This is a genomic window from Paenibacillus hemerocallicola (assembly GCF_006265175.1).
GTDB classification, from domain to species: domain Bacteria; phylum Bacillota; class Bacilli; order Paenibacillales; family NBRC-103111; genus Paenibacillus_AB; species Paenibacillus_AB hemerocallicola.
In genome coordinates, this window is the sequence record NZ_VDCQ01000048.1 from 1 (window position 1) to 57,671 (window position 57,671).

General features: G+C 54.3%; 46 protein-coding genes and 2 pseudogenes (1 of these 48 running past the window's edge). 37 read left to right on the plus strand and 11 right to left on the minus strand.

Annotated features, from left to right (window positions below):
• Positions 1 to 315 precede the first annotated feature (315 nt).
• From FE784_RS27080 to FE784_RS27100, 5 genes and pseudogenes are all read left to right on the plus strand, one after another.
• Positions 316 to 441 (plus strand): annotated as a pseudogene (locus tag FE784_RS27080) (NAD-dependent epimerase/dehydratase family protein); the annotation flags it as partial.
• A gap of 269 nt (positions 442 to 710) precedes the next feature.
• On the plus strand, positions 711 to 1,388 hold the full coding sequence (locus tag FE784_RS27085; protein WP_139605386.1) for a PspA/IM30 family protein: 678 nt from the start codon (positions 711 to 713) through the stop codon (positions 1,386 to 1,388).
• Positions 1,389 to 1,415: 27 nt separating this feature from the next.
• Complete coding sequence (locus FE784_RS27090; RefSeq protein ID WP_139605387.1) at positions 1,416 to 2,447, plus strand: TFIIB-type zinc ribbon-containing protein; 1,032 nt, start codon at positions 1,416 to 1,418, stop codon at positions 2,445 to 2,447.
• Positions 2,444 to 3,241 (plus strand): TPM domain-containing protein, encoded by a 798-nt coding sequence (locus tag FE784_RS27095; protein ID WP_425465572.1) that lies wholly within the window; start codon positions 2,444 to 2,446, stop codon positions 3,239 to 3,241. The genes FE784_RS27090 and FE784_RS27095 overlap by 4 nt, the downstream gene beginning before the upstream one ends.
• A 19-nt stretch (positions 3,242 to 3,260) precedes the next feature.
• Positions 3,261 to 4,241, plus strand: coding sequence for an SPFH domain-containing protein (locus FE784_RS27100; protein ID WP_139605388.1), 981 nt, complete (start codon positions 3,261 to 3,263; stop codon positions 4,239 to 4,241).
• A gap of 336 nt (positions 4,242 to 4,577) precedes the next feature.
• Here the strand turns inward: FE784_RS27100 and FE784_RS27110 are convergent, their stop codons facing one another.
• Positions 4,578 to 4,916, minus strand: a complete 339-nt coding sequence (locus FE784_RS27110) for a helix-turn-helix domain-containing protein (protein WP_139605389.1) — start codon at positions 4,914 to 4,916, stop codon at positions 4,578 to 4,580.
• A 519-nt stretch (positions 4,917 to 5,435) separates the two neighbouring features.
• On the opposite strand from FE784_RS27110, the gene FE784_RS27115 reads away from it, so the two are divergent.
• Both FE784_RS27115 and FE784_RS27120 read left to right on the plus strand, forming a co-directional pair.
• Positions 5,436 to 5,990 (plus strand): TetR/AcrR family transcriptional regulator, encoded by a 555-nt coding sequence (locus FE784_RS27115; RefSeq protein WP_176706543.1) that lies wholly within the window; start codon positions 5,436 to 5,438, stop codon positions 5,988 to 5,990.
• Positions 5,983 to 6,963 carry a glycerophosphodiester phosphodiesterase family protein gene (locus FE784_RS27120; RefSeq protein ID WP_139605391.1) on the plus strand — a complete coding sequence of 327 codons (981 nt, stop codon included), beginning with the start codon at positions 5,983 to 5,985 and terminating at the stop codon, positions 6,961 to 6,963. Before FE784_RS27115 ends, FE784_RS27120 begins: the two co-directional genes overlap by 8 nt.
• A gap of 127 nt (positions 6,964 to 7,090) precedes the next feature.
• On the opposite strand, the gene FE784_RS27125 is transcribed toward FE784_RS27120, so the two are convergent.
• On the minus strand, positions 7,091 to 10,168 hold the full coding sequence (locus FE784_RS27125) for a peptidase domain-containing ABC transporter (RefSeq protein ID WP_139605392.1): 3,078 nt from the start codon (positions 10,166 to 10,168) through the stop codon (positions 7,091 to 7,093).
• Positions 10,165 to 10,941, minus strand: a complete 777-nt coding sequence (locus FE784_RS27130) for a peptidylprolyl isomerase (RefSeq protein ID WP_139605393.1) — start codon at positions 10,939 to 10,941, stop codon at positions 10,165 to 10,167. The genes FE784_RS27125 and FE784_RS27130 overlap by 4 nt, the downstream gene beginning before the upstream one ends.
• A 147-nt stretch (positions 10,942 to 11,088) precedes the next feature.
• Here FE784_RS27130 and FE784_RS27135 point away from each other — a divergent pair, with 147 nt between their 5' ends.
• On the plus strand, positions 11,089 to 11,247 hold the full coding sequence (locus FE784_RS27135) for a bacteriocin (RefSeq protein ID WP_139605394.1): 159 nt from the start codon (positions 11,089 to 11,091) through the stop codon (positions 11,245 to 11,247).
• Between the two features lie 55 nt (positions 11,248 to 11,302).
• On the opposite strand, the gene FE784_RS27140 is transcribed toward FE784_RS27135, so the two are convergent.
• Together FE784_RS27140 and FE784_RS27145 are read right to left on the minus strand one after the other, a co-directional pair.
• Positions 11,303 to 12,010, minus strand: coding sequence for a response regulator transcription factor (locus FE784_RS27140; RefSeq protein WP_139605395.1), 708 nt, complete (start codon positions 12,008 to 12,010; stop codon positions 11,303 to 11,305).
• Positions 11,985 to 14,129, minus strand: coding sequence for an ATP-binding protein (locus FE784_RS27145; protein WP_218103821.1), 2,145 nt, complete (start codon positions 14,127 to 14,129; stop codon positions 11,985 to 11,987). Before FE784_RS27145 ends, FE784_RS27140 begins: the two co-directional genes overlap by 26 nt.
• A gap of 610 nt (positions 14,130 to 14,739) precedes the next feature.
• Between FE784_RS27145 and FE784_RS42680 the strand changes: the two genes are divergently transcribed.
• The 4 genes and pseudogenes from FE784_RS42680 to FE784_RS27165 all read left to right on the plus strand — a co-directional run bounded on the left by FE784_RS42680 (position 14,740) and on the right by FE784_RS27165 (position 18,217).
• Positions 14,740 to 14,871, plus strand: coding sequence for a hypothetical protein (locus tag FE784_RS42680; RefSeq protein ID WP_342779137.1), 132 nt, complete (start codon positions 14,740 to 14,742; stop codon positions 14,869 to 14,871).
• A gap of 330 nt (positions 14,872 to 15,201) precedes the next feature.
• A pseudogene (locus tag FE784_RS27155) lies at positions 15,202 to 15,441 on the plus strand (IS4 family transposase); the annotation flags it as partial.
• Positions 15,442 to 15,444: 3 nt separating this feature from the next.
• Positions 15,445 to 15,675, plus strand: coding sequence for a hypothetical protein (locus FE784_RS27160; RefSeq protein WP_139605397.1), 231 nt, complete (start codon positions 15,445 to 15,447; stop codon positions 15,673 to 15,675).
• A gap of 130 nt (positions 15,676 to 15,805) precedes the next feature.
• Positions 15,806 to 18,217, plus strand: a complete 2,412-nt coding sequence (locus tag FE784_RS27165; RefSeq protein ID WP_139605439.1) for a glycoside hydrolase family 38 N-terminal domain-containing protein — start codon at positions 15,806 to 15,808, stop codon at positions 18,215 to 18,217.
• A 135-nt stretch (positions 18,218 to 18,352) separates the two neighbouring features.
• Here the strand turns inward: FE784_RS27165 and FE784_RS27170 are convergent, their stop codons facing one another.
• Positions 18,353 to 19,279, minus strand: coding sequence for a helix-turn-helix transcriptional regulator (locus tag FE784_RS27170; RefSeq protein ID WP_139605398.1), 927 nt, complete (start codon positions 19,277 to 19,279; stop codon positions 18,353 to 18,355).
• A 237-nt stretch (positions 19,280 to 19,516) separates the two neighbouring features.
• On the opposite strand from FE784_RS27170, the gene FE784_RS27175 reads away from it, so the two are divergent.
• From FE784_RS27175 to FE784_RS27200, 6 genes are all read left to right on the plus strand, one after another.
• A complete protein-coding gene (locus FE784_RS27175; RefSeq protein WP_139605399.1) occupies positions 19,517 to 20,932 on the plus strand; it encodes a hypothetical protein in 1,416 nt (471 codons plus the stop codon).
• Between the two features lie 122 nt (positions 20,933 to 21,054).
• Complete coding sequence (locus FE784_RS27180; protein WP_176706545.1) at positions 21,055 to 22,383, plus strand: ABC transporter substrate-binding protein; 1,329 nt, start codon at positions 21,055 to 21,057, stop codon at positions 22,381 to 22,383.
• Between the two features lie 68 nt (positions 22,384 to 22,451).
• Positions 22,452 to 24,767, plus strand: a complete 2,316-nt coding sequence (locus tag FE784_RS27185) for an aminotransferase class III-fold pyridoxal phosphate-dependent enzyme (RefSeq protein ID WP_139605401.1) — start codon at positions 22,452 to 22,454, stop codon at positions 24,765 to 24,767.
• Between the two features lie 13 nt (positions 24,768 to 24,780).
• Entirely contained in the window at positions 24,781 to 26,751 is a 1,971-nt protein-coding gene (locus FE784_RS27190) for a right-handed parallel beta-helix repeat-containing protein (RefSeq protein WP_139605402.1), read from the plus strand.
• Positions 26,752 to 26,804: 53 nt separating this feature from the next.
• The gene (locus FE784_RS27195; RefSeq protein WP_176706546.1) at positions 26,805 to 28,127 is read left to right on the plus strand and encodes an ABC transporter substrate-binding protein; all 1,323 of its coding nucleotides are present in this window, start codon (positions 26,805 to 26,807) and stop codon (positions 28,125 to 28,127) included.
• 574 nt (positions 28,128 to 28,701) lie between these two features.
• A complete protein-coding gene (locus tag FE784_RS27200; RefSeq protein WP_139605404.1) occupies positions 28,702 to 30,774 on the plus strand; it encodes a thioredoxin domain-containing protein in 2,073 nt (690 codons plus the stop codon).
• Between the two features lie 81 nt (positions 30,775 to 30,855).
• Here FE784_RS27200 and FE784_RS27205 read toward each other — a convergent pair whose 3' ends face one another.
• Positions 30,856 to 31,335, minus strand: coding sequence for a GNAT family N-acetyltransferase (locus FE784_RS27205; protein WP_176706547.1), 480 nt, complete (start codon positions 31,333 to 31,335; stop codon positions 30,856 to 30,858).
• 223 nt (positions 31,336 to 31,558) lie between these two features.
• Positions 31,559 to 33,472 carry a glycosyl hydrolase family 18 protein gene (locus FE784_RS27210; RefSeq protein WP_139605406.1) on the minus strand — a complete coding sequence of 638 codons (1,914 nt, stop codon included), beginning with the start codon at positions 33,470 to 33,472 and terminating at the stop codon, positions 31,559 to 31,561.
• A gap of 200 nt (positions 33,473 to 33,672) precedes the next feature.
• On the opposite strand from FE784_RS27210, the gene FE784_RS27215 reads away from it, so the two are divergent.
• Positions 33,673 to 34,896: a purple acid phosphatase family protein gene (locus FE784_RS27215; protein WP_139605407.1), complete on the plus strand. Its 1,224-nt coding sequence runs from the start codon at positions 33,673 to 33,675 to the stop codon at positions 34,894 to 34,896.
• A 99-nt stretch (positions 34,897 to 34,995) separates the two neighbouring features.
• Entirely contained in the window at positions 34,996 to 36,111 is a 1,116-nt protein-coding gene (locus tag FE784_RS27220; RefSeq protein ID WP_139605408.1) for a Gfo/Idh/MocA family protein, read from the plus strand.
• Between the two features lie 85 nt (positions 36,112 to 36,196).
• On the opposite strand, the gene FE784_RS27225 is transcribed toward FE784_RS27220, so the two are convergent.
• Both FE784_RS27225 and FE784_RS27230 read right to left on the minus strand, forming a co-directional pair.
• A complete protein-coding gene (locus FE784_RS27225; protein WP_139605409.1) occupies positions 36,197 to 36,475 on the minus strand; it encodes a YxcD family protein in 279 nt (92 codons plus the stop codon).
• Positions 36,472 to 36,891, minus strand: coding sequence for a DUF1190 domain-containing protein (locus tag FE784_RS27230; protein WP_139605410.1), 420 nt, complete (start codon positions 36,889 to 36,891; stop codon positions 36,472 to 36,474). Before FE784_RS27230 ends, FE784_RS27225 begins: the two co-directional genes overlap by 4 nt.
• A 212-nt stretch (positions 36,892 to 37,103) precedes the next feature.
• On the opposite strand from FE784_RS27230, the gene FE784_RS27235 reads away from it, so the two are divergent.
• Genes FE784_RS27235 through FE784_RS27245 form a run of 3 tightly spaced genes read left to right on the plus strand, consistent with a single transcriptional unit; the run spans position 37,104 to position 38,853 of the window.
• A complete protein-coding gene (locus FE784_RS27235; protein ID WP_246132202.1) occupies positions 37,104 to 37,640 on the plus strand; it encodes a DUF309 domain-containing protein in 537 nt (178 codons plus the stop codon).
• A gap of 6 nt (positions 37,641 to 37,646) precedes the next feature.
• On the plus strand, positions 37,647 to 38,234 hold the full coding sequence (locus FE784_RS27240) for an HD domain-containing protein (protein WP_246132203.1): 588 nt from the start codon (positions 37,647 to 37,649) through the stop codon (positions 38,232 to 38,234).
• Positions 38,235 to 38,286: 52 nt separating this feature from the next.
• A complete protein-coding gene (locus FE784_RS27245) occupies positions 38,287 to 38,853 on the plus strand; it encodes a beta-class carbonic anhydrase (protein ID WP_246132204.1) in 567 nt (188 codons plus the stop codon).
• Positions 38,854 to 38,915: 62 nt separating this feature from the next.
• Here the strand turns inward: FE784_RS27245 and FE784_RS27250 are convergent, their stop codons facing one another.
• The gene (locus tag FE784_RS27250; protein WP_139605412.1) at positions 38,916 to 39,257 is read right to left on the minus strand and encodes an iron-sulfur cluster biosynthesis family protein; all 342 of its coding nucleotides are present in this window, start codon (positions 39,255 to 39,257) and stop codon (positions 38,916 to 38,918) included.
• A gap of 133 nt (positions 39,258 to 39,390) precedes the next feature.
• Here FE784_RS27250 and FE784_RS27255 point away from each other — a divergent pair, with 133 nt between their 5' ends.
• From FE784_RS27255 to FE784_RS27320, 14 genes are all read left to right on the plus strand, one after another.
• Positions 39,391 to 40,908: a carboxypeptidase M32 gene (locus FE784_RS27255; protein ID WP_139605413.1), complete on the plus strand. Its 1,518-nt coding sequence runs from the start codon at positions 39,391 to 39,393 to the stop codon at positions 40,906 to 40,908.
• 168 nt (positions 40,909 to 41,076) lie between these two features.
• Positions 41,077 to 42,033: an ABC transporter substrate-binding protein gene (locus FE784_RS27260; protein WP_246132208.1), complete on the plus strand. Its 957-nt coding sequence runs from the start codon at positions 41,077 to 41,079 to the stop codon at positions 42,031 to 42,033.
• Positions 42,034 to 42,055: 22 nt separating this feature from the next.
• On the plus strand, positions 42,056 to 42,847 hold the full coding sequence (locus FE784_RS27265) for an ABC transporter ATP-binding protein (RefSeq protein ID WP_139605443.1): 792 nt from the start codon (positions 42,056 to 42,058) through the stop codon (positions 42,845 to 42,847).
• A complete protein-coding gene (locus tag FE784_RS27270) occupies positions 42,837 to 43,676 on the plus strand; it encodes an ABC transporter permease (RefSeq protein ID WP_139605414.1) in 840 nt (279 codons plus the stop codon). Before FE784_RS27265 ends, FE784_RS27270 begins: the two co-directional genes overlap by 11 nt.
• A 156-nt stretch (positions 43,677 to 43,832) precedes the next feature.
• On the plus strand, positions 43,833 to 44,834 hold the full coding sequence (locus tag FE784_RS27275) for an aromatic acid exporter family protein (RefSeq protein WP_246132205.1): 1,002 nt from the start codon (positions 43,833 to 43,835) through the stop codon (positions 44,832 to 44,834).
• Between the two features lie 82 nt (positions 44,835 to 44,916).
• A complete protein-coding gene (locus FE784_RS27280) occupies positions 44,917 to 45,483 on the plus strand; it encodes an outer spore coat protein CotE (protein WP_139605415.1) in 567 nt (188 codons plus the stop codon).
• A 125-nt stretch (positions 45,484 to 45,608) separates the two neighbouring features.
• Positions 45,609 to 46,943, plus strand: a complete 1,335-nt coding sequence (locus FE784_RS27285) for a putative amidoligase domain-containing protein (RefSeq protein ID WP_139605416.1) — start codon at positions 45,609 to 45,611, stop codon at positions 46,941 to 46,943.
• A 67-nt stretch (positions 46,944 to 47,010) separates the two neighbouring features.
• On the plus strand, positions 47,011 to 49,725 hold the full coding sequence (mutS, locus tag FE784_RS27290; RefSeq protein WP_139605417.1) for a DNA mismatch repair protein MutS: 2,715 nt from the start codon (positions 47,011 to 47,013) through the stop codon (positions 49,723 to 49,725).
• 13 nt (positions 49,726 to 49,738) lie between these two features.
• Positions 49,739 to 51,214 (plus strand): S41 family peptidase, encoded by a 1,476-nt coding sequence (locus FE784_RS27295; RefSeq protein WP_139605418.1) that lies wholly within the window; start codon positions 49,739 to 49,741, stop codon positions 51,212 to 51,214.
• Positions 51,202 to 53,298 (plus strand): DNA mismatch repair endonuclease MutL, encoded by a 2,097-nt coding sequence (mutL, locus tag FE784_RS27300; protein WP_139605419.1) that lies wholly within the window; start codon positions 51,202 to 51,204, stop codon positions 53,296 to 53,298. The genes FE784_RS27295 and mutL overlap by 13 nt, the downstream gene beginning before the upstream one ends.
• Positions 53,298 to 54,071, plus strand: a complete 774-nt coding sequence (locus FE784_RS27305; RefSeq protein ID WP_139605420.1) for a class I SAM-dependent methyltransferase — start codon at positions 53,298 to 53,300, stop codon at positions 54,069 to 54,071. The genes mutL and FE784_RS27305 overlap by 1 nt, the downstream gene beginning before the upstream one ends.
• Positions 54,068 to 55,027, plus strand: coding sequence for a tRNA (adenosine(37)-N6)-dimethylallyltransferase MiaA (gene miaA / locus FE784_RS27310; RefSeq protein ID WP_246132206.1), 960 nt, complete (start codon positions 54,068 to 54,070; stop codon positions 55,025 to 55,027). Before FE784_RS27305 ends, miaA begins: the two co-directional genes overlap by 4 nt.
• Positions 55,028 to 55,097: 70 nt before the next feature.
• Positions 55,098 to 55,340 carry an RNA chaperone Hfq gene (gene hfq, locus FE784_RS27315; protein WP_139605422.1) on the plus strand — a complete coding sequence of 81 codons (243 nt, stop codon included), beginning with the start codon at positions 55,098 to 55,100 and terminating at the stop codon, positions 55,338 to 55,340.
• Positions 55,341 to 55,484: 144 nt separating this feature from the next.
• Positions 55,485 to 57,671, plus strand: partial view of a transglycosylase domain-containing protein gene (locus FE784_RS27320; protein ID WP_176706548.1) — the 5' portion only. It continues 840 nt past the right edge of the window; the window shows 2,187 of its 3,027 coding nt (coding positions 1-2,187); it begins with the start codon at positions 55,485 to 55,487; its stop codon lies off the right edge, out of view.

The window sequence follows — 57,671 nt, forward strand, 5'->3', positions numbered from 1 at the left end:
ACGTTCTCTTATCGAGTGTCTACTTTCTTGACAGAGGTCCAATGTTTCCTCTATTTATCCGTTAACGGCGGTACTCGGATCAATTAGGTAGGTACGTTCCGCTATTTCTTTTACTCCGAAGAGCCGAGGGAGGCAGGCATGTCTGCAACCGGCTTCCGGTGCTATCGCAGTTACTTACTTACTCCCAGATCGGACAGTTGCGTCATTGCTATCATCTTAATGGAACAAGCACCCGATACGCAAATCTCGCAGGAAGCGATTTGGCGTCTGTCAAGAGCGGGAAAGAGCAGCTTTATCTTGAGATTGCCGGACTATGAAGAGGAGGATTTCCTCGGCAAGGTGCTGCCGATCCATGTAACGGGGGCGTACCGTTTGTATGAAGCAGCCCGGCAAAACGGCGTGAAGCGCATCATTTCCGCCAGCTCGAATCATGCGACCGGCTAACGATGCAGTTATTATGTACATGAATTGGACCGTCGTGGTGGTTTCCCCAAGCACCCTATACCATGCCAATTTTCCGCCGGAATAGGTAAGGGCACGTTACATTTTCCGTCGGTTGTCCCGGAAGCATATCCATGCTTTTGGCGCAATCCCTTTTTGTCGTCAAATAGAAACATCAGAAAAACATTCTAGAAAATGAATCCTTTTGACCAAAATAGAAGTATTATGGATATATACATACATTGCAATTATTTCGCGGGGAGGTCCTTATGGGAATCTTATCAAGGTTTAGAGATATTATGGCCAGCAATGTGAATGCCTTATTGGATAAGGCGGAAGATCCGGAGAAGACGATCGATGACTTCATGCGGAGCTTGAACGCCGACCTGGGCAAGGTCAAGGCGGAGACGGCTTCGGTGCTGGCGGATGAGCGAAGGGCGCAAAGAGCGCTGGAGGAGTGCAAGGCCGAGATCGGAAAGCTGCAGCGTTATGCCGAGAAGTCCGTAGAAGCCGGCAATGATGAAGAGGCGAGAAAGTTTCTGGAGAAGAAGGCGCCGTTGGCAGAGAAAGCATCCCAACTGCAAGCCTCGTACGACTTGGCCTCTTCGAACGCCGCAAACATGAAGCAAATGCAGGACAAACTGGCGTCGGACATCGGCCAGTTGGAAGAGCGTCGCACCCGACTGAAGGAGAGAATGGCGGCGGCCAAAGCGCAGCAAAGATTGAATGCCATCGGTTCGCCCTTGGGCGGCGGCATTGATTCCGTGTTCAAAGCCGCCGAGGAGAAGGTCAACAGCTCTTATGACGAGGCCATGGCCATCGCCGAGCTTAGAGCCGGAACGAAGGAAGATTTGGATAAGCTGTTCGCGCAAGAAGAGAAGGGCTCGGGCTCGAATGCCGAAGATGAATTGACTGCAATCAAGGAGAAGATGAGAAAGAAGGAGTAACAGTTTCTTCGTTCATGAGGTGAGCAGATGCAGGTTATCGATTACAAATGCCCGAATTGCGGCAGCGGCATGGTCTTTGACAGTGAAACAGGGATGCTGTCTTGCCACAGCTGCGGAAGACAAGACAATATCGAGCAGCTTCCCGATCCTTTGGCGAGAAATGCCTTTCAGGAAAATGAGGCGAAGGAGTACCACTGCAACAGCTGCGGAGCGGTCATTATGACCGAAGCGGAGACGGCCGCCACGGTTTGCAGCTTCTGCGGATCAAGCGTTGTGCTCGGCGATCGGTTGACCGGGAAGCTGGCTCCGGCACTTGTTATCCCTTTTTCGATCAGCAAGGAAGAAGCGACGAAGGCGTTTCGGAAATGGTGCAGGAATGGACGCTTGACGCCGAGCGGGTTCATGACGGCGGATCGAATCAAGGGAATTACCGGGATGTATGTCCCTTTCTGGCTGTACGAATTACATAATAAAATCGAGGTTCAAGCCCAGGGCACGAAGGTGAGAACGTATACGCAAGGAGACTACCAGTATACGGAAACGCAGCATTTCGATGTATACCGGAAAATCCGACTGAATTATGTGATGGTTCCGATCGATGCATCGGAGAAAATGAATGACCAGCTGATGGATAAGTTGGAGCCGTTTCCTTACGATCAGCTAAAAAGCTTCAAAACGCCTTATCTCGCCGGCTATATCGCGGAAAAGTACAGCTATACCGACGAGGACCTTTTCCCTCGGGTCAAGGAGAAAATCAGCTCCTTTATCGATGCCTATATTCAGTCTGCGGTGGCGGGGTATACGACCGTGAGCTATACGAACAAGCAAATCGATACCCAATTAAAGCATGCGGATTATGTTCTGCTCCCGGTATGGGTGGTTCACTATGACTACAACAAACTGGAGCATACGTTTGCCATGAACGGTCAGACGGGCAAGGTGGTCGGCAAGCCGCCGATCAGCATGGCGAAAGTGACCGCATGGTTTGCAGGCATTTCCGGCCTCTCTTTCCTTTCCTTGAAGCTGGTCTCCTGGATGATGGGGGGAGGATTTTGGTGAACAGGTATAGAGCCATTCTGGCCGTCTTGTTCTTCACCGTCGGATTACTGGCCTTTTCCATGAATAGGACGGCGGTCGAAGCGGCTGCGACGGAAATGAAGCAATTGATACATGACGATGCGGGGCTGTTGGATCGGGAGACGTATGACAGGCTGAATGCGATGGCCAATCAATACGGAGCCGAGAGAGAAACGGACATTATGATTTTTACTTCCAAAAACGCAGAAAATATCGATGTCATGAAATTGATGCAAAACTTTTACGACGAGCATGCACCGGGGTATGATAAGCCTCATGGCAATACGGCCATATTGACGCTGGACATGAAAAACCGGGAGGTTTACTTGGCCGGATTTTATAAAGGGAAGGAGTACCTCGATGACGGCCGGCTGGACAAAATACGCCACAAGATCAGCCCGGCACTAACGAGCGGTGATTACGAGCTTGCTTTCCAAACCTATATTCTTACCGTGCACAAATATATGGGATTCCGCCCGGGGGTGAACCCGGACAATATATTGTTCAATATTTGGTTTCAACTGGCGGTTTCGCTCGGCATCGCGGCGATAATCGTCGGAATGATGGCTTACCGTTCCGGCGGTCGAGTCACGGTAAATCGGCAGACCTACGAGGATGCTAGCACGTCGGGGATACTGGATCATCGGGACCAGTACCTTCGAACATCCGTATCGAAACGGAAGATCGAGAAGAACAGCGGCGGCGGACGTTCGGGCGGAGGCGGAGGCACTACGGGAGGCGGCCATTCGCATAGCGGCAGCAGAGGATCATTTTAACCGAAGGGATGGGTAAGGAATGGTGTTTTTCAGAAACCAATTTGCCAATGTCGTGGAATGGGAAGAGTTTAGAGACGATATGATTTTTTGGAAGTGGAGCAACCGGGAGATCAAGAAAGGAAGCAAATTAATTATCCGTTCCGGCCAAGACGCCATTTTCGTAAATAACGGCAAGATCGAAGGGATTTTCGAGGATGAAGGGGAATACAACATCGATTCTCAGATCATCCCGTTCTTGTCCACGTTAAAAGGGTTCAAGTTCGGTTTCAACAGCGGGATGCGGGTGGAAGTTTTATTCGTCAATACGAAGGAGTTTACGGTCAAGTGGGGGACGCAGAATCCGGTTTTGATCCCGACTCCCCAGCTCCCGGGCGGCATGCCCATTCGCGCCAACGGCACATTCAACTTCAAAGTGAACGATTACGTTACGCTCATCGACAAAATTGCCGGAATGAAGGAAAGCTACCTGGTGGAGGACGTGAAAATCCGGATTACTTCCGTGCTGGATCAGCTGCTGATGAAGTGGATCAGCCGGGAAGGGAAGGACATGTTCAATCTGCAGGCGAATGCTTTCGATATCGCCAAGGGCATTCGTGAAGATCTGGATATGCAAGTGATGGACAACGGTATGACGATTACGGGCTTCCATGTGATGAGCTTCAATTATCCTCAAGAAATTCAAAATATGATTACGAAGACGGCGTCCCATGAAATGATCGGCAATCTGCAAAAGTATCAACAGGTGAGCATGACGGACGGCATCGCATCCGGCAACGTAAAAGGCGGCGGCGCCGCTGCGGACATGGCCGGCATGATGATGGGCATGAACATGGCCAATGAAATGATGAAAAATATGAACCAAAACCAAAAGCCTGCGGCTGAGACCAATTCTACGCCTACTGGGCCTAAAGGGAACCAAAAGCCGAATTTCTGTCCCAACTGCGGCTCGAAAAACGAAGGAGCCAATTTCTGCCCGAATTGCGGCCAGAAGCTGGGCTAGCTGCGCGGATAGACCGCATAGGAACGGACGAGGAAATGATAAACAACCCACAACGCGATTTGCGCTGTGGGTTGTTTGCTTCAACTTTTCCGAGAACAATCGGCGTTCTATTCATCGGGATAAGGTTCTTTTCTATTGGTTCGGTTCAAAAGATAGTCCGTGCTCGTATGATGCAAATCGGCCAACTTAATCAGGATGGCCGTCGGAATATCGACGTCGCCGCGCTCATAGTTGCTGTATATCCGTTAGCTGCATTTCAGATACGCCGCCATCCGGGTTTGAGTCCAATCTTTGTCCTCGCGCAGGTTTCTGATTCTCTGGTACATACTCAACGCCTCAGTCGTCCTCGTCAGCCAGCATTTCGCGGAGAACGCGATAAATTTTCCGCTGCTTGCCCTCCGACTGCTGCAAAATAAGCGTTAAGCTGTCCCATACCCACTGCTTCGAGTACAAAAATTCCTCGTGATCATGTTCCAATAAGGCAAAGATGCTAATTTCCAGCGCTTCCGCTATTTTTGTCAAAGTTTGGACCCGCACATTTTTTTCACCGCGTTCCAGCTGTCCGACGTACGAGCCGGTCGAACCGATCGCTTCTGCCAGCTGCTCCTGAGTCCATTGTTTTGCCGTTCGGTATAATCGAATTTTGGCTCCGATCATTTCTAAAATATTTGCCATTTCTACACCTCATGAACAGTCTAGACGATAACGTAGAATGGATTGGAGTCGCTATAGAGACATATTTATAATTTCTATTGTCGTTTTTAATTTTATTAGGTATAATTTCCCATAAGTCTACAAATTATGCAGGAAGAAAGACTGAGGAAAGGTCTAGGGGGTTGCAAAGATGATGCTTGGACTTGTTCAGGCCATGCCACCGGGGAATCAAGTGGCTTTTATCCTATTGACAATAGTCTATTTTGTATTCCTGTCCTTGTTGGATTGCCAAGAGCGAAAGCGACGGGAAAGAAAGCGCTCTTCATCATGAAAGGTGCATGTTTCTAAGCGGAACGATAGTATCGTTCAGCATCCCTGATTTCGTGGATGTGTACTATAACGCAAATGTAGGCTTCGGAACGGAACGCTTGTTGCGTGAAAGCGGCTATTCCGATATAATGACCGCAGTCATATATGACTGTGGTCATTGTTATAATAGGGGTGAACTCTTTGCTAAGAGAAGTCAGGAAGAAGAAAGTAATGGAAACGATAACGGAAGTGGCATTCGATTTATTCAAGCAAAAGGGATACCAGCATGTAACGGTCGAGGAGATAGCGCTTAGAAGCGGCATCGCCAAAGGAACTTTCTTCAATTATTTTCAGAAAAAAGAGCACCTGTTATTGCACTTGGCGAACTCGTATTCGCAGCTGATGGACCAAGTTGTACAAAGACACCGGGAAGGAACGATCAAGGAGCGGCTGCTGCATATTTTGCGGGATATTTTGTCTATTTATTTGCAGCATTCCGATCTGCTGCGTCTAACGTTAGTGGAAACGATCCGATCGACAATCGAAACGAAAGAAGTATCGACCAACCTTACGATGTTCAGGGAAACATTGCGGACGCTGTTAGAAGAAGCGATACGAAGCGGCGCCCTTCGAAGCCGTTGGGACCCGAACATGAGTGCTTCCGTCATAGTCGGTTTGTTTTTGAATACATTGATACACGGGTCCCCGAGCTTAAACGAAGATGAGCTTTATGAAGCGTTACTCCGGCAATTGGACGTAGTGTGGGAGGGGATCGCCGATGAATAGATTGAAACGTATATGGAAAAGCAAAATCGTGATTGTTCTCGCGTTGCTGATCGTCTTCATTTATTTGAACAACAGCTCTTTGCTCGCAAAGCAACGCGGCGGAGATCCCCTTCTGCTAGCTCATCGGGGACTTGGACAAACGTTCACGATGGAAGGCATCACGAACGACACCTGTACGGCCGAACGGATTTACGAACCGGAGCATCCTTATCTGGAGAATACGATTTCGTCCATGGAAGCGGCGTTTCAAGCAGGAGCGGACGTTGTGGAGTTCGATGTACATATTACGAAGGACGATCAATTTGCGGTGTTCCACGATTGGACGTTGGACTGCCGGACGAACGGAATAGGCACGACCAGGGACTACACGATAGCCGAGCTGAAAAAGCTCGATATCGGATACGGATATACGGCCGATCAGGGGCGGACGTTTCCGTTCCGCGGCAAAGGCATTAATTTGATGCCGTCATTAACCGAAGTTTTGGCCCATTTCCCCGACAAAGCTTTTCTAATCGATATTAAAAGCAGCGATCCATATGAGGGACAACTGCTCGCTCAATACTTGTCCGCGCTGCCGGCACAACAGCAAAGCCTGTTGGCCGCCTATGGGGGAGACGAGCCGATCGCCGCTCTGAAGGAAAGGATGCCAGACTTTCGAGTGATGTCGAAGGCGACAATGAAAAGCTGTTTAGTGCCTTATCTAGCAATAGGGTGGACCGGATATATGCCCTCGGCATGCAATGATACGGAATTGCACATTCCCGAGAAGGTTGCGCCCTGGCTGTGGGGATGGCCCAATCGTTTTCTGAATCGGATGGATAATAGAGATACCCGCGTGATTGTTGTCGGTGGAGACGGCAGAGATTTTTCTAGCGGGTTGGATACTCCGGAGGACGTTGATCGTCTGCCTGCGAATTATAGCGGCGGTATATGGACGAATCGGATTGATCGGATTGGGGGGCTTTATGAGTGAGGGGGATTATTCAGCAACAGCCAGAAAGCATATCCTCCGGTATTGCAGCCGTACCTGGAGGATATAGAGAGGAAGTCGATGGAGGTCCGCATGGATAAGCCACATGGCGTATGCTTGCCATGACCCGCTACACGGACTGCTGCTGAAGCAGATGGTGGTAAATACCCTTCTGCCGAAAAAGCTGCTCATGCGTGCCGCTTTCGACCACTGCGCCTTGATCCAGCACCACTATCAGGTCCGCATGGCGGATTGTGCTCAGCCGGTGGGCGATAATGAGTGTCGTCCGGCCCTGCAGCATCTCGTCCATGTTCTGCTGGATCATCCTCTCCGATTCCGTATCGAGGGCGCTTGTAGCCTCATCGAACAGGAGGATTCGCGGATTGTGGACGAGTGCGCGAGCAATGACGATCCGCTGGCGTTGTCCGCCGGACAGCCGAATGCCGCCTTCGCCGATCATCGTACCGTAGCCGAGCGGCAGTGCTTCGATAAATTCATGGGCACCGGCAAGCCGGGCTGCCCGCTCTATCTCCCCGACGGCGACGTTCTCGCCGCTCAAGGCGATATTTTCCCGCACCGAGCCGCGGAACAGCATCGTTTCCTGTTGTACGACGCCGACCTGCTTGCGTATGGAGGCGGCATGCACCTCGCGCAGCGGGTAACCGTCGATATAGATGGCTCCGCCCGACGGCTCCAGAAGCTTCAGCAGCAAATTGGCGATTGTCGATTTCCCCGAGCCGCTCCGCCCCACAAGCGCGACCGTTTGACCGGGCTTAAGCTCCAGATCGAGATTTTGCAGGATCATTTTCCCGCCGCGGTAGTACTGGAACGATACTTTCTCGAAGCGGATATGGCCTTGAACGGACGGAAGCATTCGCATTTTGTCCGGCTGGGGATGCTCCGGTGTCGATTCGTACACGTCGTTCAGCCGTTCCATCGAGATGCGAGCTTCCGATAGCTCGCCGCTCCGTTGCGAGATCATTTCCAGAGCGAACATAAACGAAGTGAACAGCACGGTGTACGCAACGAGCCCGCCTACGCTAAGCTGACCGTCCAGGACGAATCTTGAGCCGAAATAAAGCAGGGCCGCATGGCTTAAAGAGCGCAAGCCCGATGTGGCAGCCTTGGCGGTTGCCTCCAGCTTGTTGCCCTCCAGCCGCAGCGCGAACAACCGGCCCAGCTTGCTCATCAGCTTGCCGCGGATCGTACGTTCCATGGATAACCCTTTGACGGTAGCGATCGCATGCACAGCCTCCACAATTTGCGTCTGGGATTCCCCTTCGGCAATGAGCTGTCTGCGGAGATTGCGGCGCATTTTTGGCAAAATGTAAGCATAGAGGCTGATATACAGAGGCATGAGCGCGAACGAGATGGCCGCCAGACCGATATGGTAATACGCCATCAGACCTCCATACACGAGCAGGGTCAGCACATCGAGCAGCAGCTCGATGGCGTGGTCGGTCATCAGTCTGCGAATCTTCTCGTTCTCGTACACCCGTGTCAAAATGTCTCCCGACGTTCGTTTCGTAAAATACGAATAAGGGAGACGAAACAGCTGACGGTAGAAGCTGTCCAGCATCGAACGATCGATTGCATAGGCAAGCCGTCCGATCAGCGTCTGGCGAATGGCGATGCTGACGGTATTGAAGCAGACAAGCGCAAGCATGGCGGCCATAATCATGTGGAGCAGCGGCCAATTCGCCGCGTCCAATACCCGGTCAAATATTTGCTGCGTCATAACCGGAAAGATGAGGAAAATCAGCTCGATCGTGACGGATAGCCCCAATGCCGACATGAGCAGCTTCTTCGAAGGGCGAACATAATCGAGATAACGTCTCCACAACATCTCCTTGTCGTCCAAAGGAACGAGCGGACCGGCCGGCTGCATAGTAATGACATAACCGGTCCAATGTTTGTTGAAAGTGTCCGGCGACACGGTGTCGATATACCCGAGAGCCGGGTCTGCAACAACCAGACCGTTCTCGCCGACCTCATACACGACAACGTAATGGTTGCCGTTCCAATGAGCGATGAAAGGAGTCGACAGCTCTTTCAGGAGGCTGCCCGCCGTATTCAGGCCTTTGGCCGCGAAACCGAGCGATTCGAGGGTTTCGATCAATCCGAGCATCGAAGTTCCTTCGGCTCCCAGGTTGCAGCGCTCGCGCATCCGGTTGACGCTGGCGTTCAATCCGAAATATCGGGAGATCATGGTTAAGCACGTGGGCCCGCAGTCCATCTCGCTCTGCTGCATGAGAACGGGGAATCGGCGTCGCCGCCTCCAGGTCTTCCACGGTTTGTTGACAAGTATGGCGGTCGGCTCCGATTTTAGGGGCGCATCGACATCGTTCGGGAGCGCAGCTGTCGGCTCAGCCTCCTCGGGGGTCTCGACCATAATCATCGCATTGACCGTATAGTGAGAGGAGATACGTCGGATCGACTCCAGAATGACAGGGTGTTTCCGGATCAGCTCGTCGAAATCCGTCTTCGACAGACGGAAGGCGGTCACCGGCTCGGAGGCCCGAATCGTCGCTTTGCGCGGTTCTCCCGTCAACAACGCCAGCTCTCCAAAAAAATCACCCGGATACAGCCGGTTGACTTTCGCAGCGTCCGGTCCTATCTCAACAAGCGCCGAGCCTGCCTTCAATATATAAAAGGCGTCGCCGACCTCCCCCTCGCGTACGAGGCAGACGCCGGGCTCGTACGTACGGACTTCCAGCCGGTCGAGCAGCGAACGAAGCGCAGCATGATCGACATGGGTAAGCACGGTGTTGTTCTTCAGAAACGTGCGGATAATATCGGAGGAAATATATTGCCTGAAGTAGTTGTCGATGGCAGGGTTCTGGGCGACCATATTTTGAAATTGGGGGCGGCCGAGCCGCAGTACTTCCAGCGAGGCGGAGGCGCGGACCGTAATGGGCGGAGCCGCCTCTCCGTCCAGCAGGCCGTGTTCGCCGAAATGCTCTCCCGGTTGCAGCAAGCCAAGATTCGTTTCCTTGCCTGCGGTGTTCATTCCAATTTTTCTGGCTTTGCCGGACACTATGATATAGAAGGAATCCGTCGAACGATCCCGGTCGACGATCGTTTGCCCCATTGTAAACGTTTCAGGTTGAAACTGTCCGGCCAGCAGTTGCTTCTCGTCGGTCGTAAAAACATCGAACAGCGGAATTTGATGCAGAAAACGTAGGCAGTATTCGTTCACAAGCTTCATCCCTCACCTATGCTCCATAGATCTTCATGAATGTCGAGCGTGCGCCGATAAGCTTCCAGCTCGTATTGAAAAAGCTTTTCCCGTATGCTTGCCCCGACTGCCTCGTTCAGTTCCGCCGGATACAGCCCCTCTACCAAAATGAGGCTGTAATCTCGTCTCCGCTCGAACGGACCAAGCACTGTTCCTTCGGTTGCGTTAAATACGGCCGCCGCGATTTCCGGCTCCAGATCCGTCCGGCTTATAGGTCCGACGTACCCTCCAGATTTGGCTGTTGCCGCATCCGACGAATATTCGCGCGCCAGCGCGTGAAAGTCGGAGCCCTCCTCCAACCGAAATAGCAGCTCCTGAGCAGCCCCGTATTCGCCCATTACGATTGTCGATATTTCGGCACGGTCATACTCGTGCGCAAATTCAAGGAAGTGCCGCCTAATTTCATCTGCGGATACGACGTGTCGGGCCAAAGCTTCCCGCAGCACTTGCGGTCTCAGCAGATCGACGAGGTCGTTCAGCGCCATTCCCCGGCTCTCCAGCCACTCGGCTGCCTGCGCGGCGGTGAATAACCCGTTCTCACGGCGAAAACGGGTGACTACCGATTGCAATTCGGCGGTGTCGGCGGCGAGTCCGAGTGTCTCGGCCCAACATTCGGTCGTCAGATCGTCCTTGCAACGGCTCATTGCCGCCGAAGAGGCGTCTACCCGCAGCCTTTGAAGCAGCTGCTTCAAGGTCATTGTTTTATGATCGATACGGAATGCAATTACGGTTGCTGTATCCAAGATTCAATCCCCGCGTTTCGTTGGCTCATGTAATGTATTCTAGCACGCAGAGCGGATTTTTCGCGATTCATTTATTTTTCTGGACTTAAACGAAACTTAAACGGATTGCTTTATAATAATCGCATTATGGAGAGGGAGGTATTGTTAATGGCTGAAAAAAATGAGAAGCAACCGAACGAGGCAAAGTCCGTCGAGCTTGCGGACTTGTCTCAGGAACTGTCCGAAGAGCAAATGCAGAACGTTCAAGGCGGGGATTTGAAAGTAAGCTCCAAGCCTATTATTATCAAGAAGCCCATTCGGCCCTAAAACCGTAAAAACCGCCAAGAAGCCCCAAGCCGCATGATGCGCTTGGGGCTCTTATTCATTTCAATTTCCCGTCGCCGAATTTGTAGCCGAAACCGCGGATTGTCACGATATATTTCGGGTTTGCCGGGTCTTGTTCGATTTTTTTGCGAAGATTGTGGATATGGACCATGACCGTCCGCTCGTCGCTAACCCCGTTCAAGCTCCAGATCCTTTCGTAAAGCTGGCCTACGCTAAACACTTGCTTGGGATGATCCAAGAGATGAATCAGCAGCTGAAGCTCTTTGGCCGGCAAGGCGATCGGCTTGTTGTCCACCGACACCTCCAGCCGCTTCTTGTGGACGGTAAGCCACCCATCCCTCCAAATGTCGGCGCTGCCGATATCCGTTCTCTCTCTTGCCGAACGATGGCGGCGCAGCCCCGCCTGTACGCGCGCCACGAGCACCTCCGGCTCGAACGGCTTCGTCACGTAATCGTCTCCGCCGATGTTCAATCCGGCCACGATATCTTGGGGCCCCTTCTTGCTCGTCAAGAAAATAATCGGAATGTCCGTTTGGCTGCGGATCGTTTGCACCAGCTTCATTCCGTCCATGCCGGGCAGCATAATGTCCGAAATCAGCAAATCGTAGGCCGAGCGTTGAAACAGGTTCAGCCCTTGCTCCGCATTCGTTGCAATGTCGACGCGGAATCCTTCCTTCCGTAAATAGATGGCGACAAGGTCGCATATATCGGGATCGTCTTCAATCAGCAGAATGGTCGTGTTCATCTTCTCCTCCTTCGGCATGACGGTCGGTATCGGCCCGGGAATCCCCGATTTTTGCGGGGAGCGTAATATGGAAGTCGCTTCCTTCGCCCATCTTGCTGCTTACGCCGATTTTGCCTTGATGGCGTGCGGCGATTTCCGTGCATATTGCCAACCCGAGACCGCTTCCGGTATTGGCTTGCAGCGGAATTCGGTAGCGGCGTTTGAAGATGTGAGGCAGCTCGGATTCCGGTATGCCGGTGCCGGAATCGGTTACATGGATGACAACAGGCCCGTTATTCGAATGTTCGGCCGGCCGGAATTCGATCCATATCCGTACGACGCCTTCGCCGGGGGTGTATTTCACGGCGTTGGAAATCAAGTTGGCAAATACGCGCTCGAACCGGAACCGATCCAATGCTACGAGAAGCTCCTTGCCAGGGGGCAGCGCAAAATGCGGCTCCTCCCATAACAAAGCGATCCCCTGCGCATTCACCTCGGCGGCGTACCTATGACTCAATTTACGCAAGAAGGGGAGTATCGGCACTTCGACAAACTGAAACTGAATTTCACCCGTCTTCAGTTGGCTTAACTCGACGACGTTGTCGATCAGTTTTTCCAGCATCAGACTGCGCTCGTAGATGCGACCGGCATAAATCGGCGCTTCCTCCTCCGAAATGACCGCCGTCTTAATCGCCTTGGAAAAGCCTTTTATAGCTGTAATCGGGGTCGACAAGTCATGATACGCTTCCGCCAGCAGCGTGCTGCGTACATGCTCGATCCGGCTCAACTCTTGATTTCCCCGCTCCAGCCGCACATTCAACGCTTGCAGGGAGGAGGTTCGCTGCCGGATCGTCTCTTCTTGCGATTCGATTACTTTGTTCAGCTCGATCGACAGCATTTCCGATTGGGTAATGGCTCTCGTGAACAAGAGCGATAAGTTCAACAGCTGAGTCAGCAGAAAAAACAGCAGCCCGAACGAAACAAGTCCGCCGAACGGAACGAAGCCGGTATAGTACAGAATTTCGTGGATCACGGTGACAAAGAAACCGAGAAAGCCGATCATGTTCGTTCGCGATCCCGTTCTCTGGCGAAGCGCGGCGCGAATGTAGATGTACGTGACATATAGAAATACGGGCAGTAGCAGCGCGATGATGTACGGTACCATGAGTTGCGTATACACTTTGGCTGGCGTAGCGAGCACAAAGGCCCCAAACCCAGCCAAAGAGGCGACAAATAGAGGGAATATGCGCACAATCGCATCCTGCGGGTACTGCTTATTCACAAAGGCGGCCAAGCTGAGAATCGTGGCGATCTCCGATAAGTACTCCAGTTTGACTCCCCATTCCCACGACAGCCCCGGGAACAGTACATAGACGAACGATTCTCCCAGCAGAGAAGACCTGATGCAGATGGCCAGGCATATAAGGCCGAACCATAGGGCGGCACGCTCCTGCTTGCGGAAGAAGTAGAGGAAGAAGGAAAAGACGGTCATGAGGAGCAAGCAGCCGGTCAATAAAGTCCAGACCATGACCCGGTTTCGGTGCAGCGAAGCGATCTCCTCCGCATCCCCCAACTCGAGGCTCTCCCAAATGCCTCCCGTGCGCTGAGCAAAATTGGAAACCTGGATCACTACTTCGTTGTCGCCCGGATGCGGCTGAAAAAAATATACTTTCGGATAGCTTCTCGGAACCATACGCGTGGCGTCCGTGCCGACGGTTCCATTTCCGTTCATCGGTTCGCCGTTGATCCAGAACCGGTAGGCACTGGCCACATTATTGACATACAGACCGAGCGGCTGTCCGGCCACCTCGCCGGATATTATGAATTTCATCCGATAGGTGGCATATCCTTCATTAGTCAATGCCTGTCCGTTGATCGCGTAAGATTTCCACTGAGCCGGAATGGAAACGGTCAATGAACTCCCGGGCGAGCCGTCGGCGAAATCGTCGGGTTCGAGCAGTCGATTCCAGTACAGCTCCCAAGGTCCGTCCAGGGAAACGATCCCGTCTCCCCAGGGGTGCCATTGCTGCAAGTCCCTTTTATCCGACGCCGCATTCCATTCGAGAAATGTTGCCCAGGCCGATGAAGGCGCGCTGCACCAAACTATCAATCCGATCAACAAGCTAGCAGCGAATCTCATCATGCCACTCTCCAGATATGTACTATTTGGGCGCTTCAAGCGTAGATTTGTCGGTTCGCTCCGCATTGGAATTTCATTTCCAAGGCGCAACTGCTACTGGTGTGCTGATTTTGTCGTAAGAGACTCCGCAAGGTGTATTATCGGAAAAAATGGGGTGGAATTTGAGAGGGAGTTTGGGGACGATGTTCGTATACTACCCGGCATGTTTCCGTCCTGCTGACAATCGAATGGTTGAACCCATTGCGCTGACGCCTTTTCCACTCTGTATTCGGGTACTTCCCGACGATGCCAGGACAATATCACATGCAATGTACAAGTTTAATATGCTCTTGGTGTCTATTTGAAGAAAGCGAACTATGCCGGGGAGCCAACAACAAGCAAACGTCTAGAAAAAGCCCGCGTACTGCCCTATTAAAAATTCGGAAAACGGTAGAAGGACCCGTATGAATTGTGTAGGGGTCCTTCTTTATTTTTCTTCGCATCCGACTTTCAAATACATAGAGAACGGGGTCCAAACCTTACAATTCGGACCCGAAGGATATACGCCGCAGGGGATTGCGCTACGCATGGCGGCAAGGTACGGCCGATCGCCGGAGCGTTCGTCGATGCCGTGCTGGCGGTGAACCGCGCCAAACGCTACATGGACCCGTCCGCTCCGGGAATGGCCTACATGTCTTCCCATAACGACAAGTTCAAGGAAATGAACAAGCGGTACGGTTGGTCCGGCAGCAGACTTCAATGAACAGGTGAAGCTCGCACTGGAACCAATGCAATCGCAACTCTATCATTTTAATAAGATAAGATCCCCCGATGCATCCAGCTTCGAGGGGATCTTCGTAAGCCGTCTATCTACGTATTTTGAAGACTTTCCAGCGATTACAAAAAGCCTGCTGCCGGATATGGCCCGACAGTAGGCTCTACTCGTTGTAAGGACAAGCGAATACGACTAGTTCGCCACGGGCACAAGACGAAATTCTTCCGCCGTATACAGCCCGTGCGGAGCGTACCACCCTCCGTTTCGACTCCCGGAGTTCGGCTGCGGCCGGTGCGCTCTTATGCGGCCTCTCCTTCCGAGCGAAGACAAAGTATGGATCAGCGTACCTTTGGCGGGCTGTTTTATTTACTATGCGATGAAGTAGGAACGCTGGATTGGGCTGTTGCCTTGCAGCAATTAGTCGATTTGTTAAACGAGATCGCCACAAAAGCCGGTAAGAAGATTTCCGGTTTGATTCAGCGTCAACTCCGGCAATGGATTACGGGTCTGCCCAATTACATCAAGGCTTATTTGCCGATTTCAGTCTGCGCAAGTTGAGTAATGAACAATTATATCGAAGTAAATGGGCCTGTTATGGGCACCACGGGCAACATCGCGCTTATTGAGACCAATAATCAAGCTGTCTTTCAGGCGGCAATCGCCGCCTCCACGGTTTTGAATGTCTTGGGGCGTAAAGACGGTCCTGCTATGCTTTCCAGTCATCATTTGAGTAAAAGCGTCTGTGCGAATCATTGTTCGGTCGGGGGGATAAATCTTACAATAATTGCATAACACCACGCGACAGGAGGAGTACGAAGCAGTTCCCAAGATGGAAATGCGATCGACAGCGGGGCAGTCGTTAGATTGCTGCAAGCGAACAAGCCGTAATCCAGCTTATGACGAATGGGAGACGATAGCCTTGATGAAGAAACTCCACCTGATCAGCAACGCCCATCTCGATCCGGTCTGGCTATGGGAGTGGGAGGAAGGCGCAGCCGAAGCAATATCCACCTTTCGGGTCGCAGCCGATTTTTGCGAGCAATATGACGGCTATGTGTTCAATCATAATGAAGTCATTTTGTACGAATGGGTCGAGCAATACGAACCGCAGCTGTTCGAGAGAATACGGAGGCTCGTGAAAGAGGGCAAATGGCATATTATGGGCGGATGGTATTTGCAGCCGGACTGCAACATGCCGAGCGGAGAATCGTTCGTCAGACAAATCATGTCCGGACGGCGCTATTTTGCGGAAAAGTTCGGCGTCGCGCCGACGACGGCAATCAATTTCGACCCTGCAGAAGAATTCCGCTGGATTGGCTATGACGGCTCCGCGATTACCGGTCATCGGGCTTTCGGCCATTATTCATCCTCGCGCGGGGGGGCGGCGAAAAAAGCGAAGGATTGGCTGAATTCCCATCCCGAGCGAACAGAAGGGCTGCTGCTCTGGGGGATCGGCAATCATGGCGGCGGACCGTCGAGAATCGACATGGACATGCTGGCCGAGCTGACCGCCGAGACAAAGGACGTCCGGATTGTCCATTCGACTCCGGAAGCGTATTTCCGCGAGGTGCATGGACAGCGAGCCGAGCTTCCCGAGTATCGGGGCGATCTGAACTTGTGGGCGCCGGGCTGCTATACGTCGCAGATCCGCATCAAGCAGCGTCATCGGCTGCTCGAGAATGAGCTGTTTATGGCGGAGAAAATATGGTCGCACGTATCGGTACTAAGCGGACTTCCTTATCCGAAGCGCGAACTTGACGAAGCACAGCGCGACTTGATGATGAGCGAGTTTCACGACATTTTGCCGGGATCATCGATCCAGGCGGTGGAGGAAACGTCGCTCCGCTTGCTCGATCACGGACTTGAGACGATGTCTAGGATCAAGGCCCGCGGTTTCTTCGCTTTGGCGCGAGGAGAACGCAAGCCGGCAGGCGCCGAAATCCCGGTTTTCATTTACAATCCCCATCCGTACCCGGTGAGTGGCGTATTCGAATGCGAGTTTCAGCTTCCGGACCCAAATTACGAGGATGGCACCTATACGAAAATGGACGTGGCCAGGGAGGGCGAGTACGTACCCAGCCAGTTGGAGAAAGAAGCAAGCAACCTGAACCTGGATTGGCGCAAGCGGATCATCATCGCCGCGGAACTGAATCCGCAATCGATGAACCGGTTTGACTGTATTCCAGAGAAAATCAAGGCAGAGAAACCGATCCCGGCGATGGTAGTGGACGGAGACATACTCCGTTTTGCGAACGGTCTGTTATCCGCCGAGATCAACCGGACTACCGGCTTGCTCGACCGTTACGCGATTAATGGAGTCGATTACTTGCGAGCCGGCGCCTTCCAGCCGCTCGTCATACGCGACAATGCGGACCCTTGGGGGAGCAAGGTGAGTGAGTTTCGCGACGTTATCGGGGAGTTCCGGCTGCTTGATCCCGCGCGAGCCGCCAGGCTGTCGGGTGTCAAGGAACCGGGCGCGCTGGAGAACGTACGGGTGATCGAGGACGGCTGCGTGCGGGCGGTCGTGGAGGCCTTTTTCGGCTACGGCGATTCCTTCATCTGCTTTACTTACAAGCTTCCGAAGCGGGGCACGGAAATCGAAATCGATCTGCGCGTGTTCTGGCTGGAAAAGGATACGATGTTGAAGCTTTCGCTTCCGACACTTGCCGGAGCGGGCAGCCGCTACCTCGGTCAGGTTGCGTACGGGACGGCGGAGCTGCCCGTTGCCGGTCGCGAGACCGTAGCCCAGCAGTGGGTAGCTGCGGTGGACGGCGATACGGACCGGGTTGTAACGGTCATTAACGAGGGCACGTACGGCTCCGATTACAAGTATGGCGAGATCCGGATGTCGCTGCTGCGCTCTCCGGCCTACTCGGCGCTGCCGATCGGCAAAAGACCCCTAATCGTGAGCGATCGTTTCGTCCCGCGCAGCGATCAAGGGGAACGGAGCTTCCGTTTCTGGCTAAATGCGGGCAGCGGCGTAGACCGGTTGCCGAACATCGGCCGCGAAGCGCAGGCGAAGAACGAGAAACCTTTCGCGCTGTCTTTTTTCCCTTCCGGTGACGGAGAGGAGCTTAAACCGCTGCTCTTGGTCGGCGACCCGGCAGTGCTCCTAACCGCATGCAAGCAGGCGGAGAGCGGGGAAGGGTGGATTTTTCGGCTGTTCGAGCCGACGGGTTGTTCCCGTGCGTTCGAAGTCGAGCTGCCCGCATTCGGCGTCAAGGAGCGCATCGCGTTGCAGCCGTTCGAAATCAAGACGCTCAAATGGTCGAAGAAAGACGGCCTGCGGGAGACAGGACTGCTGGAGCAGGACAACGACGCGGGGGAGGAATAACGATGCAAGCGGTTTATATCAAGGCGCCGTTCGAAGTGGGCATTTGCGAGGTACCTCTTATGGAGGTCGAGCCTGCTGCGGATCGCCAGACTGATGGGGGCGCGTCGACAAAGCCCAGGCTTGGAGAGATGACCGTCATGGGTTCGATCTCGAACTATTGCGGAAGGAGCTGGGCGTCATGGTTGTATGCTTTTTGAAATGGGCATGGAAATTTTCAGCGAACGGATAACCGACGTTTGTCGCGATGTCTTTAACGGATAGTTCCGTGTTTTTTAACAAGTCCATGGCTACCTTCATTCGGGTACTTAACAGCTTGTGCCGGAACGACATGCCGTACAGGTCGTGCAGGATACGGTTGAGCTGGCGCTGGCTGACATACAGCCGGCGGGCCAGATCGTTTTCCCTCAAAGGGCGGCTGAAATGCTCCGAGAAAAAACATTCGATAATGCCGAGCCTGCTGTCGGCAGTCGGTTGGAGCGACAATCCGCGGCGAGGTGCGGACTGGATTCGGGGCGACGAGCGTATGACTACCAGAATAAGCTGGGCGAACAGGCTTTGCAGCTTGGCGAAATAGCCAATGGGCCGGCAGTGGAACTCTTGCTTGGCCATGTCAAGTAATGCGTCCGTTTCCCGATTACCGTCAGCTATGAAGAACGGGACATTCGCCAACGCATAGAGTAGTTCGTTTGTCTCTCCGGCCGGATAATCGGGCTTGGGGAGAGATAAGACGTCGTAGCGGAAAGTAAAGCAGGATTTATGAACATCCTCCCCCGGCTCCGTCCGTTTCTGGGAATGATAAAGTCCCGGAGGAATGACGCAGAAGCTTCCGGCCCGTATGGCGTGATCGCCATATTCCGTGCACAGCACGACCGTTCCTTTGTGCACAAACTGAACTTCGTATGAGGCGTGGTTATGGTTCAGTACCGGAACATCGCTGTTCGTGTTAAAAAATCCGGAGTCGAGAAACACGTGAAGCCGGATCGTACCCAGTTCTACTTTGAGTTCGAATTGTTCCGGGAAAAACAGGCTGCCCCCATGTTCGTCAGGCGCATGGAAGTTCATTCAATCAACCCCTGGACCGTACACCCGTTTTGGACTTGCCCAAATCTTATCATCTTTCTCTATGGGCGTAAAGGCGGTCCGGCTATGCTTTTCGGTCATCATTTAAGTAAAAGCGTCTGTGCGGATCATTGTTCGGTCGGGATGAGATATCTTACAATGGCTACATACACCACGGCCAAGGAAACAAGAGAAATGAGAAGCATGGAACAAGTTACCCAAGAAGACAAGGGGGCAGCGATGAACACATCAAGCAAGTTACAGTACGAGGCAAGCCCAAGAGGCAAGCCGTCGGTCACAATCGGATCGCGCGTCGAAATGTTTATCGACGATTGGCTGATCGAGAGCATGAATGGAGCTCAGTTGAAGCTGAATCAGCCGGAGAGGAAGGAAATCGTGCTTGTACTCGATCAACCGTGGGAAGGTCCGCTCGGTACTTATTTTACGGTGCTGCAGGACGGGGCCAAAATCCGCTTGTACTATCGCGGGTACATCCCGCCGGGAGCCGCAGACGTTACCGATGATCAGCGGGTCTGCTACGCCGAAAGCGAAGACGGCATTCATTTCGTACGTCCGGAGCTGGGGTTATGCGAATTTGAAGGCTCGAGCCGCAACAACATCCTGTTCGCGGGGGCGCTCGCCCACAATTTCACCCCGTTCCTCGATCGCTCGCCCCATGCGAAAGGCGGCGAAATCTACAAAGGTGTCGGCGGTACGGGCACGGCAGATCCGAGCCGGAACGACGGTACGCTGTATGGGTTGACCTCGCCTGACGGCATCCATTGGCAGCAGATGAAAGCTCCGCTGAACATGCCGAGCGGCGGATTCGATTCGCAAAATGTCGTGTTCTGGGATGCGGCAGCTGGCGTTTACCGCTGCTATAACCGTTACTTCGACAGCGGCAAGTATCGCGCGGTCCAGAGCTGCTCGTCGGATAATTTTACCGACTGGAGCGATCAACAGCCGAACCGGTATGCCGAGGGCGTTCCGATGGAGCAGTTTTATACGAACGCGACTATTCCTTGTCCTGGCGCAGAGCACCTTTACTTGGCTTTTCCGAAGCGATTTGTCCCGGAACGGAAAAAAATCGCGGAGCATCCGTTCGGCGGCGTCAGCGATACCTGCTTCATGACAAGCCGGGACGGCGTACACTGGAACCGCACGTTTATGGAAGCTTGGCTTCGGCCCGGAAGAGACGATCGCAACTGGACCGAAAGAAGCAATATGGTAGCGTACGGATGCATCGAGACAACTCCTGAAGAGTTTTCATTCTACGTCAGCGAACATTACAGGTGGGATGACAACCGATTGCGTCGACTGGCTGTACGCAAGCACGGATTCGCCTCCGTATCGGCCGGGTATGAGTCGGGTGAAATGACGACCCGCCCCATCGTGCTGGAAGGAGATCGGCTGCTGCTGAATTACTCGACTTCCGCTGCCGGATCGATACGGGTGGAAGTGCAGGATGAATTCGGACAGCCGATCGAAGGGCTGGCGCTGAGCGATATGGAAGCGCTTTATGGAGACAATTTGGCGGAAGTCGTACAATGGCGAACGACTGCCGATCTATCCGCTTGGCGGGGGCAAACCGTTCGTTTTCGCTTCGTGCTTCAAGATGCTGACCTGTTCGCCATTCGGATTGCGAGCGTTTCTTAACAATCGGTGCGGACGAGAGAACGGGGTGATGCCTATACAGCCGATTGCGGATCAGGAAACAGGAACAAAGTGAGCAGGATTGGTTCGGACAATGGAAATTTTAAACAAGGGGGATGTTTTCTATGAGGAAAAGCTGCCAGATGTTCATTTCGTTATCGGCGATTGCCCTTCTCTCGGCATGCGGCAACGGGGGCGCCAAATCGGAAGGGGCCGTCAAGGATACCGGCAAAGTATCGCAGGAACCGGTTGAGGTTGTTATTTATACGATGGTCGGCGATACGGAAGATTACTTTAACCAGCGGTTCGGCGATGCCATCCGCAAAAAATTTCCGAATTACGCGATCAAGTATATTACCGACACAACGGGGAGCCTCGATGAGAGGTTGACCAGACTGGGCACGAACGGTACGCAGGTGGATCTCGTTTTTTCCACGACCGGCTGGCTCGAGAAGCAGCTGTTTCAATACGGCTACGCCTACGATATGACCGAACTGATCAAGAAGAACAAAGTCGACCTGAGCCAGTTCAATCCTTCCTTCAGCGACATATTGGGCAAATCGTTCGGGGGAGGCATTTACTATTTCCCCGTGCAAGCTGACATACCGCTTCTCTTTTACAATAAAGCGCTCTTTGATAAATTCGGCGTCCCTTACTTGAAAGACGGGATGACATCGGAAGAAGTATATGCGGTATCCCGCCGATTGACGCGCAATGAGGGAGGCGTGCAGTATTCGGGATATATTCCTTCATTGAACTACTTGTTCCGGACAAATCCCGTTTCGATTCCGCTTTTGAAGCCAGGCACAACGACCCCAACGATCAACTCGGACGATAAATGGAAAACCTTTTTCCAGAAATACATTGCCGATGCGGCAAACTCGGCCGAGCCCGGATATTTTAAAGGAAAAAGCGATTTTAACGAATTCAAAGACGGACGCAGCGCAATGGCAACGCTCATTACAGCTAACATGATCAGCTCCAAGGCGATGCTGGAAACGATGAACTTCGATCTCGTTTCTTTGCCGACATTGAAGGAGTATCCCGGTATTGGTCCTCAGCCGCTAACCGTGGGGATGGCTGTTACGAAGATGGCCAAAAACAAAGATGCCGCCATGGAAGTGTTGAAATATATCGTCTCCAACGAAGTTCAGAGCGAACTGGCGAAGAAGGGGATCGCTCCTGTAGTGAAAAACATAGAGGTGCAGAAGCTGCTCGGGACCGAAAATTTCTTCAAGACTAAAAACTGGAACGCGGTGTTCTACAACAAGTGGGCGAACTTTACGTATACCGGCGCTATGGCCGTCGATTTGAATACGATCTATACGAAATACGGAAACGAGGTGCTGCTGGGCACTTTGGACATCAACACGGTATTGCGTAAGGCCGAAGAAGAAGCTCTGAAAAAAGTCGAGGAGCTCAAAAAATTGATTGTGGTGCCCAACGCCTATTAGCAGTAGTACGGACGGCCCGTCATGAGCGCATTTACCGCATGGAAAATCAAGGAGGCTGTAAAAAAGGGATGAACCAGAATTGGACCTTTAACGAGTTCGATCAAAAGGCGGCGAATGAACTTCCAGCTTGGCTGCCAGACAAAATATTTGACATTCATGCGCATATTTACCGTCTTGCCGATCTCCATGCGACAGGACCAAATTTATGGACGGAGGGCCCGGAAGAGACGTCGATCCGGAGCTGGAAGCAGCATTTGTCCGCATATATGGGAGAGCATCGTTTGCAGGGCGGGCTTTTTTTCCCGGTCCCGATGATCGGCTCGGACGAGCGCAGGCAAAACGATTATGTGATAGAGCAATTGGAGCGGGAGCCGTCTAGCAGAGGCTTGGTCCTCGTGAAGCCGGAAGATCCGGAGGAGTACCTCGTTCCTTATTTCGATCATCCGCAAATTGCCGGAATTAAAATTTATCATTTGTACAGCAAAGAAAAGCCTACGTGGCAATCATCGATTAAAGGGTTTTGTCCGGAGTGGATATGGGAAATAGCCGATGAACGCGGCTTGGTCATTATGCTGCACATGGTGCGGGATAAAGCCGTTGCCGATCCGGACAACGTAGAGGAAATCCGCGATTTGTGCAAGCGATATCCCCGTGCCAAGCTCGTGCTTGCCCATGCCGCGAGATGCTTTCATGCTCCCAATGCCGAGAAGGGGATCGGCAAGCTGAGAGGATTGGATAACGTATGGTTCGACACATCGGCCATCTGCGAACCGGAAGCGTTGAAGGTCATTCTTCAACAGTTCGGTCCCCGCAGACTGATGTGGGGAAGCGACTTTCCGGTGTCGGAGATGCGCGGCAAAGCGGTTACGGTCGGAGACGGTTTCATATGGTTGGAACCGGGGCTGTGCGATTGGGACAAAACGGCCCATTTGGGTCATCCGGTTCTCGTCGGCATCGAATCGCTGCGGGCGCTGCGGCGCGCTGCCGACGATTTCGGATTAAATGAGGAAGACTTGAACGATATATTTTACAACAACGCCGCCGGTCTGCTCGGGTTGGAGCAACCAGCCGCAGATCGAACGCAGCAGCTATACCGTCATGCGAAGAAGCGCATACCCGGTGGGGTGCAATTGCTGAGCAAACGGCCGGAAAATATGGCTCCCGACAAATGGCCGGCTTATTTCCGGGAAGCGAGAGGCTGTGAAGTATGGGATCTGGACGGAAAGCATTATTACGATATGTCCACGAACGCCGTCGGGTCCTGCCTGCTGGGCTATCGCGACGATGATGTGACCAAGGCGGTCATACGCAGGGTAAATCTCGGAAGCATGTGCTCGTTGAACGCTCCGGAAGAAGTGGAGCTTTCGGACATGCTCTGCGCCATTCACCCTTGGGCCGAACAAGTCCGGCTTACGAGGGGCGGCGGGGATTCGTGCGCGGTTGCCGTCCGAATTGCGCGTGCGACAACGGATCGTTCCATCGTAGCCATATGCGGATATCACGGATGGCACGACTGGTATTTGGCGGCAAATTTAGGCGAGAGCGATGCTTTGCGCGGGCATTTGCTTTCCGGTTTGAATCCGCTCGGCGTGCCCCGTGAATTGCGCGGAACGACGGTAGCTTTCCCTTATAACGATCGCGCAGCCTTGCAAACGATAGTAGAGCATTACGGAGACCGGCTGGCCGCCGTAATCATGGAGCCATGCCGGAATGGGGACCCGGAACCCGGGTTTCTGGAATATGTCCGTTCGGTCACGCGAAGCTGCGGGGCACTGCTTATTTTCGACGAAATTACGATCGGCTGGAGGCTGCATTACGGAGGAGCGCATCTGAAGCTCGGCGTGACGCCCGATATCGCCATATTTGCCAAAGCGTTGGGCAACGGGCATCCGATCGGTGCGGTAATCGGTACGGCCGAAGCCATGCAAGGTGTGCATGAATCTTTCGTCAGCAGCACTTACTGGACGGAAAGCGTTGGTCCGGCTGCGGCTGTAGCTACAATCCGCAAATTGGGCAGATTAGATGCACAGGCGCACGTAGCGCGGATCGGAAGCTTGGTCATGGACAGCTGGCGACGCCACGGAGTCAGCCACGGGCTGCCCGTTTTAACAGATGGGGCGTACCCTTGCCTCGCACACTTTTCCTTCCGGCACCCGGAGGCGGACAAACTGCGCACCTTGTACACGTCCATGATGCTGGATCGCGGTTTCCTGGCGGGAACCTCGATCTACCCGACGCTTGCCCACGACGAGCTTATCGTCCGCCGGTACGATTCGGCGATTGATGAAATATTCGGGGAATTGTCCGACGCTTTGAAGAAAGGGAATCTGGATGACCGATTGAACGGAAACGTTGCATTGTCCGGATTTCAAAGACTTATATAAGGAGGATGGAATCATGACAGAAGAGGGGAAAATGAGCAGACGCCGAATGCTGGCGTCTTTATCGGCAGCAGGAGCCGTCACTTTGCTGGGCGCTTCGGTCTTTGCAAGCGGCAATGAGAAGGATTCGATTACAGGCGCGGTTTATGGAGGGGAGGCATGCCTCGGCGACATGCATGTATGTGTTGCTGCGACGATTGCGGAATTGCGGGCGCATGCGAGCCCGGATCCGGCCTGTTTGTACTACGTGATGGATCATGGAAAAGAAGGACCTTTTTATTATGATCCCGCGGATACTTTGTCCTTGGACAATACCGGGTCTGTAGTCGTCTCAACGACCGGCGCCCGGTTCAAACGCATATGCGAGGACGGTTTGAGCGTGACCTGGTTCGGCGCTGTCGGGGACGGCGCGACAGATTGTACCGGCGCTTTTCAAGCGGCGATCCATGCCGTCGGCGCCACGCCGAGCAGAACGGTGCGCATTCCGGCGGGCGTTTACCGGATAACCCAACAGCTTGAACTGAATTGGGATCAAAGCGTTCCCGTCGGCGAGCACCGACAATCGCTCTCGATTATTGGCGAGGGTAAAGAAGCGACGGAAATCGTCAGCGAAATTACCGGGGGAGGGTATGTATTCAATCAGGATATGACCGAGCAGCAGGCCGCCAAATACCGGTTCGCTGTGGGATTGAGGCTTCATGGATTCAAAATCAGAGGCAGCGGCAGCGACTGCGGGGGAATTCGCTCAATCGGAACTGTCAATCTGATTTTATCCCATCTTGCGGTTATCGGCATGCAAAGAAATGGCTTATATGTGCCGCATCGAGCGGATTTGGAGGCTCCGCTCGGAAATTTCGGGGCGGGTCCTGACGCTTACGCCAACGCATACGTCTCGATTGAACACTGCTTGTTCCAGGCTTGCACCGGTTGGGGGCTCATTATCGAGCCGTGGAGCTCGGCTTCCATCATCGAGCATTGTCAGTTCGCGGATAATGGAACGGGCGGCATACGATTGGCGAATGCCGTTAACAGAATCTTGCGCAGCAGTATTGCAGTAAACGGCCGTAACGGCACAGAAGGCGGCATCTTGGTCGAATACAACGCGGATGACGGACAAACGCCGCACTACAACCTGATCGACGGGTGCGAGATCGATACCAACTACAATTACGGGGTGTGCTTCCGGGGCGTATTCGCCAATCGGATTGCGAATTGCCGTTTTATCGACAGAGAGAATCCCCTGACCCATCAGTACTATGGCTCGGCCGCTATCGTGATGGGCGGACACCCAAGCCGCGATACGTTTGGAAATTTCGTGGATGTCATTAATGTAAGAGTGTCCCAGCACACGTCCAGTCCTGCTTACGCGATTGTGAAGTTCGAAGGTCGAGCATACGAGAACAGCATAACCGGCATGCGCTACGACCTTGGCACCAACACGAGCGTTGCTTTGGTCGCCAACGCAGGGACGGCCAATCTTCGCAATGTAGTGAAGGATTACGGAGGCAAGGATTTGTGGGAGGATCGGCCCTTCAGCAAAAACCGGGCGGCCCTAGCCAAATTGAATCCTTCTGAACCCGCAGATCCAACTGTCTTAAGCGGCGTGGAAACGGATGTGATTTTCGGTCAGGAATTGCAGGACTATTTCAACGCTTTTGATCCGGCGACGGGTTCGTTTAGCTGCGGCAATGTCAGCGGAATATACCTGGTCCATGGTTATATCCACGTCAATGGGTTAAGCAATGCCAATAACGTTCAGGTTCGCTTAAAGCAACGGATCGGAAGCGGCTCCTATTCAACGGTGCAGCAGTTGAATGTGCCGGTGTCGGCGTCCGGGTCTTTACCAGTGATGGTGCCGATCCAATTCATTATGAACGCTCTCCAAAACTATAGCTACAAAATCACCCTTCAGCATCAAAACACAGGCTCTTTGACCATCGAAAAGGATTCGGGACTAAGCGCCATCAGCTTTGTGAAGATCGGTTGAATTGAAAACGGATTCATTCAATATTGTATTCAAACCAATCAGGGGGTATTTGTTTGAAACATCGTCTGAAAATCGGCTTTATAGGTTTGACGGTTTTTGTAATTTCCTTTTTGACAGCATGCAGCGGAAATGGAAGCGGAACGGGGAACAACGGCGATGGAAGCGTTACGAAAACAACCCCCGCAGAACCGTCAGAAGTCATTTTTTATACGAATAATGGAACGACAGAGGAGCTGTTCAATAGTAGCTTCGGAGACGCCTTGCGCAAGAAATTTCCGAACTATACGATCAAGTTCATCGGGCGCGTAGGCCAGTCGAACAACATGCCTGAAATGGTCGCTACGAATACCCGTTTTGATATTTATTACAGTTCAATCGGCAACTTCGAGAATAACATGTTCCCTTACAACATCCAGTACGACATGACCGATCTGATTAAAAAGCACAAGGTCGATCTCACCCGCTTTGAACCGGCCATTATCGACGGTATCGTAAAGTCGTCCGGCGGAAAGCTATACGCACTCCCGGTTTTTACCGACACCCTGGTCTTGTATTATAACAAAAGTCTGTTCAACAAGTTTAACGTCCCGTATCCGAAAGACGGCATGTCATGGGATGAAATACTCGAACTGGCCCGCAAGCTTACGCAAGTCGATGGCGGCATCAAATATACGGGACTTACCTTTATCCCTGTCTATACGTTCTTTATGAATCCGCTTTCCATTCCCGCCGTGGAGGAGGCTACCGGGAAGCCGACCATTAATACGGACGCGCGCTGGGAAACGTTCTTCCAAACCCTCGCTATCAATCCGACGGAGATTTCCGGCATCAGGGACTATTATGCAAATATGAAGAGCATTCTGGAGATCATCGACGGCTTCCAAAAAACGGAGACGATTGCCATGGTGCCGTATGTCGCCGGCTGGGCGAACTCCATGCCCGACAATATGGATTGGGATATGGTGACCCTGCCGTCCTTCAAGGGGCAGACCGGAATTAGCGCACAGCCATACTCCTATTACTTCGGTATAACGAACATGGCGAAAGATAAAGATGCGGCGATGGAAGTATTGAACTATCTGGTGTCCGACGAAATGCAGACCACACTTGCCAAGCGAGGCTCTCTGCCGGTCATCAAAAGTACCGATGTGAGAAATACGTTGGGCAAAGACAGCAAGTACAAGGACAAACACTGGCAAGCGGCGTTCGCCAACAAATTTGCGCCGGTGCCGTACAAGGGCATTTACGAGGTGCCGGTCCTTGCGATATACGCCGATTACGCGACAAAGGTCATGCGAGGGGATATGGACGTAAACACCGCCCGGCGTTTGGCCGAAGAAGCCGCGATCAAGACGCTTGCAGAATTGAAAAAGTAAAGATATCAATCGACTGTCCATATCGAGGATGGATGGACAAATCAGGGGAGGGATCGGGAAAATAATTACTACTGAAACACGAGAACGCGTGCGGCAGCGTGCGCGATTCCGCCGAATACGCTGCATTGGTTTCAGGGCGGAAGGAAGGAGCGGTTGTCTCGGAATTTTCAACCCATGCTGATGGGGGATAACAACATATACTCGGTAAGAGTCCGCGTAAATCGCGGACTTTTTAATATACCAGAATCTTTAAGTTCTTTACCGTACCGTGGTACGTCGTCCAAAGCTAATATGAATACAAGGGAGAATTTAGATTAGTCTTTCGAAAAACATCAATGGGAAGGAGTACAAAAGCCTGGCAAGGAAATTCTAAGTAAGGATAGGATTGAAGATATTGACAGGCATTGAAAGGCATTGGACACGGACGACCATTTCTGCCCACAATACCTTAGTCTCGATTAAGAAGCCTTCAAATCCCTCTGCTCTCACAGGAGGGTTTTTCCTTTTTACATAGCCTATGCTAAACTGAACCCATCAACATCAAAATATCCCAAAACCAAGGAGGTGATGCCCCATGACAACTCAAAGAGTACCCAATAGATTAGCCGACGAAAAGTCGCCGTACTTGCTCCAACACGCCAACAACCCGGTCGACTGGTACCCTTGGTCCGTAGAAGCTTTCGAAGTCGCCAAACGCGATAATAAGCCCATCTTCTTATCCATCGGCTATTCCACCTGCCATTGGTGCCATGTAATGGAACGAGAATCATTCGAAGACGAAGAAGTCGCAGCGATTTTGAACGAGCATTTCGTCTCGATCAAGGTCGACCGGGAGGAACGGCCCGACGTCGATCATTTGTATATGTCCGTCTGTCAGGCGATGACCGGGCAGGGCGGGTGGCCGCTTACGGTCATGATGACGCCGGAGAAGAAGCCGTTTTTTGCCGGGACGTATTTTCCGAAAAATCGCAAGTACGGGCGATACGGGCTGACGGATTTGCTGCCGCAGCTCGCGGAGAAATGGCAGGAGGACCGGACCAAGGTGGAGGAGATCGGCGAGCAGATCGTCGAAGAGACGAAGAGCCGCATGCTCTCCAACCTGGAGGGAGAGCTGTCCGAGCAGTCGCTCGATCGGGCGTATCGGCAATATGCGGAGCTGTTCGACGAGACGTACGGCGGGTTCGGTTCGGCTCCGAAGTTTCCGACGGCGCACAATGTGTCTTTGCTGCTCCGCTACTACAAGCGGACGGGCAAGGCGCAAGCGCTGGAGATGGCGGAGAAGACGCTGGATGCGATGTTCCGGGGCGGGATGTATGACCATATCGGCTTCGGCTTCGCCAGATACTCGACGGATGAGCGGTGGCTCGTGCCCCATTTCGAGAAAATGCTGTACGATAACGCGCTTCTCGCGATCGCTTATCTGGAAGCGTATCAGCTGACGGACAAGCCGCGGTATGCGGAAGTGGCGGAGCAAATCTTTACATACGTGCTGCGGGATATGACCGATCCGGAGGGCGCCTTCTATTCGGCAGAGGATGCCGATTCGGAAGGGCATGAGGGGAAGTTTTACGTCTGGGAGCCGGATGAAGTGCTGGAGGTGCTCGGCGCCAGCGACGGCGATTTGTTCTGCGATTTGTACGATATTACCGCCGAAGGCAATTTCGAAGGACACAGTATCCCGAATCTGATCGGGCAAGTGGAGGAGACGTTTGCGAAACGGAAAGGCATGGCGGTATCCGAGCTTCGCATGAAGATCGAAGCGTGCCGGGCCAAGCTGTTCGCCTTCCGGGAGGAGCGTGTCCATCCGCATAAGGACGACAAAATTTTGACGGCGTGGAACGGACTGATGATTGCGGCTCTGGCCAAGGGCGCAAAGGTGCTCGGCAACCCGGCTTACGCCGACGCGGCTGCCAAAGCGGAGGCGTTTCTGTGGAGCAAGCTGCGGCGCGAGGACGGGCGTCTGCTGGCCCGGTACCGCGACGGGGAAGCGGCTTACTCCGGTTATGTCGACGACTATGCGTATACGATCTGGGGGCATATCGAGCTGTACGAGGCGACGTTCGATCCGGCGTATTTGCGGAAGGCGACGGGGCTGGCCCGGGATCTGATCCGTCTGTTCTGGGACGACGAGAAGGGCGGGCTGTTCTTCTACGGACATGACGCGGAGCAGTTGTTGACGCGAATGAAAGAAATTTATGACGGGGCCATGCCTTCGGGCAATTCCGTCGCGGCCTACAATCTGCAGCGGCTGTCCAAGTACGTGTACGATGCGGGAATTTCGCAAAAAGCCGACGAGCTGCTGAAAGCATTCGCCGGGGCGGCGGAACGGTATCCGAGCGGTCATGCGATGCTGTTCACGGCTTTGGACTTCGCCGTTTCGTCTCCGATGGAGATCGTCATTGCCGGCGATCGTTCGAAGCCGGAGACGAAGCAAATGCTCGAATCGGTACGCCACCGTTTTCTGCCCAATGCCGTCGTCATTTTCGTGCCGAACGGGGAGGAAGGCGAGCTCGTCCGACAGACGATTCCGCTCGTCCAGGACAAAGTATCGCTCGGCGGGCGTACGACCGCCTACGTTTGCGAGCATTTCTCCTGCCAGGCTCCGACCGACGATCCGGAAGAGCTGGAGGAGCTGCTTGACCGGTAAGACTGGCCGCTTGGCGGTAAAAACAAAAACGCGTTCCGTCGTCATGACGGAGCGCGTTTCCTTTTTCCCGTACCCGTTCCTCTACAGCTTCATTTCCATCTGGATGCCCACGATGATCTCATCCCGGCTGTTCTTCATTTTCTTGATGCCGGCGCACGGTGTAAATCCGAGCTTGTCGTAGAAGAGAAGCGCTCTCGGGTTCGTATGATGGCACACGAGCAGAAGACGCGGGACGTTCAACTCGGTCCGGGCTTTCTCGATCATCGCGGCGATCAGAAAAGAAGCCGCGCCCTTGCCCCGATGCTGCGGAGCCACGATGACGTTGCCGAGATGACAATGCTTTCCTTCCTCGTAGCCGTAAAAGTTCGCAAATCCAGCCACATCTCCGTTATCTTCGGTCACGACTGTCGGACACCAGCGCTTGCTCGCGTTTTCTTCCAGCTTGGCTGCCGCAAGCGGATAGGCGGCCGACGGAAACATGAAGAACAACTCCTCTTCGGTTTGGGGAAACGTGGAAATCGTTTCGTAGTCGTCATGTCGGGCAGGCCTGCAAACGTACATGGGCATCACTCCTAATGGACTTTGGGATTGTATTCATTATACAGCCTCAGCCGGCCGATATTGCGCCAATAATCGAACCGGAATAGGACAAAAAAGGGAGAGCTATCAAGCAAGAAGATAAAGTCCCTGAACGTATTCGAAATGGCAACGCGGCTCGAACGGTCGACTCACTCAAAAGCAATCGGCGGGCCTATAAGGCACCGCCGTTTCAGTCATGCAGCCGTCATTTTTTCGGCAAAATGGAGTTCCACACTTCCGTCGTCTCGTAGCCGAGCCTCCAGGCCGCGACGCCGGCCAGATCGTACTTTTTGGCGATGTCGATTCGCGCCTGGACCGTTTTCTCGTCCTCCAGCCAGAACACGTAGTTGTAACCGTCCTCCGCGTATTCGACCTTATACTGCTGGAACTGCGGGTCCCAAACGGAGACCGCCTTCTTGGTCTCGATCAGAGCGGGCAAATCCTTCATATAGATCGCGCGGTTGCTCACGAGCGCGCCCGTCGTTCCGTCGATTTTCCATTCCCTTACGTAATAGGGGATGCCCATCAGCAGCTTGTCCCGCGGTATGCCGTATTCGAGAAACTCCTTGACGCCTTCCTCGGACCATTGGAGTCCGGATACGGAGCCCGGCGTGCCGCTGCCGGAATAATGCTGGTCATACGTCATCGTGATGATATAATCGACGATCCCGGCGAGCTTCTCATGATCGAACGCAGTCAGGTGATTCCACTTGACGCTTCCCCTGGGCAGGTCTATGGAGATGATCAAACCTTTATTATGCGCAGCCGTCGTCAGCGATTGGATAAAGGCCGTAAATGCGGCGCGATCCTTGGCCGATAAGTTCTCGAAGTCGATATTGATTCCTTCCACGCCCAAATCGGCGGCTTTGTTCACGAGCGCGCTTATGAACGTTTGCTGGGCCGTAGGGTTGGCAAGAAACTGCGTCGTCAAGGCGGAATCGAATTGATTGCTGACGAGCGGGTGTACTTGGTACCCTTGGCTTTTCAGCCAAACCATCGACTCTTTGTTCGACGTATCCTTCAAGTTGCCGCTGGCATCGGCGAGCTGGAACCAGGTCGGGGAATCGATATCCAGACCGACCGTCGTCTGAACCTGCTTCTTGATCGTCTCGGCCGCGGAGGAGCCGTTCCAGCCCCAGTACAGCAGCTTCCGGAAATTGCTCCAAATGCGCGAGCCGTGGTAAGAGCGGATCGATATGTATTTGTACCATTCCGCGTATTGCAGCGATTCCTGGATCGTTTTGAATTCGGCTACTTTGTTGTTGTTCTGGAATACTTGATAATAAGGGAAATTATTCCATATTTCCTTGCCGTCCAGCTTGATCTTGATATGCAAAAACCATTGGGCATAGTAAATGGCATCGTCCAGGCTGGCGAATTCGTTGATCAGATTGTCGTCCTGGTACACCTTGTATTTGTTCGAGTTGGCATAAACGACTTTACCGCCGTCCGTCGAGTCGACGACAACGGAGTTGGACCAATTCACCGCTTCATTGATAGCGTCTTCCAAATAGGCGAACGTCCACTCGTCCTTCGTCGTGCCGTTCTGCTTGACCTGGTATATTTTCGGGCCTTGGCGAAGCTGCTGCTTCTCGGCCTGGGCCAAATTGTCCCATACCCATTTGTTCGTGTTCAGGTCGATGACATGGGCGCCCAAGTAATATTTCGCCGCCGCCATCGCTTCCTTCAAATCGGTAAATTCCCATTCGTCCAGCGTGATATTGCCTTGGTATAACCGGTAACGGGGGTAATTGTTCCACACCCAGCCCGTCGACTGCATATCGCGGATCGAGGTGTACTTGTAGTAACGCGCTGCTGCTTTCGCTTCATCCAATGTGGCGAATTCCCAGCCGGGGAGCGAAACGTCGAACTGGTACAGCTTGTAGCGGGGATAATTGTTCCACACCCATTTGCGGGTGCTGATTTCTTCCACATAGCTTTCGGAGTACCATCCGGCGAATGTAATCGCTTGCTTCAGGTCGGAAAACTCCGATATGGCCGTCTCATTCTGATAAACCCGATATTTCGTCGTCTTATTCGTCGCGGCCAATACGGTCGCCGGCGCGGTCAGTACCGTCACCGAAACGAGCAGGGCGGCGATCCATCTTCTGCCTCTCATCTCTCAACCTCTTTCTCTAGCAATCTCGCATATGTTCAGACGTTACAAAACGCAAATAGTTGCGAGATTCACCAAAAACACACATGTTGCAAAGCATTCGAGTCCGGATGACAAAATTGACTTGACCCGCACGAAAACGATATGGTTAAAACAGACTCGTTTCATAAGCAAGAAATTTCGCGTCTGCAGGAGTGGTAGCGATGGGACTCAAGGCGTATTTGCTGCTAGCCCTTCTAGTAGTGGTATTGATTGCCATATTGATCGGCGTGGAATTGTTCAAAAACAACGACGAGGCTTCCGTCGAACCGAAATCGTTGGCCATGACCTTCAAGGGCGATCCTCGAACTAGCCGAGCATTTACTTGGTATACGAACAATCCGGATACGGGCGCGGTGCTGCAAATCGCGAAAGGCTCGGACATTCGGTCGTTTGACGGGAAAGAGGTCATGACGTTCGCCGGAAAATCTGCCAAGCTCGATACCGGTAAAAGTGGAAAGCAAGGCGTTCATAAAGCCGAAGCTACGGGACTGGAGCCGGGAACCGAATACTCTTACCGGGTCGGCAACGGAAGCGACAACGGCTGGAGCGAGCCTGCGGTCTTCGCCACGGAGGCGGCGGCTCATGCCGGATTTACGTTTATTAACGTGACGGATTCGCAAGGCGTTACGGCCAAAGATTTCGAGCTGTGGAGCAACACGCTGGACAAGGCGTTTGCAACGTTTCCCGGAGCGGAATTTATCGTACATAACGGCGATTTGACAGAAAATCCGGAGGACGAGCAAGCATGGGACGCCTTCTTCGGCAAAGCGCGGAAATGGCTGACGCGTCTCCCGTTAATGCCGGTTACGGGCAACCATGACGAGGCGGACGGCAAGGCGGATCGGTTCGTCTCCCATTTCAACGTTTCCGCCAACGGGGCGGAAGGTTCGATTCCCGGTACGAGCTATTCGTTCGACTATGGCGATGTCCATTTCGTCGTTATGAATACGGAATCCAATATGAAAGCTCAGACGAAGTGGCTGCAAACCGATCTTGCGGGTACGGACAAGCCTTGGAAAATCGTGGCGCTTCATCGCGGGCCTTATGCGGGGAATATGTATGAGAAAGTACAGGACTGGGTATCCGTATTCGACGAATTCGGCGTAGACCTCGTCCTGCAAGGACACAATCACGAATATTCCCGGTCCTTTCCGCTGCGGGGAGGCCGGAAGGCAGGCGAAGGAGAAGGGGCCGTCTACGTCGTAACGAATACGTCCGGGCAGAAGTTCAATAAGAAGAAGGACGACTTGTTCTACCACAAGGTGCATTTCCAGAACGGGCGGCAAATGTTCGCGGGCATTACGATCGAAGGGAAGACGCTGACCTACCAAGCGTATGATGTCGCGGGGAACATGCTGGATGAGTTTGCAATACGGCATCGGTAGCCCCGATCCATTTCCAAATCATGGGCAAGTCCGCGGAAACGTGATATTCTATTCCTGAATGCTTAGTCGTTTTTCTAAGTAGCTGGAGGTGGGAATTCTATGAAGCCGGTTAAGTTGGGAATGGTAGGAAGCGGGAATGTGAGCAACCGGTATTTCGAGCAGGCGGGCCGGTTGGACGGAGTTCAGTTTGTGGCGACGTGCTCGAGGCATATCGAGAATGCCGAGAGCAAAGCGAAGGCATACGACGTCCCGCGATGGTACGACAATTACGAGACGATGATGGACCAAGAGGAGCTCGATGCCGTCGTCGTCACGACTCCACACTCGGTTCACGCCGAGGTTGCCTTGGCCGCTCTGAACAGAGGACTGCATGTGTTGAACGAGAAGCCTATGGCGACGAGCTTCGAGGATTGTCGGCAAATGGTGGAAGCGGCGGAGAGGAACAAAGTCATTTTCATGAGCTTGCCTTATGATTTGAATCCGGCCATCGTAACCGCACTGGAATATTTAACCGATGAGACGATCGGCAAAATTACGGGGGCGGACGTTCAGCTTAACATTCCGGGCCCGCCGAGAGACAATTGGTATTACGATAAGGCCGTCTCCCATGGCGGCGCCATACTCGATTGCATGGTATACCCGATCAGCAGGCTCATAACGTTGCTCGGTCCGGCGACCAGCGTGACGGCGGAAGTCAATACGCTAATTCCGAACCGGATCGTAGGCGGCGGAAAACGCATCCGCAGCGATGTCGACGATAACGCGACGGCTATCGTGGAGTTCGCGCAAGGGCAGCATGCGGTCGTACGGACGTTGTGGGGAACTTCTTTCCGGCAAAACAATACTATCATTTACGGTCGCAAAGGAACGATAGCGCTGCATGACGGCGGGTTTCCGCTCGTGATCCATTCGCCGGAAAGGCCGATCCCCGACGCCGAGCAAGTTTCATGGCGCGGCATCCAGGAATGCTATGCTCCCAAGCTTCGGGACTCGGACTTGTCGGAGAAAGATATGATGAGCCATTTCATCCATAGCGTTCGCTCGGGACAGCAGCCGAAGCAATCCGCGCGTCAGCAGCTGCATGTTCATGAAATCATGTTCGGCGCCTACAGGTCGGCGGAGTCGGGGCAGCGCTACACGCTGTCTACGACATTCGAGCCTTTCCATGCGATGGCCGGTCCGGAAATGTTCGACACGAAGAGCGACTACATCTGAATCTAATAAGCGAACAAAAAGAACGTTCCGAGCGCTCGGAACGTTCTTCGCGGCTTCAAGAGCCGTCTCTCGATTCTGTTGTACGCTACTCTTTCACGATGCAGAACATTTCGTCCTCGACATCTAGCTCCAACTGGCTGCGGAACACGCGGCGATTGTAATGGTTCAGGATGAACCTCTCGATGGCCTCCAGCATGTTCGCTTCGACGATATATTGCGAGCGGCCGTCTATGGTGACCTCGGCGGAAAATCCGAGATTTTCTTCCCATTCCAATTGGACGCTAACCTGGCTCGGGTTAAGCCCTTTGCGCTCAGCCATATGCTCGCAAATGGCGTTGATGATTTCCTGTTGGCTCAGCGTCATTCTTGGAAGCTCTTCTTCTGTTTATTCCGGTCGCGGAAGTAAACGTAAACGAAGCGAATGACCATAATGAGCGCGAAGATCGCTACAATGTTGATGAGCAATCCCAGAATGTTGCCAAGGAAGCCCATTCCTCCGAACATTCCGCCGAAGAGCATTCCGGCCAATCCGCCGATCATCAAGCCCTTCATGAAGCCGCCGCCGCTGAAAAAGCCGGGTTTCGACGCGGTTGCCGGCGTAGTCGGATTCGTCGACGTTTTGCCGGGATCGGTCTTCGATACGTTGTCGGCAGGTTTCGTCGGCGAGTAGGATTTGTTGCCGGACTTGAAGCTGCTTTTCGGTTTTGCGTCCGCGTACTGTGGTGCGCTGAATGCAACGACGACGAAGCATGCCATCAGAACCAGCATCCATTTTTTCATTTCGGTACCCTCCTGTAACGTAAATGCTATTTTGCCTAGCAGTATGTACTACGAATAGCGTGGGCATCGGTTTCATTTTTAATCCTATTTTTTAAAAATATTTTTGGAATAGTTGAACGGCCCTGCAAGAATGAAACGTCCTGCGAGGCAGAGGAAAACGTGATATAATGAAGAGATGCACAAGTCATACAGCCAAGGGGGCGGCGAATCGCATGTATCCCGACGCATACGTCGATTATTTGGTACATTTTCATGGGGACCGCGATTGGTTCGAATGCCACGAGCTATTGGAGGAATACTGGAAACAGAATCCGGCGGATCCGAAAAGCAAAACATGGGTCGGTCTCATACAGGTAGCCGTCTCGCTCTATCACCATAGACGCGGCAACCGCGCCGGCGCGCTGAAAATGATCGCGGCCTCGCTGCGCAATATGAACGACGATCACCTGGCCGAGCTGGGCATCGATCATGCGGATTTTCGACGTGCGGTAGAGCGAAGGCTGGAGGAGCTGTCGGCCAATGGACCGGCGCCGTTTTCCGATTTGGATATCCCTCTCTCGGACATGGAGCTGATCGGGCAGTGCAACTCCAAGTGCGTAGAAAGAGGAATGGTCTGGAAACGGCCGAGCGACCCGGGCAATCGTTTCATTATGAATAAGCATACGCTTCGCGATCGGACCGATGTAATCGAGGCACGCAGCCGGGAAGCGGAACGGAAACGGGAACATAATAAGAAAGCGCGAGGGTGAGCGGACTTGAAATCGCGATTGGAGCAGCAAATCGAGTTTATTTTGGAAATGGACAAATTAAAACATATTTTCCGCAAAAGCCGGTTAATCCGCAGCGAACGTTTCGAGAACGACGCCGAGCATACATGGCATCTGGCCGTCATGGCCATGCTGCTGGCCGAGCATGCCAACGAGCCGGATTTGAATATGCTTAAGGTGTTCAAGATGCTGCTGATCCACGATGTGGTCGAGATCGATGCGGGCGACACGTTCGCGTACGACGACAAAGGGCTGGAAGGCAAATACGAGCGCGAGCTGGCGGCGGCAAACCGGCTGTTCGGTATTCTGCCGGAGGACCAGCGCGACGAATGCATGCAGCTGTGGGAAGAGTTCGAAGCGCGCGACACGGGGGAAGCGAAATTTGCGGTAGCGGTAGATCGGCTGCAGCCGCTGCTCATCAACGTACAGAACGAAGGCCAATCCTGGAAGGAACACGGCATTACGAGCGATCGGGTATTGGAGCGGAACCGCCATATCGGAGAAGGCTCGACGGCATTATGGCAATATGCGGAAGCATTGATAGGCAAGGCGGTTGAACAAGGTATTTTGAAATAAGGCGCTTATGCACCCGGACAGGATGCAGCAAACATACGGGAGGGAACAGCACGTGCAACAACGACTATTGGATGAGATTATCGGATTTAACCGATCGTTCGTGGAGCAAAGCAAATTCGAGCCCTATTTGACTTCCAAATTTCCGGATAAAAAATTCGTCATTCTTACTTGCATGGACACTCGGTTGATCGAACTGCTGCCGGCCAGCATGAATATCAAGAACGGCGACGTCAAGATGATCAAGTCTGCGGGCGGCGTCGTCTCTACGGCGTTCGGCGGAATTATGCGCAGTATTATCGTGGCGATTTACGAGCTGGGCGCGGAGGAAGTGCTCGTGATCGGCCATCACGATTGCGGAATGAGCAACATTAATCCGCATCAGATAAAGTCGAAGTTTCTGGAGCGGGGAATCCCCGAGGATACGTTGCAAATATTGGAAAATTCCGGTCTGCATATCGAGCATTGGCTGAGAGGCTTCAGCGATGTGACCGAAGCGATCAAGAGCAGCGTAAGCTTGATCCGCCACCATCCGCTCGTTCCGAAAATTCCGATTCACGGGCTCGTCATCGATCCGAAGACGGGCAAGCTCGACGTTGTGGATGAAGGCTACCGCAACTGATCAGACTATAGAAAACGAAAGGGCCTCCGAAGGGAAGAGGCCCTTTTGTCCGTTCAAGAAGGTTATTTCGCCGAGCTCCGGCGATCGATCACGCGCATGGACGGATTGTACGTTTGCTGGCTGCTCTTCAATACGAGCGATTGCTGGCCCGGCCTGCGGTCCACCGTCAGCTTGTCTTCGAAGAACAGCTCCTGCTTCGGATCGTAAAATACGGTAAACAGGTTGCTGCGGGCAAGCTGGTCGTCCTCTTCCGGATTGTCCATAATCCATAGGGCGGCTACGCCGTTCACCGCGCATCCGCAGCCTTCGGTATCGTAAGCGAGCTTGATCGCGCCCGCGGCCCTGGCCACGAAATGCCGCTCGCGGATATAAGCGGACGCTTCTTCGGTAAACATAATGTACATCTCGTTCACTCCCGGCTATCTTCATCGTTTGTTTACCCATTCTACCATAATTCGGAGACAATGTTGATTCGCCTTTCTTTTCCAAGTATGATGAAACCATCCGTTTACATAGGTGAAGGAGGACGAATCGAGTATGAGCGAATCGCTTGCAGCGCAGCTGGAGTCTTTTCGGAGCTATGTCAAAAAAATGAAAAGCTACGGGGAAGCGCTGGACGTCATGTATTGGGATCTGCGCACCGGGGCTCCGCGAAAAGGCATGGAAGCCCGCTCCGAGGTGATCGGAGAGCTGTCCTCGGAAATGTTCAAAATGTCCGTTTCCGACGAAATGGGGCGTTACCTCGAGTCGTTGTCGGAGCCCGGCACGTTCGAGCGGCTGGATGAAGTAAACCGGAGGCTCGTCGAGGAGTGCAAGAAGGAGTACGACCGCAGCAAAAAAATACCGCCGGACAAATATAAAGACTATGTAGTGCTTACGTCGCAAGCCGAATCGGTATGGGAGGACGCGAAGCACCAATCTGATTTCGCCATGTTTCAGCCGTATTTGGAAAAAATCGTGGCCGCCAATCTCGAATTTATCGAGCTATGGGGCTACGAGGGGCACCGTTACAATACGCTGCTCGACATGTACGAGCCGGGGATGACGGTGGAGAAGCTCGACAAGCTGTTCGCGGATGTCCGGGAGCAGCTCGTGCCGCTTGTATCGGCGATTCAGCAGTCGAACAACGTTCCGGATACGTCCTTTTTGAAGCAATCGTTCGACGTCGCCGAGCAGAAGAAATTCAGCAAGTTCATCTTGAGCGAGCTCGGCTACGATTTCGAGGCGGGCCGGCTCGACGAGAGCGTGCATCCTTTCGCGACGGGCTTGAATCCCGGGGATGTGCGGATCACGACGCGTTATTTGCCGGAAGACGTCACGAGCGCGCTGTTCGGAACGATCCATGAATGCGGCCACGCCCTTTATGAGCAGAATATATCCAAAGAGCTGATCGGTACGCCGCTGTGCACGGGCACGTCGATGGGGATTCACGAATCGCAGTCGCGGTTCTGGGAAAACATGATCGGCCGCAGCCGCCCGTTCTGGCACCGTTATTATCCGAAGCTGCAGGAGCTTTATCCGGACCGGCTGGGGAATGTGCCGGTGGAGACGTTCTATAAGGCGATCAACACTGTCCAGCCCTCGCTGATCCGGATCGAGGCGGATGAGCTGACCTACAACTTGCATATTATGATCCGTTACGAGATCGAAAAAGCTTTGTTCGACGGTTCGCTCAGCGTCGCCGATCTGCCGGCGTACTGGAACGCGAAGTACAAGGAGTATTTGGGCGTAGAGCCTCCGAACGACGGCGAGGGCGTTTTGCAGGACGTCCACTGGTCCGGCGGGGCTTTCGGCTATTTCCCTTCTTATTCGCTTGGCAACATGTATTCGGCTCAGTTCCGCCGTACGATCGAGAAGGAGCTGGGCGATTTGGACGACTTGACGGCGAACGGACGTTTTGCCGAATTGAAGGATTGGCTCGTCGAACGGATTTATCGCTACGGCAAGCTCCAAACCCCGCACGAAATCGTGACGCGGGTTACGGGCGAGCCGTTGAATCCGCAATATTTGATCGAATATTTGAGAACGAAGTATGGGGAAATATACGGTCTGTAATATGAAGCACCGCTCGGCAGAGGGCCATACGTCCTCTGCTTTTTTGCGCTTCGATTAACCGGTACTTGGGCAATTGCATACGATAGCAGCAAAGAGAAAAGGGAGGACTTATCCATGGGTAAAACGATGAAGTCCTTGCTGATCGCGATAATCGCTATCGTGCCGGTCATGCTCGGCGCTTGCTCCGGCGCAGCCAAAGACCAGACCAAGATCCGAATCGGGGAAGTAACCCGTTCGATCTTCTATGCTCCCCAGTATGTTGCGATCAGCCAAGGTTTTTTCAAGGAGGAAGGGCTCGATATCGAGCTGACGACGACGGCCGGGGGCGACAAGACGATGACCGCACTGCTCTCGAACGGCATCGACGTCGCGCTGGTCGGCTCGGAAACGTCGATTTACGTCAATCAGCAAGGCTCCGACGATCCGGTAGTCAATTTCGCGCAGGTGACCCAGACGGACGGCACATTCCTCGTATCCCGCAAGAAGATCGACAGCTTCAATTGGTCGATGCTGAAGGGAAGCACGTTTCTGGGCCAACGGAAGGGCGGCATGCCGCAAATGGCCGGCGAATTTACGCTGAAGAAAAAAGGAATCGATCCGCAGAAAGATTTGAAGCTGATCCAAAACGTCGACTTCGCCAACATTCCGGCCGCGTTCTCGTCCGGCACCGGCGACTACGTGCAAATGTTCGAACCTCAAGCGACCGTGATCGAGAAGGAAGGCAGAGGCTACGTGATCGCTTCGTTCGGCGTGGAAAGCGGCAACTTGCCATATACCGTATTCATGTCCAAGAAAAGCTTCATCGAACGCAATCCGAAAACGATCCAAAAATTTACGAACGCGGTCTATAAGGCGCAGCGGTGGGTAGCCGAGAAGTCGGTCGACCAGATTACCGAAGCCGTCATGCCCTTCTTCGCCGATACGGATAAAGAGATCGTAAAGGCGGTCGTAAAGCGATACAAAGACCAGCAGTCGTTCGCGACGGATCCGATCGTGGACGAAAAGGAATGGAACAATTTGCAGGACGTCATGGAAGCGGCGGGAGAGCTGAAGCAGCGGGCCGATCATAAGAAGCTCGTAGACAACACGTTCGCCCAGAAAGCGATCGAAGCGGCCAAAAAATAAGAAAGAAAGGTCGGTGGAGGACGTGAAACCGGCAGTCGGCATTCGAGACTTGACTCATGTGTACGTGTCCGGCAAAGGCGCCTTCGTGGCGCTGGAACGGGTCGGCTTCACGTTGGAAGCCGGCGAGTTCGTCAGTTTGGTCGGCCCGAGCGGCTGCGGCAAGACGACGATTTTGTCGATTATCGCGGGGCTGATCGAACCGACGGAAGGAAATGTGGAAATCGGCGGGAGGCCAGTAGTGGGCCCTTCTCACAAAGTCGGCTACATGCTGCAGCACGATTATTTGTTTCCATGGCGCACCATTCTCGCGAATAGCTTGATCGGCCTGGAGCTGCACGGCAAAGTGACGGGCGAGCAGCGGAAGGAAGCGGTTCGCTTGCTCGCGGAGATGGGGCTCGAAGACGTGGCCGGCAAATATCCGGGCCAGCTGTCGGGCGGAATGCGCCAAAGAGTGGCGCTTGTAAGAACGCTTGTTACGTCGCCGGACATTTTGCTGCTCGACGAGCCTTTCTCGGCGCTCGATTACCAGACGAAGCTCGTACTCGAACAGCTCGTATCGGAAACGCTCAAAGCGAGGCGGAAGTCGGCCGTTCTGGTCACCCATGACATTACGGAAGCGATTGCGATGAGCGACAAAGTGATCGTCATGGATCGAGGTCCCGGCAGAGTGAGACGGGAGCTCGCGGTTCCCGAGCCGATTCGCGAGGCCAGTCCGATGAAGGCGCGGGAAATGCCGGGGTTTCATGCGCTGTTTAACGAAATATGGGGAGAGCTGGAGGAAATGGAAGCGAGGAGGGGCGGTCATGACGATTGAGCCCAAGCCGAAGGAACATGGCGGCGGTCGGCCGACCGGACTGCCGGAACGCGTACTGCGCGAGCACCGCAGAAGCAAACGCCGAATGACCATATCGGTCCTCGTCACGCAATTCGCTCTTCTCTTCGCCTTTCTATCACTGTGGGAAGCGGCCGGACGCAACAAATGGATCGACGTTCTGCTGTTCAGCTATCCGAGCAAAATCGTCGCGCTTCTTGCCGACAAAATAGCGGACGGCTCGTTGATGCCCCACGTATGGGCGACCGTTATGGAAACGGGGGCGGGATTTCTACTCGGCACGTTGCTGGGAACCGCGCTGGCCACCTTGATCTGGTGGTCTCCGTTTTTGGCCCGCGTGCTCGATCCGTTTATCGTTGTGGCCAACAGCATGCCGAAGGTGGCGCTAGGTCCGCTGTTTATCGTCGGGCTCGGTCCCAACGTGATGTCGATCATTGCGACGACATTGGCGGTTACCGTCATTATTACGACGCTTGTCGTCTATACGAGCTTCAAAGAAGTCGACGCCAACTACATTAAAGTGATCCGCATGTTCGGCGGAACGAGAACCCAGTCGTTCCGAAAAGTGATCTTGCCCGCGTCGATGCCGGCGATCGTATCCACGCTCAAGGTCAACGTCGGGCTTGCTTGGGTCGGGGTCATCGTAGGCGAATTTCTCGTCTCGAAGCAGGGGCTCGGCTATTTGATCATTTACGGCTTCCAGGTATTCAATTTCACCCTCGTCCTCGGGAGTCTCGTCATGATCGCGATTGTCGCGACCGTCATGTACCAGATCGTCGCTTATGTGGAAAGAAGGCTGCAGCGGAGCTAGCACAGCCGGAGATTGCCTCGTCGTTGAGAAAGTAATCCACTTTCTCAACAGCCTGAGCTTTGCCGGATAATAGAATGACGGTACGTTTGCATAAGGTGAAGGAGATCGGGCCGTGGTCATAGCCGGCGGCCGTTTCCTTCGGGCGGAGGACAAGCTTTGCGGATTGTAATACCGGAGGCGTTCGATTACGATAGAAGAAAAAAATGGGGGACGCTTATGGGGATTCGTACCGTAAAAACCGCGATTGCGGCCGTTGCGGCCGTTTATTTGGCCATGCTGCTATCGCTGGAATACCCGATGTCGGCCGGCCTGCTCGCCATTCTGGGCGTCGAATCGACGATTCGCAAAGGAATCGCCACTTCCTTGGTACGGATCGGAGCATCCGTAATGGGTTTGGCGATCGCGACGCTTATGCTGATGCTGTTCGGCTTTCATCTGGCCGTTCTGGCCGCCTTCATCCTGATCGCGATACCGGTGCTGCTCAAGCTTCGCCTGCAAAACGGACTGGCGACCTGCTGCGTCGCCGTATTCCACATTTTCTCGATCGGAACGGCTACGATTCCTATCGTCTTGAACGAGATCGGGCTGCTGCTCATCGGGCTGGGAACGGCGACGATTGTAAACGTGGTGTACATGCCCGATCTGGAACGGAAGCTGAAGCGGGAGAGAGATCGCGTGGAGGAGCTGTTCTCGGTCATATTCGTGCAAATCGCCCGCAGTCTGAGAGATGTCGATTATGCCTGGAGCGGAAGCGAAGTGCTCGAGGCGCACGAGGCGATCGCACGGGGGGAGCAGGAGGCAGTGAAAGCGGCGGAGAACCGGCTTTTTTCCGGCAACTCTTATTGGAATGTATATTTTCGTATGCGCGCCGGGCAGCTGGAGTCTATCCAGGATATGATCCATATCGTGGCCCAGGTGTACAGCAACCTGCCGCACGGACAACTGGTGGCGGAGCTGTTCGATGCGCTCAGCGTCGACGTCAAGAGCGAGACGTACACCGGGAACGTGGAGAAGCGGCTCGAGGATTTGGAGGAGGGCTTCAAAAATATGCCGCTGCCGACAAGCCGCGAGGAATTCGAGGTGCGCTCGGCCATTTTGCAAATGTGCCATGAGCTAAAATATTATTTGAATATCGCGAAAAGAGAAAAGAAGCAATAGAATTCTAAAAAAATGTTGTCACTCTAGACGAATGTCCTGCATACACTTTAATTGAATGATTGTCATGGAGGAGGTTTGCAGGATGTCGACTACACATAGAGATACGCAGTGCAGAGAAATCATCACCAAAGCTGTATGCGGCAAGGGTCGTAAGTTTTCGCAAGTGACGCATACCGTAACTCCGCCACACGCTCCGTCGAGTATTCTTGGCGCCTGGGTTATTAACCACGAATATGAGGCGGTTCAATCGAACGACGGAGTCGAAGTGGTAGGTACTTACGATATCAACATTTGGTATTCTTACGACAAAAACAAGAGCACGGAGGTAGCGAAAGAGACGGTTTCCTATGTAGAACTGATCCCGCTATCGTATCTCGATCCGAAACATAGAGCTTCCACGGTAGAAGTTTCTGCGGTTGCGACGCAGGATCCGAACTGTGTGGAAGCGAATGTTTCGTCCTCCGGCAAAGGAGTCGTAATCCGGGTGGAACGGGAGTTCCAGGTCGAGATGGTCGCCGAGACGAAGGTGTGCGTGCTCGTATGCAGCGGGGGCTGTGACGATCTCGACAAGGAAGTGGATTTCGACGGCGGCGACGAGAGCGACTTCGAGGATCTCGATCCCGATCTGCTCGACGACGAGGTGGATTAATACTTACTGTATACTATGTCGGAGAATACATTTCGCCAGGGGGCATTCGCCCTCTTTTTTGTACATATTGAAATTTTATCGGTACGGGGTTGCTTTGCAGATAATGGTTGGAAAGGGGTGGCCGGATGGACGTCTTGTATACGGAAGCCCAATTGGCCGGGCTGAACGCCGGAGATCCGGCGTCGGCCGTGGTCCGCGATCCGTCGCGGGTATTCGCCGTCGGCCGTCTGCTGGGATATTCGGACGTAGAAGAAACCGGAACGGAAAGGGCCATTACCCATCGTTACCGGTTTCTCTTGTTTCATCTGGAGACGCTGTCCGTGTATCGGTCGGCCGCGAATGCCGTATATGCGGCGAACGGCGCGAGAATAGGAACGTTGTATTCCGTCGGAGGCTACGGACCGGCCGAGGAAGCGCAGTGGGAACGCGTGGACCAGGGTGCTCTCGTGGATGCGAAGCTGCAGCTTGCCGAGAAAGCGGCAGCTCGCGTCTTGTATTTGACGGGGCTCGATTTCGGGATGGCGGATATCGGAATCGGGTCTGACGATCGGCCGATCGTCTTGAAGCTCGAGCCTTTTCCTTCTCTGGATGCGCCGCAGGCGGGACGATTCGCCGCAGCGTTGGAGCGGTATCGCGAGAATGCGAATGCGGAAGCAGAATATCTGGAACCGGCCACTTTGGGAGCGGATCCGGAATTTCTGCTGATGAACGCCGACGGCAAAGTCGTTCAAGCTTCGGCCTTCTTGCCGAGGCGGGGACGCGCCGGCTGCGATCTCTTGCGGATCGGTGGCAAGGTAATGTATCCGCTTGCCGAGCTGCGTCCGGAACCGAGCTCCGATCCGAGACGGCTCGTCACCAATGTACGGCGCGCTCTGCTGTCGGCTGCCGAGCTTATTCCCGAGACGCCGGGGATGAAGTGGCTGGCCGGAGGCATGCCCGCCAAAGGCTTCGCGCTGGGCGGACATATCCATATGAGCGGGGTGGGACTGAACGTAAGGTTGCTGAGAGCATTGGACAATTATTTGGCTTTGCCGCTTATTTTGATCGAAGACGAATCTTCTCGCGCAAGGCGTCCCCGATACGGAGTTCCCGGGGATTACCGCCGGCAGCCGCACGGCGGCTTCGAATACCGCACGCTGCCCAGCTGGCTCGTCTCGCCCCGCGTCGCCAAGGGCGTACTTGCTCTTGCCTCCGTCATTACGACGCGTTATCGGCAGCTCCGCCATAGGCCGCTTGACCGTCCGGACGTGCTGCGACGGTATTTCACCGGCAATAAGCTTGCTTTGGCCGGGACCGTTATGCCGATGTTGGATCAAATCCGCCGTATGCCCGAATACGGGCAGTACGAATCGATGCTGTCCCCGCTTCTGACGATGATGGAGGAAGGGCAAAGCTGGGATGAGCGCAAAGATATTCGCGCCGGATGGAAAATTGCTCCCCCTGCCGCACAACCGAGGTGAGCGGCCCGTTTTATGTTATACTGATAGAAACGGTAATCGATGCAGCATACGCGGTTGGGGGATGGACATGAGCAAATATACGCCGATGATCGAGCAATATTTGTCGATCAAAGCGCAGGCGGAGGACGCTTTTTTGTTTTTCCGCCTGGGCGATTTCTATGAAATGTTTTTTGAGGACGCGGTAAAAGCCGCACAGGAGCTCGAAATTACGCTGACCGGGCGGGAGGGCGGCATGGAAGAGCGCATCCCGATGTGCGGCATCCCGTATCATTCGGCTGAATCGTATATCGCCCGGCTGATCGAGAAAGGGTACAAGGTCGCCATTTGCGAGCAGGTAGAAGATCCGGCGGAGGCGAAAGGCGTCGTGCGGCGCGAAATCGTACGGATCGTGACGCCGGGCACCGTAATGGACGGGAAGACGGTCGGAGAGGCGAAAAACAACTTTCTAGTATGCGTTACGTCCGACCAAGAGCGGTACGGCTTGGCCGCTTGCGACTTGTCGACCGGCGAGCTGTTCGTGACGGTGACGGATTCGTCGCTGGAGCAGCTGGTGGACGAAATCAACGTCTATTCGCCCTCCGAGCTGATCGGTCAGCCGGAGCTGCTCGACAAGCTGCAAACGACGATGGCGGGCTGGCTTCCTACGAAGCTGCTGACAGGCTGGGACCGGGAGGACGAACGGCTCCTGGGCTCCCAGTTTCCCGAAGAGGAGCTGCGTCCGGTCACGCCGGTAGGGCGCGAATCGGTAGCGCTGCTGCTCTCCTATTTGAGCGAGACGCAGAAGCGCTCGCTTTCCCACATTACCCGCATCGAGTTCTACGAACGCCAGCAGCATATGACGATGGATCCGTATACGCGGCGAAATCTCGAGCTGACGGAAACGGTGCGGGAAAGGTCGAAGAAGGGCTCGCTGCTATGGCTGCTGGACCGCACGTCTACTTCGATGGGAGGCAGGCTGCTGCGGCGTTGGATCGACAAGCCGCTGACGAATCGGACGGAAATCGAGAAACGGCTGGAAGCGGTAGATTGTTTGTACAACGGGCTCATTACAAGGGAGGAGCTGCGCCAGCAGCTGAAGGAAGTATACGATCTGCAGCGTCTCGTCGGCCGTATTTCCTACGGCAATGCGAACGGCCGCGATCTGATCGCCTTGAAGCTGTCGCTCCGGCAAATCCCGCATGTCAGACATATTTGCACGACGTCGGGCTCGGTTACGCTGAAGGAGCTTGGCGATTCGATGGACGATTGCGCCGATATTTTGCAATGGATCGAGGAGGCGATTATCGACGAGCCGCCTGTTTCCGTGCGGGAAGGCGGACTGATCAAGGCCGGCTATCACGAGCGGCTCGATCAGCTGCGCGAGGCAAGCGCGAACGGCAAGCAATGGATCGCCGAGCTGGAACGTCGGGAGCGGGAGCTGACGGGCATCAAGTCGCTCAAGATCGGCTACAATAAAGTGTTCGGTTATTATATCGAAGTAACCCGCAGCAACCTGGCGAATTTGCCAGAGCAGCGGTATGAGCGGAAGCAGACGCTGGCCAATGCCGAACGTTTCGTGACGCCGGAGCTGAAGGAGAAGGAAGCGCTCATTCTCGAAGCCGAGGAAAAGATGGTCGATATCGAATACGATTTGTTCCTGCAAATCAGGGACAAGCTGGCCTTGCAAGTAAAACGTCTGCAGCAATTGGCCGAGACGATCGCCGCCGCCGACGTGCTGCAGTCGTTCGCGACGGTCGGCGCGGCTTACCGGTACCGCCGTCCGTCGATCACGGAGCAGTACGAGATGAGTATTGCGGAAGGGCGCCATCCCGTAGTCGAGGCGATTCTCAAGGACAGCTCGTTTATCGCGAACGACACCCTTATGGCCAATGAGGACGGGCGGGTTCTGCTTATCACCGGTCCGAACATGGCGGGGAAGAGCACCTATATGCGGCAAGTCGCGATGATTTGCATCATGGCGCAAATCGGATGCTTCGTGCCTGCGGATGCGGCGGCCGTTCCGATTATCGACCGCATATTTACGCGGATCGGCGCCGCGGACGATCTGGTCGGGGGCCAAAGCACGTTCATGGTCGAGATGATGGATATTCAGACGATGACGGCGAAGGCTACCTCGCGCAGTCTGGTCATTATCGACGAGCTGGGGCGGGGGACGTCGACCGGCGAAGGGATGGCTATCGCGCAGGCGGTCATCGAATTTTTGCATGACCGGATCGGCTGCAAAACGCTCGTATCCACCCATTTCCACGAGCTTGCGCACCTGGAGGAGACGTTGGGCGGGCTGCGGAATCACTGCATGGCCGTGAAGGAAAGCGGCCAGGACGTTACGTTTTTGCGCAAAATGATCCGGGGCGCAGCCAGCACGAGCTACGGGATTTATTGCGCCCGTATCGCCGGCTTGCCCGACTCGATCATCGACCGGGCCTATGATCTGCTCAATCGGTTCGAGACGATATCGTCCGTCATGCAGGTTGCGGGGGAAGCCGCGGCGGGCAAGGAGGAGGTCGGGCAGCTGCCGGCGCCAGGCCACGTATCGACGCTGCCGGAAGCTCCGTCCCGGCCCGAAATGGTCAGGGAGTCCGCTCCGATCGTTCAGCTCAGCTTATTCGGCGACGGGGAAGGGCATAGCAAGCCCGCTTCCAAGCAAAGATCGAAAGCCGACCTGGCTGCGGACAAGCTGGTCGAGCAGCTGCAGGCAGCCGATTTGATCAATATGACGCCGCTGCAGGCGATGAACTTTTTGTACGAGCTGAAAACAAAAGTGGCCGCGGAAATGAAATAAGGAGGACTCATCGATGAAACGTATTGTTTTCGCCGGCTTGTTCCGAAGAATAAAAGCGATCTCCGCCACATTGGCGCTGCTCGGACTGTTGTCGGTTCCGGCGGGTTACGCCTTCTCGGCGCCGGCCGAGACGCCCGAGCAGGTTAAGGAAGTGCAAGAAATACTAAACAGGGTGCATATCGGCGGAGCACCCAAGTCGCCATCCGACTCGGATACGATCGACGACATGATCAAATCGCTGGACGATCCGTATACGGATTACTTCGACGAAGAGGAATGGACGAGCTTTCAAAATTCGTTGGACTTGAACTACGCGGGCATTGGGATGAGGCTCGGCCAGGACGAGAACGGCTTTATCGCCGTGGAGGTATTCCGAGGCTCTCCGGCCGAGGCGGCGGGCTTGCAGCGCGGGGACTACATCGTCGCGATCGGGGACAAGACTACCGCGGACATGAAGATCGAGCAGGTGACCGGACTTATTCGCGGTGCCGAGGACACGGAAATCGCGATCAAGGTCAAGCGGGGAGATACGGAGATCGATGTGCTGCCTCGGCGCGGACAAATTCATTTGCCTGTCGTGAGCGGGGGGATGATGGAAAGCGGAATCGGCTATATCAGTATCGACAGCTTCTCCGACGATGCGGACGAAAGGTTCGCGGCGATTTTGAATGTGTTGAAAACCGGCGGCGCCAAAGGTCTTGTAGTCGATTTGCGGGACAATCCCGGCGGCATTCTGGAGACGGCCCAGCATATAGCCGAGCAGTTTATTCCGGAAGGCATTCTCATTCATACGCGAGACAAGAACGGGTCCGACAGGCCGGTGTTGATCCAGAACGGTCGTACCGTGACTTTCCCGGTCGTCCTTCTGGTCAATGAAAACAGCGCCAGCGCTTCCGAAGTGTTGACCGCCGCGCTGCAGGACTATGCCAAGGCGATCGCGGTAGGCGCGAAAACGTACGGCAAAGGCAGCGTACAGGCTTTGTACGAGCTTAATTCCGGAGGCGTGCTGAAGGTTACGGTCGAGGAATATTTGTCGCCCAACAAACGCGAGGTGAACAAAGTGGGACTTATGCCCGATGTCCCGACGGAAGGCACCGTGCCGCAGCTGTTGATCGGCCTGCACAAGGCGGGAGCGGAGCAAATCCGCGTAGAGATGGAACGCCACTTGTACCGGGTGAACGGCTTCGAGTTTTACGATGCGGCCACTCCCGTGCTGTCCGTGGACGGCGCTCTGTATATGCCTGCGCGCGTGCTGGCCGCAGCGGTAGGCGTGCAGCTGGAATGGAACGACAGCGTACAAGGCGTCGTAATCGGCAAGGATTCCTCGGCGGCGACCTTCGACTCCGCATCAGGCTTCCTCATCGAGGGCGGCACCGGATTTATCGAGCTGAGCCGCTTCAAGGAACGTTTTCCGCAGACGGAATGGACCTCCGAGCCGGGGAAAACGGTATTGACGGTGAAAGGAACAGGAACGGCATGGGGAAAATAAAAGTGCTCGATGAGCATGTGGCGAACCAGATCGCCGCAGGCGAAGTGATCGAACGCCCTTCGTCCGTCGTGAAGGAGCTGGTGGAAAACTCGCTCGACGCCGGCAGCACGAAAATCGACGTGACGGTGGAAGAGGGCGGGTTGCAGCTGATCCGCGTATCCGACAACGGCTCCGGCATCGAGACGGAGGACTGCGAGGTCGCCTTCTTCCGTCATGCGACGAGCAAAATCGGCAGCGGCAAAGATTTGTTCCAAATCCGTACGCTCGGCTTCCGCGGGGAAGCTCTTCCGAGCATCGCGGCCGTAGCCAAAGTCGACTGCGTATCCTCGCCGTCGACTGACGGTCTCGGCCGCCGGCTCGTCATCGAAGGCGGTTCGGTAAAGTCGTTTACGGAGACGGCCTCCTCGCGCGGGACGGACATGACGGTCAAGGAGCTTTTCTACAACACCCCCGCACGCTTGAAATATATGAAGACGATCCAGACCGAGCTCGGCCATATATCCGACTATATATACCGGCTGGCGATGGCTCATCCGAACGTGGCCTTCAGCCTGAAGCACAACGGCAACGCTTTGCTGCAAACGCTCGGCAACGGAGACCTGGTCCAGGTGATCGCCGCCGTCTACGGGACGGCGGTCGCCAAGACGATGCTTCCGGTACGCGCGGAGAACGCCGATTATTCGTTGTCCGGCTTCATCTCCCGCCCGGATATGACCCGCTCCAACCGTCAGGCGCTTACGATGGTCATGAACGGGAGAACGATCCGCAATTACGCGGTATCGAACGCGATTTTAAATGCTTATCATACACTGCTGCCGATTAACCGGTACCCGGTAGTCGCGCTGCATGTCGGCATGGACCCGGCGCTTGTCGATGTCAATGTCCACCCGGCGAAGCTGGAAGTACGATTCAGCAAGGAGCTGGAGTTGGTCCGCTTCGTCGAGGAGGAGCTGCGCGGCGTCCTGCGCGGAGAGGTGCTCATCCCGCAGGTGGGGAAACCGACGCCGAAGTCGGCGGTCGTGCAGGAGCGGATGGAGCTGTACCGGACAGCGGCGCCGGAGCCTGCCGATTTGGATGATACATACCGCAATGCGCCGCTGCCCGAACCTCCGGCAGCCGGTGAGCCGGAGCAGCCTTCTGCTGCGGACCCATCGGCGCCAAACGCGATTACGGATTCTTCGACTGTTCGTGCAGAAACAGACGGAAACGTCATTTCGGAAATCGCCGCAACGGCAAATCCGTACATAAACGAGTCGAAACCGGATTCGAAGCCATCGTCATCGCAAGCCGCAAATGGGGAGCCGGATCGGCGCTCGGACGCTGCGGTACGGTCCGAATCGAACGCCTTGCCGTCTTATCGCAACGCTTCCTCCTCGCAGTCGCCATCCCGGACATCGGGATCATACGCCGGTCAATCGGAGCCGAAGGGCGGAATGCCGTTCGACCGGATCGCGGGTATGGACCGGAATCCGGACCGGTCGGAGAAACCGGCGGCGCCGAAATTTCCGCAGCTCGATCCGATCGGGCAAATGCACGGTACTTATATCGTGGCGCAGAGCGAGGACGGACTGTTCCTGATCGACCAGCATGCGGCGCACGAACGGATCAATTACGAGCATTATTACAAGAAATTCGGCCGCCCGGCGGAAGCGAGCCAACAGCTGCTCGTGCCGATTACGCTGGAATTCACTTCGGCCGAAGCGGAGACGCTGCGCGGCAAGCTGCAGCTGCTCGAGCAGGTCGGCGTCGATCTGGAGCCGTTCGGAGGCGGGGCGTTTCTCGTTCGCGGACTGCCGCACTGGTTTCCGGCCGGAGAAGAAAAGGCGCTCGTGGAGGAAATGACCGACTGGCTGCTGTCCGAGAAGAAATCGATCGATTTGACGAAGCTGCGGGAGAAAGCGGCGATTATGTGCTCCTGCAAAGCTTCGATCAAGGCGAACCAGCATTTGAGCAAGGCGGAGATCGAGTCGCTGCTCGACCGGCTGGCCGCCTGTCGCAATCCGTATACGTGTCCGCACGGCAGACCGATCGTAGTCAGCTTCTCGACGTACGAGCTGGAAAAAATGTTCAAGCGGGTGATGTGATGCTGGTGACGACCTCTTATTCCCCATCGCGCGAAGCGGAGGAGAAGGCCAAACGGTTTGCCGAGGAGCTGAACGTCCGCTATGTGTCGCGCGGGACGGCATCCGTGCGCAGACTCGGGGAGCGGTATCGCGACAAGCGCTTCCTGCTCGTCACGGAGCGGGAGCTGCACTATTACGGGGGCGGAGAAACGCCGCTGTTTTTCCACCCTTCGCTTTCCCTCGTCCGGGTGAAGCGTCTCCTGAACGGCGAACCGGACGGTTTGATCGAAATATCCGGCGCAGTGCCGGGAGACGTCGTGCTGGATTGCACCGCAGGCTTGGGCTCGGACTCGATCGTATTTTCCTATGCGGTCGGAGAGACGGGAGAAGTTACCGCGATGGAAAGCGAGGCGGCGCTCTACACGATCGTGCGGGAAGGTCTGCAGGCGTACGAGACGCACTTGGAGACGTTCAATGCCGCTATGCGCCGCGTACGGATGAAGCTTGGCCCTCATATGGACGAACTGCGAGCGCGAGCGGACAAAAGCGTCGACATCGTCTACTTCGATCCGATGTTCCGCGACCCCGTAGAGGAATCGAGCGCGATCGGGCCGCTGCGGCAAGTGGCGAACCACGCTCCGTTATCCGTGGAAGCGATTCGTGAAGCCGTCCGCGTCGCCCGCAAATGCGTCGTCCTCAAGGAGCACCGGGACAGCGGAGAATTCGAGCGGCTGGGCTTCGGCCAGCCTGCGCGCACACGAACGAAAATCGCATATGGAGTGATACATCCTTGACCGCAACGGAAACAAAGCCGCGTCTTCTCGTTCTGGTAGGACCGACGGCGGTAGGCAAAACGAAGCTGAGCCTGGAGACGGCCGTTCGATTCGGCTGCGAAGTGATCTCGGGGGATTCGATGCAAGTTTACCGGGGCATGGATATCGGTACGGCGAAGGCAACCCCGCAAGAACAGGCGATCGTGCCGCACCATATGATCGACATTCACGATCCGGATTACCCTTTCTCGGCAGCCGAGTTTCAGGAAAGGGCGGGTGTCCTGATCCGGGACATACAAGGTCGCGGCAAGCTGCCTTTTATAGTCGGCGGTACCGGATTGTACATCGAGTCGGTATGCTACGGTTTTCAATTCGGGGAAGGCGGTTCTGACGAGACGTACCGGCGGGAGCTGAACGATTTCGCCGACCGCCATGGCGAAGAAGCGATGCATGACTTGCTGAAAGAGATCGATCCCGCTTCGGCGGAGCGCATCCATGCGAATGACCGGAGACGGACGATCCGCGCGCTCGAAGTGTTCAAGGCGACGGGAATGACGATGTCCGAGCATTTGGCGGGACAAAAAAAGGAGTCCCCTTACGAACTCTGTATGGTCGGATTGACGATGGACCGCGAGCTTTTATATAAACGTATCGAAGCGCGGATCGATCTGATGCTCGAAGAAGGTCTTGTCCGTGAAGTGGAAGGGCTTCTCGAACGCGGATTTTCGACCGATCTCGTATCGATGCAAGGACTCGGCTACAAGGAGATTGCCGGCTTCCTGAAGGGAGATTACGATCTCCCGTTCGCCGTCGAGCTGTTGAAACGGAATACGAGGCGGTTCGCCAAGCGTCAGCTTTCGTGGTTCCGGCGCATGAAGGATATCCGTTGGATCGACGTTACGGAACCAAATTTTTCTGCGCATTTGCAAACATTTCATGATATACTAGCAGGAAAGTTTCCCCCTGATCCAGAATAATAATGGGGAGTAAATGGATGACAATTCCGGCAAATGGCCGTGGAAATCACTATATTAGGGGGTACATTTGATGAACAAGTCGATCAACATTCAGGACACCTTTTTGAACCAGCTGCGCAAGGAAAGCATTGCGGTTACCGTCTATTTGACCAACGGTTTCCAAATCCGCGGCTACATTAAAGCGTTCGACAACTTCACGATTATTATCGACAGCGACGGCCGCCAGCAAATGGTGTACAAGCATGCGATCTCCACCTTTACGCCGCAGCGTCCGGTATCGCTTATGCCGCAGGAGCCGGCCAACGAATCTTGATCCGTTTTAACGTTTCCGCCAGGGATAGGAACGGCGGATGAAACTTTTTGGCCCCCGGCAACGTTTAATACGTAGAAAGAAAGAAGCGGAGCAACCCATCAGGGTTGTTCTTTTGCTTCAATCGGGTTAGGAGGGAGTCGGAAGATGAGCGCATCAAGAAACTCCAACGCCAATCAACCGAAGCAGCAAACGAAGCAACAGCCAAAGAAGAAAAAGAAGAAACGAATCAGCGCGCGCAAGCTGATCCTGTGGTTGCTCCTGACATGCGCGCTCGGCTTGTTCTGCGCCATGGCGGGCTACATGTTCATTATGCTGAACGGGGAGAAGCGGTTCCGGGAAAATATCGACAAGCTGGATATGCCGGAGGCGGCGGTCGTTTACGATGTGAACGGGAAAGAAGTTACCACGCTGGCCCGGGAAAACCGGGAGCTCGTCACGACGCAGGAAATACCGGCCCGGCTCAGTCAAGCGTTTATCGCGACCGAGGACAAACGGTTCAACGAGCACGGCGGCATCGACTTCTGGTCGATCGGACGTGCCTTGGTGAAAGATGTCGTAAACCGCAGCGCGGTGGAGGGCGGCAGTACGATTACGCAGCAGCTGGCCAAAAACTTGTTCCTGAACGCCGACAAAACGGTGTTCCGCAAAGCGACGGAAGCTTCCATCGCGCTGGCGCTGGAAAACAATTTGAGCAAGGATAAAATATTGGAGCTGTACTTGAACCGCATTTATTTCGGCAATCGGGCGTACGGCGTCAAAGCGGCCGCCAAGAAATATTTCGGCAAATCGGATCTCGCCTCGCTCGAACTGTGGGAAGTCGCCACATTGGCGGCGATCCCGAAAGCGCCGGCCCATTATAATCCAATCGATCATCCGGATCGTTCCAAAGAACGGCGGGGCGTCGTTCTGATGCTCATGCGCGACCAAGGCTACATCTCCGAGGCGGAGCGGGCTCAAGCCGCCGAGGTGGAGTATGCTTATACCCCGCCGACCGGCAATAACGATTACGCGACCTTTATCGATTACATGTTGAATGAAGCGGTCGAGAAATCGGGCAAAACCGAAGACGAGCTGCTGCGAGGCGGCTACAGCATCTACACGACGATGGATCCGGTCGCCCAGAAAGCGATCGAGACGTCATACGCCAACGACAAGCTGTTTCAGAAGGACGGGCCGAAGCAGAAAATGCAGAGCTCGATGGTCATCTTGGATCATAGAACCGGCGGGATCGTCGGGATGATCGGAGGCAGAGGCTACAAGACGAAAGACTTGAACAGGGCCGTCCGGCCGCGGGCTCCCGGTTCGTCGTTCAAGCCGATCGCGGCGTATGCTCCGGCCATGGAGCAGGACTTCAAGAAATGGAACCCGTATACGATGCTGAAGGACGAGAAGATGTCGTTCGGCTCGTATTCCCCGAACAACTGGGATAACGTCTATCTCGGACAGATCAGCATGACGCAGGCTTTGCAAAAGTCGGCTAACGTAGCCAGCGTGTGGCTGCTGAACGAGATCGGGATTCAGAAGGGATTGGACTTCTCCAAGAAGCTCGGAATCGAGCTCGATAAAGATAAGGACAGAAATTTGGCCATCGCTTTGGGCGGCTTGACCAACGGCGTAACTCCGCTGCAAATGGCTACGGCGTACGGAGCTTTCGCCAACAACGGGCAAATGCACGAGAGCCATTCCGTCGTCAAGATCGTCGACGCGGATAACGAAGAAGTATACGCGTTCAAGGCCGAGAAGCCGAAGCAAGTAATGAGCGCGAGAACGGCATGGTATATGACGGTCATGCTGAAAAACGCCGTCGATAACGGCACGGGCGCAAGCGCGAAAATGAACTTTCCGGTCGCCGGCAAAACGGGTACGACGCAGCTCGATTTGAAAGGACTTGAGAAGTTCAACCGCGACGTCTGGTTCGCCGGCTATACGCCGGAATGGACGGCGGCGATCTGGATGGGCTTCGATACGACCGATACGCAGCACTATGTCTCTAGCGGCAGCGCCGGGCCCGCGATCTTGTTCAAGGACGTCATGACGAAGGCGCTAGCGGGGCATAAGGTCACGCAGTTCCAAAAGCCGAAGGACGTTCAGGAATTGAGCGAGCCGCCGAAGTCGGTGACGGATTTGGCCGCAGTCTATGTTCCGGAGAAAGGAACCGTCCGGTTGACCTGGTCGCCGATCAAAGGCGACAATATCGTCTATAGGGTGTTCCGCAAAGGCTCGAAGGACAAAGACTTCATCGAGCTGCCGCGTACGACGAACCCGACAGCCGACGATTTATCCGCTCCGGCCGGAGATAAATACGACTATTATGTGGTGCCGTACAATTCG

What these genes read in the sequence shown, in the direction of transcription:
- FE784_RS27085 (WP_139605386.1), top strand. Translation starts at nt 711, where the DNA reads ATGGGAATCTTATCAAGGTTTAGAGATATTATGGCCAGCAATGTGAAT.
- FE784_RS27090 (WP_139605387.1), top strand. Translation starts at nt 1,416, where the DNA reads ATGCAGGTTATCGATTACAAATGCCCGAATTGCGGCAGCGGCATGGTC.
- FE784_RS27100 (WP_139605388.1), top strand. Translation starts at nt 3,261, where the DNA reads ATGGTGTTTTTCAGAAACCAATTTGCCAATGTCGTGGAATGGGAAGAG.
- FE784_RS27110 (WP_139605389.1), bottom strand. Translation starts at nt 4,916, where the DNA reads ATGGCAAATATTTTAGAAATGATCGGAGCCAAAATTCGATTATACCGA.
- FE784_RS27115 (WP_176706543.1), top strand. Translation starts at nt 5,436, where the DNA reads ATGGAAACGATAACGGAAGTGGCATTCGATTTATTCAAGCAAAAGGGA.
- FE784_RS27120 (WP_139605391.1), top strand. Translation starts at nt 5,983, where the DNA reads ATGAATAGATTGAAACGTATATGGAAAAGCAAAATCGTGATTGTTCTC.
- FE784_RS27125 (WP_139605392.1), bottom strand. Translation starts at nt 10,168, where the DNA reads ATGAAGCTTGTGAACGAATACTGCCTACGTTTTCTGCATCAAATTCCG.
- FE784_RS27135 (WP_139605394.1), top strand. Translation starts at nt 11,089, where the DNA reads ATGGCTGAAAAAAATGAGAAGCAACCGAACGAGGCAAAGTCCGTCGAG.
- FE784_RS27140 (WP_139605395.1), bottom strand. Translation starts at nt 12,010, where the DNA reads ATGAACACGACCATTCTGCTGATTGAAGACGATCCCGATATATGCGAC.
- FE784_RS27145 (WP_218103821.1), bottom strand. Translation starts at nt 14,129, where the DNA reads ATGAGATTCGCTGCTAGCTTGTTGATCGGATTGATAGTTTGGTGCAGC.
- FE784_RS27160 (WP_139605397.1), top strand. Translation starts at nt 15,445, where the DNA reads ATGAACAATTATATCGAAGTAAATGGGCCTGTTATGGGCACCACGGGC.
- FE784_RS27165 (WP_139605439.1), top strand. Translation starts at nt 15,806, where the DNA reads ATGAAGAAACTCCACCTGATCAGCAACGCCCATCTCGATCCGGTCTGG.
- FE784_RS27170 (WP_139605398.1), bottom strand. Translation starts at nt 19,279, where the DNA reads ATGAACTTCCATGCGCCTGACGAACATGGGGGCAGCCTGTTTTTCCCG.
- FE784_RS27175 (WP_139605399.1), top strand. Translation starts at nt 19,517, where the DNA reads ATGAACACATCAAGCAAGTTACAGTACGAGGCAAGCCCAAGAGGCAAG.
- FE784_RS27180 (WP_176706545.1), top strand. Translation starts at nt 21,055, where the DNA reads ATGAGGAAAAGCTGCCAGATGTTCATTTCGTTATCGGCGATTGCCCTT.
- FE784_RS27185 (WP_139605401.1), top strand. Translation starts at nt 22,452, where the DNA reads ATGAACCAGAATTGGACCTTTAACGAGTTCGATCAAAAGGCGGCGAAT.
- FE784_RS27190 (WP_139605402.1), top strand. Translation starts at nt 24,781, where the DNA reads ATGACAGAAGAGGGGAAAATGAGCAGACGCCGAATGCTGGCGTCTTTA.
- FE784_RS27200 (WP_139605404.1), top strand. Translation starts at nt 28,702, where the DNA reads ATGACAACTCAAAGAGTACCCAATAGATTAGCCGACGAAAAGTCGCCG.
- FE784_RS27205 (WP_176706547.1), bottom strand. Translation starts at nt 31,335, where the DNA reads ATGTACGTTTGCAGGCCTGCCCGACATGACGACTACGAAACGATTTCC.
- FE784_RS27210 (WP_139605406.1), bottom strand. Translation starts at nt 33,472, where the DNA reads ATGAGAGGCAGAAGATGGATCGCCGCCCTGCTCGTTTCGGTGACGGTA.
- FE784_RS27215 (WP_139605407.1), top strand. Translation starts at nt 33,673, where the DNA reads ATGGGACTCAAGGCGTATTTGCTGCTAGCCCTTCTAGTAGTGGTATTG.
- FE784_RS27220 (WP_139605408.1), top strand. Translation starts at nt 34,996, where the DNA reads ATGAAGCCGGTTAAGTTGGGAATGGTAGGAAGCGGGAATGTGAGCAAC.
- FE784_RS27225 (WP_139605409.1), bottom strand. Translation starts at nt 36,475, where the DNA reads ATGACGCTGAGCCAACAGGAAATCATCAACGCCATTTGCGAGCATATG.
- FE784_RS27230 (WP_139605410.1), bottom strand. Translation starts at nt 36,891, where the DNA reads ATGAAAAAATGGATGCTGGTTCTGATGGCATGCTTCGTCGTCGTTGCA.
- FE784_RS27235 (WP_246132202.1), top strand. Translation starts at nt 37,104, where the DNA reads ATGTATCCCGACGCATACGTCGATTATTTGGTACATTTTCATGGGGAC.
- FE784_RS27250 (WP_139605412.1), bottom strand. Translation starts at nt 39,257, where the DNA reads ATGTACATTATGTTTACCGAAGAAGCGTCCGCTTATATCCGCGAGCGG.
- FE784_RS27255 (WP_139605413.1), top strand. Translation starts at nt 39,391, where the DNA reads ATGAGCGAATCGCTTGCAGCGCAGCTGGAGTCTTTTCGGAGCTATGTC.
- FE784_RS27260 (WP_246132208.1), top strand. Translation starts at nt 41,077, where the DNA reads ATGCTCGGCGCTTGCTCCGGCGCAGCCAAAGACCAGACCAAGATCCGA.
- FE784_RS27270 (WP_139605414.1), top strand. Translation starts at nt 42,837, where the DNA reads ATGACGATTGAGCCCAAGCCGAAGGAACATGGCGGCGGTCGGCCGACC.
- FE784_RS27280 (WP_139605415.1), top strand. Translation starts at nt 44,917, where the DNA reads ATGTCGACTACACATAGAGATACGCAGTGCAGAGAAATCATCACCAAA.
- FE784_RS27285 (WP_139605416.1), top strand. Translation starts at nt 45,609, where the DNA reads ATGGACGTCTTGTATACGGAAGCCCAATTGGCCGGGCTGAACGCCGGA.
- mutS (WP_139605417.1), top strand. Translation starts at nt 47,011, where the DNA reads ATGAGCAAATATACGCCGATGATCGAGCAATATTTGTCGATCAAAGCG.
- FE784_RS27295 (WP_139605418.1), top strand. Translation starts at nt 49,739, where the DNA reads ATGAAACGTATTGTTTTCGCCGGCTTGTTCCGAAGAATAAAAGCGATC.
- mutL (WP_139605419.1), top strand. Translation starts at nt 51,202, where the DNA reads ATGGGGAAAATAAAAGTGCTCGATGAGCATGTGGCGAACCAGATCGCC.
- FE784_RS27305 (WP_139605420.1), top strand. Translation starts at nt 53,298, where the DNA reads ATGCTGGTGACGACCTCTTATTCCCCATCGCGCGAAGCGGAGGAGAAG.
- hfq (WP_139605422.1), top strand. Translation starts at nt 55,098, where the DNA reads ATGAACAAGTCGATCAACATTCAGGACACCTTTTTGAACCAGCTGCGC.